Raw genomic sequence first — 46,286 nt, 5'->3', positions numbered from 1 at the left:
ACCAATCATCGTAAATGGAAGAAGCAAATCCATAATCAACATAAAAATCCAAAACCCCATTGTAAACCCCCTTTACTACAACCTCCGATTGAGCGAGCTCTTTTGCGAGAGATTCATTTTCAGATAAAGCGCCCCCATAGTTGAAACAATCGCTACAAGCAGGCATAGTACCCACAGCAAAATCAGAAATCGGGCATCCGTTACAGACTGCTGACCATTTCCTCAAACAGTTCCGGTTTTAATAAAACCAGTCCCGCATGTCCTAATTCCGGTAATACTGTAAACGCAGTCTGAGGGAATTTACGCTTCATATAATCTATGTCCAGTTTTCTCTCTTTTTCCTCGTTCTTTGCATACCAGTAATGGATCTGTGTATTTATTTCCGGAACAGGATCAGGAACTTTATAGTTATTGCACGAATCAAAAGTCCGCCATAATGTCTTTCTGCTGCAATGTCTCAGAACATCTGCTACATACTGCAGATCCTCTTTAGAATAGTCATCTGTTGCAAATGCCTTTTCCAACAGGCCCACACCACCTGTTCTTCCGATCATCATCATGAGATAATCCTTAAGGGCAATAAACCGTGTCACAATCCATGGCAGCTGATACGGTGTGATGCCGCCATCCATAACGCAATGCTTTATTCTGATCTTTTGTCCAAGCGCTGTCATCAGTGCAATGGAACCTCCCATGGAGCAGCCATATACCGCATATAATTCTGTATAACCCTCTTCCTTCAGCCAGACATTTAATTCTGCAGCAATCTGCTCCACGCTGGTAAAATCACTGTTATTCTCAAAATCATAGCCGGGAAGCGCCGGAACAAGCAGGTGATAATTCTTCTGCAGCAGAGGAATCACATTCTCAAAATAATCCCATTTTACAACTGATGGATGAATCAGCAGAATGGTTTCCTTATTTTCTTTTCCAAATTCATGGATATTCATTACTATATATCCTCTTCTCTCGTTTTCTTTTATTATATTTCAATCCCGTATACCCCACAAGCCCCTGAAATCCGTTGAAAACAAGAAAAAGAGCCAGAACGAAAATCCATCCTGACTCTCTCAATATCTGTCATTTTATTTTCCCCAGACTTCTTCAGCAATTTCCCTGACAAGCTTTAACTTTGCCCACTGTTCTTCCTCCGTAAGCTTATTCCCAATCTCACAGGAAGCAAAACCACACTGCGGACTTAAGTACAGTCTGTCAAGCGGTACATATTTTGCTGCTTCGTAGATCCTTGCGATCACCTTTTCTTTCTCTTCCAATACCGGAGATTTGGTGGTGATAAGCCCAAGAACAACCTTTTTCTCACCTGAAACCTCTGCCAATGATTCAAATCCACCGGAACGCTCGTCATCAAATTCCAGATAGTAAGCAGATACATTTTCCCTGGCAAATAAGGTTTTTGCTACGCTGTCATAAGCACCGCTGCTCGCATAAGTAGAATGAAAATTGCCACGGCACACATGGGTATTGATCACCAGATCATCCGGTTTTCCTTCTATGGCAAGATTATTGATCTCCAGTAGCTGCTCCTTTATCTTCTCAAGTCCTGCTTCATCAGTTCCAAACAGCGCACATGCTCTCGGATCCACCAACATTCCAAAGGAACAGTCATCAAGCTGAATGTTGCGGCAACCTGCTTCATATAGATCCGCAATGACCTTCTGATATTCTCTGGCAATATCAGTAACCAGTTCATCTGTATTTTCATAGTATTTTTTTGTATTATCAAGGGCAAATGGCATGATCATCTGTTCCAGAAACTGTGCCGGTGCAGGAATCGTCTGTTTTGCCACAGTATTTTCATCTTCCAGCGCCTTGATGAATTTAAAATGCTCTACAAAAGGATGTCTGTCCACAGAAACTTTTCCTGTCAGGTAAGTATCATCTATCATAGCTGCTTCCCCGTGGAATGGCAGTCCTGTTTCTGTTTTGGAATGTCCGACTCCCTGAAATCCCCACATAAAATCAAGGTGCCATGTAGCTCTGCGGAATTCTCCATCTGTGATCACATGGTATCCTGCTGCCTTCTGCTTTTCCACAAGCTTCAGAATACAGGTATCCTCAACTGCTCTCAATTCTTCAGCCGTAATCTTTCCTGCCTCGAACTCAGTCCTTGCTTTCTTTAATTCCTCCGGTCTTAAAAAGCTTCCTACAAAATCATATCGAAAGGGTGTCTGCAAATTTTTCATCTTTTTTTCTCCATCAGTAAATATTTTTCTTCATTATAAATGGAGCTTTCCCGTCTGAAAAATACATAAAAATAAAGGTTGTCCATAGTTTTAAGCTATAGCAACTCTGCTTTTTAAAAATATACCGGACATTTTATTTTTCTGTTATGTATGCCTGCAGTGCTTTCAGATAGGAATCTCCCAGCCTGCTGAGGATCCCCTTTCTGTGGGTAATATAACCAATATGCATATTATCCTCATCTGCCAGCGGAACTGCTATAATATCCTTTCCATTCAGCTTTTCATCAATCACACCGCTGCACACCGTATAACCGTTAAGTCCGATCAGAAGATTGAAAAGTGTTGCCCGATCCCGCACTCTGATATTTTTCTTCCGCTCTGATTCCGAAAAAATTTCTTCCGAAAAATAAAAAGAATTATGCTCTCCCTGCTCAAAGGATAAATAGGGATACTGCTCCAGCTCCTTATTGGTGATCACACTTTGCCTTGCAAGCGGATGTTCTCTGCTGATAAATACATGCGGCTTTGCTGTAAACAGCAGATGAAATTCCAGATCATGAGATTTCAGAAGCTTTCCTATCACCTTCTCATTAAAATCATTCATAAACAGGATTCCCAGTTCACTTTTCATTCTGACCACATCCTCAATGATCTCATAAGTCTGTGTCTCTCTCAGACTAAAATCATATTCATCCTGTCCATATTCCTTGACCAGGTCAACAAAAGCATTAACGGCAAAGGAATAATGCTGGGTGGATACACAGAACTGCTTTTTCCCACCATGATTTCTTTTATACTTGTCTTCCAGAATGGCTGCCTGCTCCAGCACCTGTCTTGCATAGCCAAGGAAGTCATTACCTTCCCTGGAAAGGCTGATTCCCTTATTGGTCCTGTTAAAGATGACGATATTCATTTCCTTTTCCAGCTCATGAATGGCATTGGTAAGGCTGGGCTGGGAAATATATAACTTATTCGCCGCTTCTGTAATTGTTCCTGTTTCCGCTACTGTTATCACGTATTTTAACTGCTGTAGGGTCATAACTTTCCTCCCATTTCTGTCCTACTTTTACATTTTCAACCGGTCTGATCTTTTTCTTTTTTCCGCCGGATCAGGAACATGGCAATTCCCGCACCACAGATGATCAGATATCCGAGGATACTGATGACATCCGGCACTTCTCCCAGAAAGATCATGCCAAGCAGGGCAGCAAATACGATCTGCGTATAATCATATACAGACAGTTCACTGGCAGGTGCATAGGTGTATGCCGCCGTAATGGAAAACTGTCCCAGTGTTGCGGAAAGACCTGCCATTAAAAGTGATACAAGCTGCCACCATGTAAGTGGCTGATGATCAAAAATAATAAACGGGATCGCACATACACAGGAAAATACAGAAAAGCAGAATACTATAAGCGGTCCCCGGGCACCAAGCTTTGTTGCCATACGCACGTTAGTATACGCCAGGCCTGCTCCCATCCCACCTAACAATCCGATAAATGCCGGGAATGTAGCAACGCTGTCAAACCCGGGTCTTAAAATGAATAGTGCACCCACAAATGCTGTCAATACGCAGGCAAACTGATATAATTTGATTTTTTCCTTTAACAGAAAATAAGAAAAAATGATGGCAAAAAAAGGTGACAGCTTATTAAGCATGGATGCATCCGCAATATACAGCTTTCCAATGGCATAGAAGTTTGCAAAGATCCCAATTGTCCCAAACAAAGACCGGAAAAAAATATATTTCCCGGTTCCCTTCGGAATGGTGAATGGGATCTTTTCCTTTTTCATAACGGTAAATGCAAAGAAAACGGCTACCAGATTACGGAAAAAGCTCTTTTCAATCGCCGGCAGATCACCCGCCAGCTTCACAAACAGATTCATAAAAGCGAATCCGAAGGCCGCCAGAATGATATAAAAAATCCCCTTATATTTATCTTTTATTTTCATGTTGTATGATTCCCTTAATCTCCTCCAGATTTTTTGCGAAATAAATCCCTTCCTGACGCTCCTTGGATGACAGTCCTTTTTCCTGCATATGCAGAAGCAGCTCCTTCAGGCTATCATAATAACCATTCAGATTATAAAGAATACATGGTGCAGACAGCCATTTCAATGACACCTTGGACATTACCTCAGCAATTTCCTCAAGTGTTCCTGTTCCGCCCGGAAAAGCGATAAAAGCATCCCCAAGCTCGATCATCTTCGTCTTCCGTTCGGTCATATCCTTTGTCACGATAAGCTCTGTCAGCCTGTCATACTCAAAGCCCTGGTCTATAAATATCTGCGGTTCCACGCCGATCGCCCTGCCACCGGCATCCAGCACGCTTTCTGCAACTTCCCCCATAAGCCCGTTTTTTGATCCGCCATAAATAAGTGTATTTCCACTGGATCCTATCCACGTTCCAAGCTCACGCACTGCTTCTTTTAAAAGTGGATCATTTCCCTCATTTGCTCCAAGATATACCGTAATATTCATAACCTTCTCCTTTTCTTCTATCCACTCTGACTGATCCTGCTGCCTCTAATCAAACATAGTCCTCCAGTCCGGATCCTCATAAGCATCAAAGCACATCAGTATCTGATCCTTCGTGGTTTTCTCAACAGCAAGCACCTCAGGAATACTTTCCCTATCAAAGAACCCGATCTCTATCGTTTCTATGTTTTTCATAAATTCGCCGCTCTCATACCTGCACAGGATAAAGACCTTCATAACACCAAACGCATAATTCTGAACATTATGCTTTCTCCAGTCCTGTACCGCGATCAGCCTGTCCGCATGCACCGTAAAGCCTGTTTCCTCCCGTACTTCCTTTTCTGTATTGGAAGCTACTGACTGATCCACATCACACCATCCGCCCGGCAGTGCCCAGGTTCCATTATTTTCATGTACAAGCAGGATCTTCCCATCTGAAAACACAGCTGCCCGTGTATCTACCTTGGGTGTCTGATACCCTGTTTCATTGCAGAACAGATCCCTTATCTTATCAACCGGAATATCTGTCTTTTCAGACATCATTTCTGCTGCGATCTCACGCAGCTCCTCATAACGCTCCTTATCATATTTATCCTTCCCATACTGAAGCCCTGCCTGCGCAATGCTCTGGATCCGGATCGCAAATTCCAGCCATTTATCATTCATATCTCTCTCATCCTCCATCTTACTGATATAAAGCAGAATACGATATCAATATTAATTACAGCTTTCATCTGATTTGTCAAGAAACATACAACTTTATCTAAAAAGTGGCAAAAGTTGTTGAAAATCCTAATTTTTGTATGTTAATCTTACAAAGGAGCTTGTGACTTCCTGTGGAATTGGTGGGCACTGCCAGCCTCAGATTCCCTGCGGACGATCTATGAAAATTCCGCCACATATCTGGCTAAAAGAAATGATTATGGAAAATAAAAAGAAAATTCTTATAAAGCTTTTCATCTCGACCCTGTATCTCAGCACTTTTACATTCGGAGGCGGATATGTGATCGTGACTTTAATGAAGAAAAAATTTGTAGATGAATACCACTGGATTGAGGAGAATGAGATGCTGGATCTCGTTGCGATTGCACAGTCAGCTCCAGGACCCATCGCTGTCAACGGGGCAATTGTAGTCGGTTACAAATTAGCCGGGATGACAGGTGTGGCCACAGCGATCATCGGCACAATCATCCCTCCATTTCTCATTATCTCCCTGATCTCGATCTGCTACAACGCGTTCCGTGACAACTTTATCATCAGTCAGATGCTTTCCGGCATGCAGGCCGGTGTCGGAGCTGTGATTGCCTCTGTAACATATGAAATGGGGGCAGAAATCATCCACAAAAAGAATGCTGTTTCCACGTGCATCATGGCTGCTGCGTTCCTTGCCTCCTGCATTTTTCATATCAATGTCATCATTATTGTAATTGCCTGTGGTCTGATCGGCGCACTACGGACATTCGTGGTAGAAAGGAGAATGAAAAAATGATCTATCTCCAGCTTTTCTTAAGTTTTCTGCAGATAGGCATGTTCAGCTTCGGCGGTGGATACGCGGCAATGCCGCTGATCCAGGGACAGGTCGTGACCACCCATCACTGGCTCTCGATGGAAGAATTTACAGATCTGATCACGATCTCCCAGATGACACCGGGACCCATTGCCATCAATTCTGCAACCTTTGTCGGAATAAAGATTGCGGGCATCGGCGGCGCTCTTGCGGCTACCTTTGGATGCATCCTGCCGTCCTGCATCATCGTCACCTGCATTGCCAGACTGTATTTAAAATACAGAAACCTGACACTTTTACAGGGAATCCTGAACTCCCTGAGGCCTGCGGTCGTTGCTTTGATCGCCTCCGCCGGGATTTCGATCCTCATCACTGCATTTTGGGGCAGTAAGGCAGTGATCGCCTTTGCAAACACAAACTGGTTACTTGTAGTGATTTTTGCTGTCTGCATTATCCTGCTTCAGAAGCTTAAGATGAATCCGATCCTGGTGATGGTGCTGGCCGGGGTCATAAAGACCGTCGTTTCCTTGGTCATCAGCACATTTTAAGATTTGTATACCAGCACACAAATCATCCGTCTTCTACAGGATAACGGATTCCCTTTAAAGCTGATATAAAGTCTCCCCAATATCCCCACTGATACAGACAGACTGCTTTCTGATCTCATCTGGTGCAAATGCCTCGTCATAATTCAGACAGGCATACGTGGACTTCGGATTTCTGGCTGTCATCTGCCAGAAGGGATACTTGATAATACCGGGGGTGTTATATCCAACCCCAAGCTCCAGAAACAGTATCTTCATATTGTTTCTCGTCCGCAGAAAATTCTCATACCTTTCAGCTGCCCTGTGCCAGCCTTCATCCTCTACAAAGGTAGCATCCGAACGAAGATTCATAGTAAGAGGTCTTCCGCAGTGTGAACAGACAGGAATGAGCTCAGACGGTATCGTGCTAAGTAGCTTTTTTTTCTGTGATACGATCAAGCTCCCATCGGCTGCAATTTCACATCCCTGTTCCAGTACCATTTTTCGCACTGCCTCTTCATTATCATACGTTTCCTGGCAGCATGGATTACTGCACTGGAACAGCCCATAATCACCCTGCGTATAAAATAATCTCTTTTTATCAAACATGGCCTTCTGGAAGCAGTGATCCACATTCGTCGTGATCACAAAATAATCCTTATCCTTTACCAGCTCCAGGACTCTGTCATACACCGGCTTTGGCGCATCCATGTACCGGTTGATATAAATATAGCGGCTCCAGTACGCCCAGTATTCCTCCAACATGTCATAAGAATAAAAGCCTCCGGAATACATATCGTGGAAATCATATTTTTCCTCAAAATCAGAAAAATACTGTTTGAATCTTTCTCCACTGTATACAAAGCCCGCTGATGTGGAAAGTCCTGATCCGGCACCGATCACAACAGCATCTGCCTCACTGATCTTTTCTTTTAATTCTGTTATCTTATCCGAGTAATCTCCGGTAGATTCTTTCATCTTCTTCTTTAAAAACATTGAATATCACCTGAATCCCTGAATTTGTTTTTTCTTTGAACTCTCTGACTGTCTGCACGGCAATCTGTGCTGCTTTTTCATTTGGAAACATAAACACACCTGTTGAAATGCAGCAGAATGCAATACTTTTTACTCCATGCTCCTCTGCTGTACGCAGACAGGACTCATAACAGGACGAAAGCAGCCTCTCATGCTTTCCGGTAAGCCATCCCTGCACAATAGGTCCTACCGTATGGATCACATAATCACAGGGAAGATTAAAAGCCGGTGTGATCTTCGCCTGCCCTGTGGGTTCTTCGTATCCCTGCTGCCGCATCATATTATCACAGTAATTTCGAAGCTGGATCCCGGCATAAGTATGAATGCAGTTATCAATACAGCTGTGACATGGCTGATAACACCCGGTCATTCCACTATTTGCAGCATTGACGATCGCTCCCACCTGAAGTCTTGTAATATCACCCTTCCAGATATATAGACCCGGCTGCAGCTCTTCCATATCTTCCAGTGTCACAACTCCTTTTTCTTCCTGTACCTGCTGCAAATACGCATCCTGGACAGCCAGAAATTCCTCATCAATATCCTTTGGCATACGCACATTCATCAGAGAACGAAGCATCTTCTTCTGCTCCTGTGTATCATCAGGTACTTCATATTCTCTGTAATGCATATTTTCATCAAGCAGCTTCCTGATCAGCCATTTTCTTCGTTCATCCTGTTTCATATTGAGACTCAATTCCTCTCTATCGCCTTCACAGGACAGTTCTCATAACAGTTTCCACAGTGCAGACAATGATTCTGGTTTATCACATATGGGTTTCCTTCATCAATGCACCTCTGTGGACAGACTCTTTTGCATTTACCACATCCGATACATTTCTCTGTGATATGATATCCCTTCTTTTTCAGGGTAACACTTCCAAGGCTATATGTCTCCCTGAATATGGGATTCACTCCCAAATTAAAGTACTCCACTTCTGCCTGATCAATACAGAATATAATTCCAATATCTCTCGTATCACCTTGGTAAACATTGGCAAGATACGGCTGCTCTTCAAAGATAAGATCTCTCCATTTCTCCTGCTCTTCCTCTGCCACTGCATAAGCCTTTCCGGACATACGGATCATTTCCTTGTATCTGGTATAACACAAAATCTGTACCCTGCCATCCTCCTGAAGCTCTCTGCAGAAATTTTTTCCTCTTGCAGTAAAAAAATATATCGCATCCTTTTCATAATGAATGGCACTGATATTCCTGATCTGCGGTGCTCCTTCCTGATCGACCGTAGCAAAAGCAAGTACACCTACCAGTTCCATTTTCTTAAGACATGTTTCCAGATTCATTCTTTATTCTCTCCTCTCATATAGCATGGCAGTTCCTCCCCTGTGATCTCATTCCTTGTTTTCCAGCACTGCGGATCAGCTCCATAAAAATTCCCTGTAGTTCCGTTTGCTACAGCCGGACATCCCCGGCACCATGCCTTCAATTCACATTTACTGCACTTTTCAAATTTATCGTACTCTCTGTACTTCTCTATCTGACAGATCCACACATCTGCCAGCCTGTCTTCAAACACATTTGCTACCCGGCTGTCGGTTACTCTCCTGCAGGCCATCACATCTCCGTTTGAAGCTATGGTGATATGACAGTTTCCGCAGTTACAGCCTCCATATATCATACCGTCTTTTACATTCTGCGGTAACTGAAACTGCCCGGTTTCATATTCATACAACGTCCAGAGGTGATCCTTTTTGTTAAAATAAGTCTCACATCCTGCTGCCTCATAGGCTTTAAACTTGGCATCACAAATTTCCAGAAGCTTTCTGTACTCCTGTGGTGTCATACTGGTATCCACCTCACCGCCTGTCGGAACATATCGTGAAAATGCAAATACCTTTACCTTTGCTTTTACAACTTCGTCAATAATGTCAGGTATGCGGTGCTCCACAGAATGGACTCTGTTATCATACATATACTGTTGCTGCTCATACAGCCTCGTGATGGTAAGATATAAGTTGATGTCCTTACCTGTCATGGCGTATCCTTCACTCATGAACTGTTCCAGATACCGGAGATCCCTTTTCACATATGCAAGCTGTTTACGAAGTGCGCTGCGGATCTTTTTTGATGTATGTTTTTTGCTCTTGGCAAACGCAAGATACTCTTTTCTGGCACGTTTACGGTATCTTCTTGGCAGCTTAAGACTATAGCATTTACAAAAACGGTAAATGATATTTTCCAGTTTTTCCCTTGCTTCGTTCAAAAGAGAGACGTCCTGCGGATAACGGATGTTTGCAGGCGAGCAGGTTGCATCGATAGTCAACGTTCCTTTATTCGTATCTTCCTTTGCGGTATCATCGTTACTGTTTTTCTCTCCGGATGGAGGGGCAGGGTCATCTTTATCATCATCCTTGTGATCGAGAAGATACTCATTTGCTTCCATCAGCATCTCTGCTGAAATGCGTTTGCGGAAAAGAACCAGTGTACTTGCATCAAACGGAGCTTCTTCCTGAAAGCCCGGAAGCCCAATAAAGTACTGCAGATACGGATTCTCAGCGATCTGATCGACGAGTTCACGGTCGGAATACTGAAATCTGGTCTGAATGATCAGAGCTCCCAATGCCATACGGAGAGGCTTGGCAACATTACCTGTACCACTTGGAAACAGTCTGGCATATTTTTCTTCAAACTCATCCCAAGGTATTCGGTCAGCCAATTTTATCCAGCGGTTATCCTGATTCATATGGAGTCCCATAGGCTGGTTGAAATTGAGGAATGAATGCTATAACTTGTCAATCGGTCTGTACATTGTTTTAGCCCCTTTATCCTTAAAATTTGTAAGAAAAATGCATGAAAAATAATTTGATTTCATAAAAATCCTTGTAATTATTGTACCAGAAAATGGGGTAATAGTCAGTAAAATCAAGTGTTTCTAATTTGTTCAGCAGACACTAATTAAAAAAATTGTTCTCACCCATTATGAGAAGATTTGCCGAAGTAACTTCAGCCTTGAGGATAGAGCGACCGGAATTTTCTTTGGCAATTGAGAATCTTGTCAAACCTTCTATAAAAAATAAATATGGGTGAGAGTTTTTGGGATTTTTTGTACCTAAGTATATATAGAACATATAGGATCTTAGAAAATGCGTAACAGTTCAGCCATGTAGAAATGATAGTATAAGAGGACTGTGGGAGCCTGCTCACTAAGGGAGGCGTATACTATCATTTCTATAGTGCGGACGCCCGACATGAAATAAGTTGCCCGAAAGTGTGGATATTGATTAGTTAGACCATAGAAAGCGGCAACTTATGAATGGAAAGGGCTGATCTGTTGCGAAAATGCATTACAGTAAGGGGAGGACAGCGCAGAATGAGAAAAAAGGTAAAACGAATTTATGGAATATTGCTGAGTATGGGCATGCTCTTAACATTATTATCAGTGCCGGTATGGGCAGCAGAGCCGGTTAAAACAGAAGCGGGATACGAGCAGGAACAAGAACGGCAGCAAAAGCAGCCCCAGGAGCAAAAGCAGACGCAGGAGAAAAAGCAGCCCCAGGAACAGGGGCAAATGCAGGAGCAAGAGCAGATGCAGAAGCAAGAGCAGATACAGGGGCAGACGCAGCAGCAGGAGGAAGGACAGTCGCAGGAATATACTGAGACCTGTGATACGCTGACAAAAAACTGCGTTCATGAGCACACATCAGAATGCTATCCGCAGACCACCGGAACCGGTACGGTGTCCGGAAATGATGCAATGGAATCCGAAGAAGCCCAGCCGACAGCATGTACTCATGTATGCAGCGAAGAAAGCTCCGGCATAAATGTTGAAAATACGTTGAGAGCAAATGGACTGCCAATTGTTATGGCTCCCAATAACCGTGGAGATGTGGAATTGAAGCAGGATACTATTGGGAATTATAGAGTGCAATCTCCCGGCGGCGATTCTTTTTATAGGCTTCCGTCTGGAAATTACCGTCTGGGAGAGGATATAACGCTGGATAAAAGGCTTGTAATTGGGAAAGTAGAAACTTCTTACACTGTTTCATTGGATTTGAATGGTCATAAGCTGGAGATGGGCGACGACAATACAATATCACTGCTGGATTCAAGTGAACTGAACATAAAAAATGCAAGTCAGCAGGAAGGGGAAATCATTAATGGATCGAAGAGAGGGATTCAAATTAATTTGGGTGCAAAACTCAGGGTTTATGGAGGAACGATAGATTCCATCATCACGTATTTTGATAATGCTGAATTCTATCTGTATGGAGGAACAATTAAAGGTAATATTGAATTTCCTGTGCTTCCATACGCTATTCCAAATGCAGTATTATATGCAAATGGAGGAATTGTGGAAGGAAAACTGCTAATATATACACGTCAAAATGATAAGCTGACGATACGTACTGAGAAATCTGCTGCTTCAATGACAACTTTCAAGGGATTCGTGATGAACTGTAAGATAGAAGGCGGTATATTTAGCGGCGCCGTGGATGGGAGTTGTCAAATCGAGGACAGCGCAAAAGTTACGGTTGAATTTGATACAAAAGGAGGCGGATCAATTCCTCAACAGAAAGTTCTTCGTGGACAGAAAGCGCAGGATCCCGGAGCTCCTGTGCAGGACGGTTATGAATTTGAAGGCTGGTATGTGTCTGGAAATTCAAATCCTAAGTGGGATTTCAGTGATAATGTTACAGATAATCTGAATCTTGAGGCTCATTGGAATAAAGTTTATCAGGTGACAATGCAAACAAATGGAGGAACGATTGCACCTGGTAGGGAGATTAAAAGCTATACCGGGGGGACATCATTAACTCTGCCGGGAGCAGGTGACATCACCCGCGGAGGCTATACTTTTGCAGGCTGGTATGAGGATAGAGGCTTCTCCGGCTCTCCTGTTACGGAAATCAGCATCACTGACACAGGAGATAAGACCTTCTATGCGAAGTGGTCAGCCAATACTTATATCGTGAAGCTGGAAACAAATGGAGGCAAGATTGCAGACGGCAAAGATGTAACCGACTATACCTGTGGCACGGGTGCGGCTCTGCCGGGAGCAGGTGACATCACCCGCGGAGGCTATACTTTTGAAGGCTGGTATGAGGGCATTGATTTCTCCGGCGCTCCTGTTACGGAAATCAGCAGAACCGATACAGGAGATAAGACCTTTTATGCGAAATGGAAGCAAAATACAGTGCCGGTAACCCCAGCTCAAACAGAACATAATGACGCAAACCATGATAATACCAACCATGACAATTCAGGTGATACGAAGGAAAGCAGTGGCACAGCTCCGGTGAGCTATCCTGTCCTGACCTTTGATACCTGTGGTGGAAGCAGTATCAAAGCAGTTCGCGCATGGAAAGGACATATAATTAATCTTTCCGGCTACCGGCCAACCCGTGAAGGTTATGAATTCAGAGGCTGGTATGCGGATCGGAATCTGACACAGCCCATTACGGAAATCCGGCTTGATGGAAACAGGACGGTTTATGCAGGCTGGATCAAGCAGGTAGAGCAGACCGGTGAAAATTCCAAACCGAAGGCAGTTCCGGCACAGCTTATAGCAGGCGATAACGCAAAGACCGTAAGGAAAGACAACGGAAAATCTCTTATCGGAGCTTACGAACCGGGTTCATCGGACACACCAGAGGATACGGAGAATCAGAGCACAGAAGACCAAACTATGGAAGATCGAGGCACGGAAGACCAGGTCACGGCGGATCAAGTCACAGGAGATCAAAGAACGGAGGATACCGGGGATGATCAGAAATCAACAGCGGAGAATAATCCCGCAGACAATAACCCAGCAGACAATGATTCAAAGTCGGATGACAGTACGAATTTGCCGTCAGAGGACAGCTCCCACAGTGGCGGCTGGATCCCGGTTATCTGTATTTGTGCAGGATCTTTGGTGATCGGATCTGGCTTACATCTGGGATTTCGGAAATGGAAGAAAACAGATAGGAAATAATACAGGATTGAAACCCTTATAAATAAGGCTTTGAAAAGGAGGTGACACATTCTATGTACAATAATCAAAAGCGGGTGGAACTGGTAAAAAGACGAATTTATGAAAGAAACTGTCAGCAGCAGAGACATGGAATTTACGGACTGTCTGCGGCGTGCATGGTTTTATTCGCCTTTCTTGCGGGATCGCTTCATGTGGTGGCAGGACATACACAGATGGCGGCTCAGGGCATGTACGGTTCTGTCCTGCTGTATAAAGATGCAGGAAGCTATGTGCTTGTGAGTGTTGTTTCCTTTGTTCTGGCAGTTGCGGTTACGTTATGCTGTATCAGATTGCGGGACAGGGAACGTGGGTTAAGGGAGCGGAAAAGAAAGAATGAATTACCGGAAAAGGAGGACAAAAGAGATGGAAGGTAAAATAACAGGAACAGGAAAAAGAATCATGACTATGATGCTGTCAGTGATCATGGTGACAGGTATATTTGCCGGGATGAAACTGGAGGTAAGGGCAGCGAAGACTTATTCCTTTGATTTATCAGATCCTGGCGGCTTTATGTTCGCATTACAAAATACTTATTATTCTGATGATACACTTTTTTTTACCGGTTTTTCCCAGCCACCAGCAGGCGATAGCTATAGCTATATAGTTCGGTGGGACTATATTTATAATTCAAAACGTGTTGGAAGTAGTATAACAACTTGTGGTGAAAATCTAAGTAATGTTTCTATTACGATTCCCAATGATAGCCAATATGATTATGCAAAATTGGTTGACTATACCCCTCCGACAGTATCCCAGGGGCCGATTCAAGTTGTTGAATTTGTTTTTAATATTTATTATCCCTTTACTCCTTCGCAGCCCACAGTTACTCCTCCTTCGCAGCCCACAGCTGCTCATTCAACGGAATCATCTGCCGCACCATCCCACGAATGCAGCTTCCAGTGGGTAACAACGGTAGAACCGCAGCCCGGTATAGACGGCTTGGAAGAGTATAAATGTATGTCCTGCGGTATGGTTAAGGAATCCCAGCCCATTCCTGCAAGTATGGCCGCTGTGAAAAACCTGTATGGCTTCATCAAGGATGCACCGGAAAACGGAAATGTCACAATTGACTTTGGTAAGCTCCATACCATCAGCGATTATCTTTTAAATAAAATGTCGGAAAGAAGCGATGTAACAGTGACCATAAGCTTTGAATATTATAGTGCACAGTACGAGATTACGTTCCCATCGGGAACAGATTACTCCACTGTTTTGGAGGATGAAGATACGATGTATGGATATTTCGGTGTAGCAGCAAGGCTTGGACTTACGGTAGAAGCTAAATAGAGGTGATTCTGAAACAGCTGGAAGAAAAAGAACCATTGCCAGATAAGGAAAAAGATCAGATGGCATTGGTAAGCGCTGCAAAGCAGCACAGAGCGATTGCGGAAGAGATTATTCTCAAGGAATTGATTTATGTTTAAATGAAGGTGATGAGATCGTGGAATGCGATCTCATTATTATATGTGAATGTGAAATAGCAGTAGGCAGAATGAGAAAAACAGGGTAAAATAAAGCCATAAAATCCGAGTAACAATAAGAGCTGATTATAGAAGAAATTTGAAATGTCAGATTGACATATCAACTTGTAAAAGTTGTGATGTTGTTGCAAAAAATATTAAAAGGAGGTCGTTCTGATGGATAGAGCGTTTTATAGTGAGATTAAGAAAATACTCACAAATGCGAGAGACAAAGTTTATCAGACTGCCAATTTTACTATGGTGGAAGCCTACTGGCAAATTGGAAAGTCTATTGTGAAAGAACAAAATGGAGAAGAACGTGCCGAATACGGAACAGGTTTACTCAAAGAATTATCGAAGCAGATGACACAGGATTTTGGAAGAGGTTTTACGGTTGCAAATTTAAAAAATATGAGACAGTTTTATCTGACTTTTCCAAATGGCTACGCACTGCGTAGCGAATTGAGTTGGACACATTATCGACTTTTAATGCGAGTGGAAAATGACAATGCAAGACAATTTTATATGGACGAAGCAGTAAAATCTCAATGGAGTACTCGTCAGTTAGAAAGACAGATTAATACATTTTTTTATGAGAGATTGTTATCAAGTAAGAATAAAGAGGAAGAAGCCATGACACTGGCCAAAAATGCCAGAGAGACTATGGGCAGACTGTTCACCTGTGATCCCGCAGAAACAACAGATGAAGAAATTGCCGGTATATGAAAGAGCATATAAATAAGAGTTTTCTTGTGATTACTACTCCCATGTGATATTCTGAAAGAGCAGAAATAAATCATATTTCACAAAGAGAGCTAAATAATGATACCAATTATTATCCCAGCTTATGAACCCGATCAGCGACTGATCGGGTTACTTAAGGAATTATCAGAATATCCCTATGGCCCTGTCATTCTGGTAAATGACGGAAGTGGATCAGCCTATGAAGATATTTTCAAAGCAGCAAAAAATCTGCTTTCTGAAAAAGCTATCCTCCTGACACATGAAGTAAACAGGGGCAAAGGACGGGCATTAAAAACTGCATTTCAATATATCCTGGAGCATCTGCCAAAAGCAACCGGAGCCGTAACAGCAGATTCCGACGGACAGCACACGAAAAAATCAATCATGAATGTGGCAGAAATGATGCTGCATAATCAGGGAGATCTTATCCTCGGCGTCCGTACCTTTGACAGAGAAGATATTCCCTGGAAAAGCCGTTTTGGCAACCGTCTTACAGAAAAGGTATTTACCTATGTGGCAGGTGTCCATATCAGTGATACCCAGACAGGACTTCGTGGTATTCCAAGGGAGTTTATGAAAGAGCTGCTTACCATTTCTGCAGACCGGTTTGAATTTGAAACACAGATGCTTCTTCTGGCTTCCGGTCAGTACAAGATCCAGGAAATTCCAATTGAGACGATTTATGATTCCAAGGAAGATCATCAGACTCATTTTAATCCGCTGAAGGATTCTATGAAGATCTATGCAGTTCTTGGAAAATGGTTTTTAAGATATACACTGGCATCCTTTTCATCCAGCATTGTAGATCTTTTGCTGTTTACCATACTCTGCCATTTTCTAAGGGATCAGCTTACAGCATATGTAGCAGTAGCTACCGTAATGGCAAGAATCATATCAGCAGCTTATAATTATACTGTCAATTATAAGATTGTTTTCAAAAGCAGGGAAAACATGGGAAAGGCAGCCTGGCAGTATGCCCTGCTTGCTGTCGTACAGATGGGTATGAGTGCCCTGCTTGCAACAGGCGGTGTAAAGCTTCTGCCATTTATACCGGAAGTAGTTACAAAGGCAATCGTTGATACGATCCTGTTTTTTGCCAGCTATCATATTCAGAAAAAATATGTATTCTAAAAGAATCCGCAGAACTCAGTTTTCTGCGGATCCTTTTATATTAAATACTTTCGTTATTCTCTGCTGCTTCTGACACAACTGCACCGGATACGGCTGCTACAACATCCTTTTTATCATCACCGGAGAGTCCGGTAACATTGATGTTCTTATTTACCTTGGCATCGTAGGTTCCTGCCTTTACGATATCAGCAAGATCAATACCTACTGTTTCCTTCATAGTTTCAAAAAGCTTTGCCATGACACTTGGAACATTGTCTGCTACATTGCCTACACCATTTCCTCCATCACCGCCGATAATTGTGATCTTATCAATCTGGGTAAGAGGCTCGGCAATTTTTCCGGCGATCTCAGGAAGAACCTGGATCAGCATTTCTGCCATAGCCGCATTGTTGTACTTCTGGTAAGCAAGTGCCTTCTTCTCCATGGCTTCTGCTTCCGCAATACCCTTTGCACGGATTGCCTCAGCTTCTGCTTCACCGACCATACGGATACCGGCTGCCTCCTGCTCCTTGGCGAATTTCTGTGCTTCTGCAGTTGCCTTCATTGCTTCTGCTTCTTTTTCACGTTCAAACTTCTCAGCTTCTGCATTCTTCATTCTCTCATACAGCTCTGCTTCTGACTGCTGCTGACGGGCGAATTTTTCTGCTTCCGCTTTCTTCTTAACTTCTGCATCCAGAGCCTTTTCCTTAACCTCGGCTTCTTTCTGCTTCAGGATAACTTCCTTTTCCTGCTTTGCAATGCTTGCTTCCTGAGTAGCAACCTCGATCGTCTTTCTCTGTTCCTGCTCCTGGATACTGTAGGCTGCATCTGCCTCTGCTCTCTTAGTATCCTCCATTTTCTGAAGCTCTGCCTTCTGAAGGGCAAGCTCATTATTCTTCTTGGCAATCTCACGCTCAGCATTGATTCTTGCATCATTTGCCTGCTTGTCAGCCTCTGCCTTTGCTACAGCGATTTCCTTCTCTGCTTCTGCTTTGGCTATAGCTGCTTTTTTCTTGATCTGGGAAATGTTATCAATACCAAGGTCATCGATAACACCATTTCCATCAGCAAAATTCTGCACATTAAAGCTGACAATATCAAGACCCATAGCAGCCAGGTCAGGCTCTGCATTTTCCTTTACCAGATTTGCGAATTTCTGACGGTCACTGACCATTTCTTCCAGTCTCATGCGTCCTACTATTTCACGCATATTACCTTCCAGAACCTCTCTGGCAATACTTGCTATGTACTGTGTATTCTGATTCAGAAAGTTTTCTGCTGCCAGTGCCAGCTTATCCTTCTCACTGCTGATCTTGATGTTGACGGCTGCATCTACCTGAATATTGATATAATCAGCGGTAGGTACGGCATTAGATGTTTTGACATCGATTGCGATCAGCTTCAGACTCAGTTTATCCATTCTTTCAAGAAAAGGAATCTTTACACTTGCCTTACCAATAATAACCTTTTTTCGAAGACCGGAAATAATATAAGCGGTATCCGGCGGTGCTTTTTTGTAACCGGTCACAATGATAACAAGTATGAGAACGATTACTACTGCTGCAATGATTGGTCCAATCATTCTGTTACCCTCCTGTGGTTTTCATTTTTTATTAATTCACCAGCCCCTTTAAGCTGTCTGAACCCCATTTTCTTCCTTATCCCTGGAATACAGGAATTTCAGAACAATTGGTGTTGAGATTGAAGATACAATGATCAGCAGGATAACAGCTGTAAAATAAACCGGATCGATCAGGTTCATGGAAAGACCCTTTTGAGCTACGATCAGTGCTACTTCTCCACGGGTCATCATTCCCACACCGATCTTCAAAGCATCCTTTCCTTTAAATCTGCATATCCTGGCCATCAGTCCACAGCCAATTATCTTACTTATAAGTCCTACAATTACAAATCCTACAGCAAACAGAAGGATACCACCTGTTACATCATTCAGATCTGTTTTCAGTCCTATACTTGCAAAGAAAACAGGTCCAAACAGCATATAGGAATTGATGTCGATCTTTCTTTCAATATATTCAGAATCATTGATAGAACAGAGAATGATACCTGCCACATAAGCCCCTGTAATATCTGCAATACCGAAATACTGTTCTGCCACATAGGACATAATGAAGCAGTAAGCCAGACCTGCGATTGGGATTCTTCTGGTATGCGGATATCTTTTATCTATCCATTTAAATATTTTATAAGAAATAAAACCAACTCCTACAGCAAGTACAAAGAAAAGAATTGTATTTATTACAACAGTAGAAGGCTTTGAATCCGGATTTTTAAAGCCTATGACAAATGTAAGTACAATAATACCAATAACATCATCAATGATGGCTGCACTTAAAATTGTAGTACCTACTCTTCCTTTCAGCTTTCCCATTTCTTTTAGAGACTGTACGGTAATGCTGACAGAAGTAGCTGTTAATATAGTTCCTATAAACACTGCCTCATAAAATTCATTGGATCCCCAGGGTGCAAATCCATAAAAGACCATATAATACAATGCACCAAGAACCAATGGAATAAATACACCGGCACAGGCGATCAGTGCTGCGATCGGTCCTGTTTTCATGAGTTCTTTCAGATCTGTCTCAAGACCTGCAGAAAACATAAGCAGGATAACACCGATTTCTGCCATCTGCAGGATAAAATCTGACTGATCAACAAGTCCAAGAATACTGGGTCCTATCAGAAGTCCTGCTATGATCTCGCCTACCACCTGAGGCGCTTTGCATTTTCTTGCCAGAATCCCGAACAGCTTTGCTGCGATGATAATAATAGCAAGATCCTTTAAAATTGAGTAACTTTCCATAATAGTTCATCTCCTCACTCATCATCTTCTTCTTTTGGAAGCGTTACTTCTTCATCTTCTTCTGTTATTTCTTCCATGGCATCATCCGGATTTTCAAATTCCTGATCCCCATTGGAAACCCTTTCTCTTACCTTAGCGATCTGCGCAACCTTAACACCATCATCCAGATTGATCAGCTTCACACCGGAGGTGATCCTTCCAAGCTTTGATATTTCTGCTACACGGAGCTGGATGATCGTTCCTGCTGTTGTGATCATCATGATCTCATGATCATCATCCACAGCCTTGACACCAACTACATATCCTGTCTTTTCTGTGATCTTATAGCATTTAACACCCTTACCGCCACGCTTCTGCACAGTGAATTCATCCAGATATGTACGCTTACCCATACCATTTTCAGAAACGATAAGAAGAGAATCTCCCTGATGATCAAGCTGCATGCCAATGATCTCATCACCGTCATCCAGATTCATACCAATAACACCCATAGAGCTCCTGCCTGTTGCCCTGACATCTGTTTCCTTAAAGCGTATACACATACCATGCTTTGTTACAAGAAAAATCTCTGTATTTTTATCAGTGATCTTAACCTCAATCAATTCATCATCATCTCTCAGGCTGATTGCTGCAAGACCATTCTTACGTACATTCATATACTCCATAACACTGGTCTTCTTCGCAATACCATTTTTTGTGATCATGAAGAGATTCTTATTTTCTTCAAAATCCTTGATCGGAATGATAGCTGTTATCTTTTCTCCAGGATTCATCTGCAGAAGGTTTACAATTGCCGTTCCTCTTGAGGTTCTGGATGCTTCCGGTATTTCATAGGCCTTCAGTCTGTAAACCCTTCCAAAATTCGTAAAGAACATGATATAGTGATGGGTAGTCGTCATAAGAAGATCTGCAATGAAATCCTCATCAATCGTCTGCATTCCCTTGATTCCCTTACCACCACGGTTCTGTGACTTGAAGTTATCCACAGTCATACGCTTGATATATCCAAGATTTGTCATGGCGATGATCGTATTATCTCTGGGGATAAGATCCTCCATGGAAATATCATATTCATCAAAACCGATAACACTTCTTCTGTCATCTCCATACTTTGCAGAAATTTCACTGATCTCTGTCTTGATTACACCAAGAAGGAGCTTTTCATCTGCAAGAATTGCCTTTAATTCTGCGATTCTGGCAAGCAGCTCTTTATGCTCATTCTCGATCTTCTCTCTTTCCAGACCTGTCAGAGTACGAAGTCTCATATCTACGATTGCCTGGGACTGCACATCTGTCAGACCGAATCGATCCATTAATCTCTGCTTTGCGATCTGTGTATTCTGACTGCTTCTGATAATGGAAATCACTTCATCAATATTATCAAGAGCGATCAGTAAGCCCTGTAAAATATGATCTCTTTCTTCTGCCTTATTCAGATCATATTTGGTTCTTCTGGTTACGACCTCTTCCTGATGTCTGATATAATGGATCAGCATATCCAGAAGGTTCATGACCTTTGGTTCATTGTTCACAAGAGCCAGCATGATCACACCAAAGGTATCCTGCATCTGTGTATGCTTATACAGCTGGTTCATGATCACATTGGCATTGGCATCACGTCGGAGCTCTATGACAATCCTCATACCCTCTCTGTCTGATTCATCACGAAGATCTGTAATACCATCTATTTTCTTTAATTTGACAAGCTCTGCTATCTTCTGGATCAGATTTGCCTTATTTACCAGATAAGGAAGCTCTGTTACTATGATCCTGCTCTTACCATTTGCCATAGTTTCAATATCAGTCACTGCACGTACTCTGATTTTTCCCCTACCGGTACGATAAGCCTCCTCACTTCCTCTGGTACCAAGAATGATACCGCCTGTAGGAAAATCAGGAGCCTTTACGATTGGAAGTATTTCTTCGATGGAAGTTTCTCTGTCTTCCTCTATTCTGTTATCAATGATCTTAACAACGGCAGCAATGACTTCTCTTAGGTTGTGAGGTGGAATATTGGTAGCCATACCAACAGCGATACCGGTCGTACCATTCACAAGAAGATTAGGAAAACGGCTTGGAAGAACAGTCGGTTCCTTTTCTGTTTCATCAAAGTTAGGTACGAAATCAACAGTATCCTTATTGATATCTGCAAGAAGCTCCATGGAAATCTTGCTTAATCTTGCTTCTGTATATCGCATCGCAGCGGCGCCGTCACCATCCACAGAACCAAAATTTCCATGTCCGTCTACCAGGGGATGGCGAAGAGACCAGGGCTGTGCCATATTTACCAGCGCTCCATAGATAGATCTGTCGCCATGGGGATGATATTTACCCATAGTATCGCCGACGATACGTGCACTCTTTCTGTGAGGCTTATCGGGTCCGTTATTTAATTCAATCATGGAATAAAGGACTCTTCTCTGTACCGGCTTCAGACCATCTCTTACATCAGGAAGTGCTCTGGAAGCGATAACACTCATCGCATAATCGATATAAGAGGTTTCCATTGTTTTCTTCAGATCTACCTCATGTATCTTGTCAAAAATATTATCTTCCATCTCAAACCTTTCTTTCTTGCTTTGCCTGCAGAAAATTAAATATCAAGATTCTTTACAAATTTAGCATTTTCTTCAATAAATTCACGTCTGGGCTCTACCTTATCACCCATCAGAGTAGTAAAGGTAAGATCTATTTCAGATTCTGCTTCTTCGTTCATGGTAACACGGAGAAGTATTCTCTTCTCCGGATCCATGGTTGTTTCCCACAGCTGCTCCGGATCCATTTCTCCAAGTCCCTTATAACGCTGTATCTTATTATTCTGATCACGTCCAACTTCGGTAAGGATTGCATTCAGTTCATCATCACTGTAGGCATACCATACCTTCTTGTTTTTCTCAAGCTTATAAAGCGGCGGCTGCGCCATATAAACATAACCCTGCTTGATCAGCTCCGGCATAAAACGATAAATGAAGGTCAGCAGAAGAGTAGCAATATGTGCACCATCCACATCGGCATCCGTCATGATGATGATCTTATGATATCTTAACTTGCTGATATCAAAATCCTCATGGATACCGGTACCAAAAGCAGTGATCATGGCTTTGATCTCAGCATTGGCATAAATCTTATCCAGTCTTGCCTTCTCAACATTCAGAATTTTTCCACGAAGAGGAAGAATTGCCTGTGTAGCACGGCTTCTTGCAGTTTTGGCACTGCCTCCCGCAGAATCTCCCTCAACAATATAAATTTCACAGTTAGCAGGATCCTTATCAGAACAGTCAGCAAGCTTTCCGGGAAGACTCATACCCTCCAGCGCTGTTTTTCTCCTTGTAAGATCTCTTGCCTTTCTGGCTGCATCTCTTGCTCTCTGAGCCAGAATGGATTTTTCACAGATCAGCTTGGCAACTGTTGGATTCTGCTCAAGGAAATAAGTAAGCTGCTCACTTACAATATTATCAACAGCACTTCTTGCTTCCGTATTTCCAAGCTTCTGTTTGGTCTGTCCTTCAAACTGAGGATCCTCTATCTTAACGCTTACAATAGCTGTCAGACCTTCTCTGATATCATCACCTGTAAGATTGGTTTCACTTTCCTTCAGAAGCTTATTATTTCTCGCATAATCATTAAAGGTTTTGGTCAGTGCATTCCTGAAACCTACCAGATGGGTACCACCCTCCGGTGTATTGATATTATTTACAAAGCTGTAAGAGCTTTCTGTATAGGAATCATTATGCTGCATGGCTACTTCCACATAAACACCATTCTTTGTTCCTTCAAAATACAGAATATCCTGATAAAGAGGAGTTTTGCTTTTATTTAAATAAGTGACGAATTCCTTGATTCCACCCTCATAGTGAAATTCTCTTACAACAGGCTCTTCTCCCTCTTCCACACGAAGATCGGTAAGTACTATTTTAAGTCCTTTGGTAAGAAATGCCATTTCACGAAGTCTCTGCTTCAGAACATCAAATTCATAAACAGTAGTTTCCTGAAAAATAGTAGCATCCGGTTTAAAGCTTACCTTGGTTCCTGTTTTATCTGCCGGACACTCTCCATCTACCTTTAGTGGATAACATACATGTCCCTTTTCATATCTCTGCTTATATATTTTTCCATCCTGATAAATTTCTACCTCAAGCCAGTCAGAAAGCGCATTTACGACAGAAGCACCAACACCATGAAGTCCACCGGAAACCTTGTAGCCTCCACCACCGAATTTACCACCGGCATGAAGAATCGTAAATACAACCTCTACAGCAGGAATTCCTGATTTGTGATTAATACCTACCGGAATACCTCTTCCGTTGTCTATAACAGTAATTGAATTATCTTTATTGATGAATACCTGGATTGTATCACAATAACCTGCAAGTGCCTCATCTACAGAGTTATCCACAATTTCATAAACAAGGTGATGAAGTCCTCTTCCGGATGTTGAACCTATATACATACCCGGTCTTTTTCTGACTGCTTCCAGTCCTTCCAATATCTGAATCTGATCAGCTCCGTATTCATTACTCATAAAAAGAACTCCTATTCTGCGTTCTTACGCTAATTTTCACAATTCACTGTTCCATTTGTAACCTTAAAGATCTTGTTGATCTCGAAGCGGTTATTAATAAATTCATCAAGACCGGTACAGCTAATGATCGTCTGTATATTACCTATACTGTTAAGCAGATAATTCTGTCTGTTACTGTCAAGCTCTGACAATACATCATCAAGCAGAAGAACCGGTGTATCCTTGCTGATTTTCTTTACTAGTTCAATTTCTGATAATTTCAGAGATAAGGCAGCTGTTCTCTGCTGACCCTGTGATCCGTATTTTCTGATATCCACTCCATTTACAACAAAAGAAAAATCATCCCTATGAGGACCTGTCGTTGTCTGCTTCAGCCTGATATCCTTATCCTGGTTATATTTCATCTGTTTCTCAAAATCTTCTATACTGACATCCGGTTCATAAGCAATCACAAGCTCTTCTTTTCCACCAGACAGCTTTTTATGTATGTCAAAGATAATATCACCAAGCTGTTTTACAAACTGTTCTCTTCTTTCAATAATCTTACTTCCAAAGGAAACAAGCTGGGAATCCCATATATTCAGGGTTTCCTTTAATTCCGGCTGGAAATACATATCCTTCAGAAGCTTATTTCTCTGACCTATGATCTTGTTATAATGATTCAGATTGTAAAGATAAAAGCTATCGAGCTGGCATAGCTCCATATCAGCAAATCTTCTTCTTTCAGCCGGTCCATCCTTGATGATGCTTAAATCCTCAGGAGAAAAGAAAACTACATTAAGAAGCCCCATTAAATCTGCGGCTTTCTTAATTTTCTGCCCATCAATGGCAATTCCCTTTGATTTATTTTTTCGAAGATGCATATCCACCCTTGTCTCTACATTTTCCTTCTCAAGATAGGTTCTGATATGTGCTTCCTCTTTATCGAAATTTATAATTTCCTTGTCCTTGCTTCCTTTATGGGACTTCGTCGTAGCAGATACATAAATAGCTTCCAGAATATTGGTTTTTCCCTGGGCATTATCCCCATAAAGAATATTGGTACCCTTATCAAAGCTGATATTCAGCTCTTCATAATTTCTGAAATTTGCAAGCTCCAGTGATTTTATGATCATGTCTTTCCCTAACCTGTAATTTTGATACTGTTTCCGTCGTATTCTACAATATCTCCTTCAACAAGCTTCTTTCCCCTTTGTGTTTCGACCTGACCATTTACCTTTACAAGACCATCCTGAACAGCAAACTTGGCATCTACTCCTGATTCTACAAGTCCTGCAGCCTTCAGGGCCTGCCCAAGCTTTATATATTCTTCTTTTAATTTAATTATTTCCATTTTCTTTTACCCTAAACTTTTACTGATCATGCAACTGTAGTGAAGTTGACAGGCAGGATCAGATAAATATATTTCTCCTTGATATCCCTGATAAAGCAGGGAGCCTTGGGATTTACAAGATAGATATCAATTTCCTCATCATCGATGACCTTCAGGGCATCTATCATAAACTTTGGATTGAATCCTATCATTATATCCTTTCCCTGCTTGATAATATCAATTTCCTCATCCATGCTTCCTACTGTGGAATTTATTTTCAGCTCCATATTTCCGTCAGAAATACTGATGATGATAGGTTTCTTGTCCCCTTCCTTCACGAGAAGAGTTGCTCTGTCAATACATTCCAGAAGCTCCTTTTTATTCACAGTAACCTTTGTTTCATAATCACTGGAAAGCATCTGGTCAATCTTAAAATATTCCCCTTCAATAAGTCTTGAAACAACAACTGTCTTGTCAAACTCAAATACAATATGTTTACCTGTAAAGAATATAGAAACGTCCTTATCCATATCTCCGGAAAGGATTTTACTGATCTCATTCAATGTCTTACCCGGAACAACAACCTTTCTGGAAGGATAATGATTCTTGAGAATAATCTTACGGATAGAAATACGATGTCCATCCAAAGATACCACTTTCAGTATATCACCATCAATTTCAAATAGTTCACCTGTCATTAACTTGTTATTATCATTATCCGCAATGGAGAATATCGTCTGTCTGATTACTTCCTTAAGTGTGAACTGAGATAATACAATGGAATCAATTCTTTCAATGGAAGGAAGATAAGAGAAATCATCACCTGATTTACCAATAATGGTAAATTTTGCTTTCTCACATGTAATGTTTGTCTTAAGAGAAGAATCTGTAACAATCGTAATATCATTGTCAGGAAGCTTTCTTACAATATCAAGGAAAATCTTTGCATCAAGTGCTATCTGTCCTTTTTCAAGGATCTCTCCTTCAACAACAGTCTCAATTCCAAGCTCCATATCATTGGCAAGAAGCTTTATTTCACTTCCTGTTGCATCGATCAGGATACATTCAAGAATTGACATCGTTGTTTTGTTAGGAACTGCTTTTGCTACAATATTTACTCCATTTAATAGATTAGATTTACTGCATATTAATTTCATTTGTGTATAACTTCCTTTCCAAGAGATGTTGATAAATGTGACAGGCTTTAAGTTATTTATATATAAATAATTTAGTAATATAAATAGTAGTAGATGCTAATATGTGTATAACCTCTTTATTATACTATTTTTCAGGAAAAATTGAAATGATAACCGTGGGGATAATCATTTTTAAGGTGAGGATAAACCCTTAATTATTCACATCTAAGCAGGATTGATTTTTTTCATAATGACATCAATTCTGTTTTTAAGCTCTTCATTCGTCTTGATATCCTCAGTAATTTTGTCAATTCCGTGGATAACTGTCGTATGATCTTTCTTATTCAGTGATTTAGCAATACTTTGCAGAGATTCATCAAGAAGCATACGGCAAAGGTACATACAGATCTGCCTTGGAAGAACAAATTCAGAGTTTCTTCTTTTGGATACGATATCCTCCGGTTTGATTCCAAAATGCTCTGCTACTATATTGATAATAAGCTGAGGTGTTACCTGTCTGGAGGCATCCGGTGAGATAATATCCTTCAGGGCTTCCTTTACATTGTCCAGTGTAATCTCTACATTATTTAATCTGGAATAGGCAATTACTTTATTGTAGGCACCCTCCAGTTCTCTTATGTTTGATTTAATATTTGTGGCAATATAGTCAAATATATCTTCGCTTATTACCTTATTATAATTCTCTGCATTTTTCTTCAGAATAGCCATCCTGGTTTCATAGTCAGGCGGCTGTATATCGGCAATCAGTCCCCATTCGAAGCGGGAACGAAAGCGTTCTTCCAGAGTTTCCAGCTCCTTTGGAGGCTTATCAGAGGAAAGGATGATCTGTTTGCCGGCGGAATGCAGTACATTGAAGGTGTGGAAAAATTCTTCCTGTGTACTTTCCTTTCCTATTATGAACTGTACGTCGTCGATCAGAAGCACATCTACTGTCCTGTACTTTTCCCTGAATTTGTTCATTTTTGCAGCGTTACCACTACGGATAGATTCAATAACTTCGTTGGTGAACTGCTCAGAGGTAACATAAAGAACCTTTCTATCAGGATTCTGATCAAGAACAAAATGTCCGATAGAATGCATAAGGTGAGTTTTGCCAAGTCCGGGACCTCCGTATAAATAAAGAGGGTTATAAGCTTCTCCGGGTGATTCTGCTACAGCAAGAGAAGCGGAATGTGCGAATTTATTGTTATTACCTACAACAAAGGTATCGAATCTGTATTTTGGATTCAGATTGGCATTTTCATAGTTGATATTGTAAACGGTACCCGGCTGGGACATCATTTCATCATTGTTATTATTAACATCTGATTCCAGAACAAAGGAAATATCATAGGTATGATCCATCATTTCAGAGATGGTTACCTGAAAATAGCTTTTATATTTTGAAGAAATATATTTCAGGGCATGTGCCTGATCAGAAGGAATCATGATCGTTACTACATCATCCCTGACACTGTGGAAGGAGAGAGGCTTAACCCATGTATTATAGGAAATATCGGAAAGATCATATTCATTTCTCAGTGTTTCTTTGATTAAATCCCAGTTCTTTTCAATAAAATCCATAATACTTCCCTCATATAAATATAATGTAGAAACAAATTTCCTCACATACTATATTAATATAAAAGGGTTTAAATTTCAATCGGGAATCTTATCCTCAAAGTTTTCCACAATTTATCCACAAATTGTGGATATGATGATATCCTATATTTTTTGTTGATAACTTTGTGGATAAAAAAAGCGCTGTTTTTCTTGACGGAAGCAGTTTCTTCTTATATAATCTTAAATGATATTTTCACAAGAACCAAATATTTGTTTACCTTAAAATAGATTAAGGTTTCGTAAAGGAGGTGTATCGTAATGAAGATGACATTCCAGCCTAAGACAAGACAGCGTTCAAAGGTTCATGGTTTCAGAGCCAGAATGAGTACTCCCGGTGGAAGAAAAGTATTAGCCGCTAGAAGAGCTAAAGGAAGAAAAGTATTATCAGCATAAGGCCGCATTATGTGGCCTTTTTTTTCACGGAGGTCTTTAAAAATAATGCAGTTTTCCGAATCATTAAAAAGAAATTGTGATTTCCAGAATGTTTACAGAAATGGCAAATCTTATGCCAACAAATATTTGGTCATGTATGTAATGGAAAATAATTCAGAGAGAAACAGACTGGGAATATCTGTCAGTAAAAAAGTAGGAAACAGTATTATAAGACACAGAATAACAAGATTGATAAGAGAAAGTTACAGACTACAGGAAAATATATTTAATAGTGGTTTAGATATAGTAGTCATAGCCAGAAACAGTGCTTCTGCCATTACCTATCAGGAGACAGAAAGCGCTTTATTACATCTTGCAAAGCTTCATCATATTATAAATATGAAGAAACTGGAAGCAGTAGACGGTGTTGATCCGCATATTTGAAAAATGAAATGAAAAAAATATTGATTTTATTGATTCTTTTCTATAGAAAATATATTTCTCCTCTCAAAAGTACGAAATGCCCTTACTTTCCTACCTGTTCGGAATATGGACTTGAGGCTGTAGAAAAATATGGTGCTTTTAAGGGGGGATTTCTTGCTTTATGGAGGATTATCAGATGCAATCCCTTTTCAAAGGGAGGCTATGATCCGGTTCCGTAAGGACAGGCTTCTATAGGAGAATAAATCAGGAGGAGCAAATTTTGTCAGGAATTATATTAACCCCATATGATGGTGCTATTTTAGGACCAATCGCCAAAGTATTAGGTTATCTTATGGAGGGTATTTTCTTTGTACTGGACAAGATTGGAATTCCCAATGTAGGTCTTTCCATTATCCTGTTCACCATTGTTATATATCTTCTTTTAATGCCTCTTACGATCAAGCAGCAGAAATTCAGTAAGCTTTCTGCCAAGATGAACCCTGAGCTTCAGGCAATCCAGGCCAAGTACAAGAACAGAAAAGATAATGATTCCATGATGGCCATGAATGCGGAAACTCAGGCAGTTTATGCTAAGTATGGTGTATCACCTTCCGGAAGCTGTGTCCAGCTTCTGATTCAGATGCCTATCCTGTTTGCACTGTATCGTGTTATCTATGCAATGCCTGCTTATGTAACAAAAATCGGAGATACATTCCGTGTACTGGCAGATCAGATTATTGCTACAGATAAGGGAAGCTTTTTATTAAATTCAGAAACAAGTACGATTTCCAGTGCGGTAAAGATGTACAGTAAGAGTCTGGATACTAACCTTTCCAATGGAATCATTGATGTACTGAATAAGCTTTCTTCTTCTGACATGAGTGAGATTTCAGCACATTACAACCTTGCAGATCTTACTTATAATGGACAACTGATCTTAAGTAATGATTCCACAAGAGGTCTGATCGATACTTATAATAATTTCCTTGGTATCAATATTGGAAACTCACCTTCCTATATGGTAAGCCAGGCATGGAATCATCCGGATGGAATTCAGTGGCTTGGATTGATCGTAGCAGTGATCATTCCTGTACTTTCTGCACTTACACAGTGGATCAACACTAAGCTGATGCCACAGGCTTCTACAGGAACAAGTGGAAATGCACAGCAGGATTCCATGGCACAGTCCATGAAGATGATGAATACAATGATGCCTCTTATGTCAGCATTTTTCTGCTTTACACTTCCTGCCGGTATGGGACTTTACTGGATCGCGGGTTCTGTTGTAAGAAGTATCCAGCAGGTAGTGATCAATAAGCACATTGATAAGATGGATATTGATGAGATTATTAAGAAAAATGAATCAAAGAGAGAAGAAAAGCTGAAAAAAGCAGGGATTGATCCTAAGACATTAAACAAAAATGCAACGATCAATACAAGAAATGTAAATGCAGCTCCAAAAAAGTCAATGACACAGAAGGCTGCTGTAAAATCTGTTTCAGATAAGGAAAAGAATGAGGCAGCAAAGGACAGTATAGGAAGCTACGCAAAGAATGCAAAGCCTGGTTCTCTTGCAGCCAAGGCCAATATGGTAAGAGATTATAACGAAAAGAATAATAAATAGGGGGTAAGGAAATATGGAATTTACTGAATTTTCTGCAAAAACTGTTGATGATGCTATCACTGAAGCGTGCCAGAAGCTGATGGTTCCCAGTGATAAGCTTGAATATGAAGTAGTAGAAGAAGGTTCTTCAGGCTTTTTAGGAATTGGCGCCAAACCTGCTATCATCAGAGCAAAGGCAAAATCTTCTGTAGCCGATGTGGCAAAGGATTTCCTTAAAGATGTATTTGAGGCCATGAATATGGCAGTTGTTGTTGATGTAAAATACGATGAAGAGAATAAAAACATTGACATCGAGCTGAGTGGAGATGAAATGGGTGTACTGATCGGTAAGAGAGGACAGACACTGGACTCCCTGCAGTATCTGGTATCTTTAGTTGTAAATAAGGATTCTGAAGAATATATAAGAGTTAAGGTTGACACTGAGGATTACAGAAAGAGAAGAAAAGAGACTCTTGAAAATCTTGCAAAGAATATTGCTTATAAGGTTAAGAGAACAAAGAGAAGTGTATCTCTGGAGCCTATGAATCCTTATGAAAGAAGAATCATCCATTCAGCGCTTCAGAATGATAAATATGTTACAACCCACAGTGAAGGAGAAGAGCCTTTCAGAAGAGTTGTTGTTACTTTAAAGAAATAAGACGCTGAAAGCTGGGGCAGATATCATATTTGCCCCGGCTTTTTCTTTTAAATAGAAAAGGAAAAAAATGTATAATTCAGATACAATTGCGGCAATTGCAACCGGTATGACAAATTCAGGAATTGGAATCATCAGGATCAGCGGATCAGAATCTTTTGCTGTAGCTGAGAGAATTTTTTTACCGGCAAATAAAAATATTAAAATAAAGGATGCAGAAAGTCATACGATTCATTATGGCTTTATTAAGGATGGAGAAGAAACTGTTGATGAAGCTATGGTAAGTGTCATGAAAAGTCCAAGAAGCTTCACAACTGAAGATACAGTAGAAATTAACTGCCATGGTGGTATGCTTGTGATGAACAGGATATTGCAGCTTGTGATAACGAATGGAGCCAGACTGGCAGAACCGGGTGAATTTACAAAACGTGCTTTTTTAAATGGAAGGATCGATCTTTCAGAAGCAGAAGCAGTTATGGATGTGATTTCTTCCAAAAATGACATGGCACTGAAAAGCTCAGTAGGACAGCTTCGGGGAAAAGTATCAGAGAAGGTAAAGCAGCTTCGTTCTGATATTATTTATGAGATTGCATTTATAGAATCTGCACTGGATGATCCTGAACATATCAGTCTTGAGGATTATCCTGACAAATTGTTGATAAAAACAGATTTTTTAATAAAAGCTGTGGATAACCTACTACAGTCTGCAGACAGTGGAAGGATCATGAAGGAAGGGATCAAAACTGTCATTGTTGGAAAACCAAATGCCGGAAAGTCCTCACTTCTGAATATTCTTGCCGGTGAAGAAAAAGCGATCGTTACGGATATTGCAGGAACAACAAGGGATGTTCTGGAAGAAAATATCAATCTTCATGGAATCAGCCTGAATGTGATTGATACTGCAGGAATCCGTGATACAGAGGATACTGTGGAAAAAATCGGTGTGGAAAGAGCCAGAAAGGCAGCCATGGACGCGGATCTTATTATTTATGTAGTAGATGCATCGGTTCCCCTGGACGGCAATGACCAGATGATTTTTGAAATGATCCATGATAAAAAATCAGTGATCCTTCTGAATAAAACAGATCTTCCTTCTGTTATTAAAGAGGATGATCTTCTTAAAATGGCAGGAAAGGATTCTGTTATGATAAGAACCTCAACAAAGGATGCTACAGGAATTGATCTTTTTGAAAATACAGTAAAGGACATGTTTTTTAAAGGAAAGATCAATCCGGATCAGGAAGTGGTCATTACTAATATGCGTCATAAGGAAGCATTGCTTCGTACACTGGAAAGCTTAAAGCAGGTAAAGCAAAGTATTGAAAATCATATGCCGGAAGATTTTTATTCCATTGACCTGATGAGCGCTTATACTTCTCTTGGATCTATTATTGGAGAAGAAGTTTCAGACGATCTTGTAAACGAAATATTTTCCAAATTCTGTATGGGTAAGTAGAAAGGATAAAAAGATGAAAATAGCTGTTTTTTATGATCATATTGAAGAGGCGGCAAGGCAGAATCATATTAAACCAGTAAAGAACATTTATAAAAATGTAAGATCCTTTGGCATAGATGCTGTAGAGCTTGATTATGAAAGGGCTGTAAAGGAAGAAGCTTCTCTTTTCAAAAATTTAAAGGAAGCAGATTTTTCTGTAAGCTGCATGTATGGATTTTTTGATTTTGCTCATGGGAATACAGTGGAAGATGGAAGGAGAATGGTTGACTTTGCAGAAAAGCATGATATCAGAAGGATAATGCTGATTCCTGGTTTTTTGAAGAAAGTCGAGTTTATCCCCTTTCTTTATCAGAAAAAATTAGATAAAATGATAATGGCTCTTAAGGATATCTGTGAATATGCTAAGAGAAGAAATATCATGGTCGTACTGGAAGATTTTGATGGAAAGGAAGCGCCTTTTGCCACTGCAGAACAGCTTTCTGTTTTCTTTAAAAGAATTCCTGATCTTTATTGTGCCTTTGACACAGGTAATTTTCTTTATAGCGGAGAAGATTCCCTGAAAGTTCTTCCGCTATTTATTGACAGGATCCGGCATGTCCATTGTAAGGACAGAAGCTTCACTGCAAAGGAAGGAGAGGAACCGAAGGAAACTGTTGATGGAAAGAAAATGTATTCCTGTGCAGTAGGAAGTGGATGTATCCAGATGAAGGAAATTCTGGATCAGATCATTGCAAGTGGATATGATGGATATTTATCAATAGAGCATTTTGGATCCTTAGATCAGTTATCAGATATGGAAAGCTCAGCAGCTTATTTAAAAAATTTCTGTTTATGACCTATGACCGTCAGAATAGATAAAATTGTGAGGATTGTCTGTTATGATAAGAGTAACAATATGGAATGAATTTGAAGAAGAAAAAATGTATGAAGAGGTTAAAAAGATTTATCCGGATGGAATTCATGTATGTCTTTCAGATTTTCTTTCTAAAAATGAGGATATGCAGGTCAGATGTGTGACTCTGCAGTCAGAGGGACAGGGACTGACAGAAGAAATTCTGAAGAATACAGATGTACTGCTCTGGTGGGGCCATCAGTCTCATGATAAGGTAACAGATGAAAATGCAGAAAGAGTGAAAAGACATGTTTTGAATGGCATGGGGTTCATTCCACTTCACGCGGCTCATTACAGCAAACCGTTAAAGCTTCTTCTTGGTACTTCTATGACACTGCGCTGGAAGCATGGTGAAAGGGAAAAGCTGATCTGTATCAATCCCTCTCATCCTATTGCAGAAGGAATTACAGAACCTGTATTTCTGGAGGAAGAGGAAATGTACGGAGAGTATTTTGATATTCCAAAGCCTGATGATATTGTATTTCTTGGATGGTTTTCCAATCAGGAGGTTTTCCGGAGCGGATGTGTATTTTTAAGAGGAAATGGAAAGATCTTTTATTTCCAGCCGGGACATGAGGAATATCCTACTTATTATAATCCGCAGATACAGAGGATCTTAACCAATGCAGTAAGATGGGCTGTGCCTGTAAACCGCAGAAATGAAGATTTTACCTGCATTGAAGTTAAATAGTTTTCAAGTTTGTTTTCAGGAAGAAATGAGGATATAGATTTCCATGTTAAAAACTTCTGGTATCAGAGAAAAAGTTGATGTATGTGTAGTTGGTGCCGGTCATGCAGGCTGTGAGGCAGCGCTTGCCTGTGCAAGGCTTGGTCTTGAGACTGTTATCTTTACAGTGAGTGTGGACAGTATTGCTTTGATGCCCTGCAATCCTAATATTGGTGGTTCCTCCAAGGGACATCTTGTCAGGGAGCTGGATGCACTTGGCGGAGAGATGGGTAAGAATATTGATAAGACCTTTATTCAGTCAAAGATGCTGAATGTTTCCAAAGGTCCTGCTGTTCATTCTCTTCGTGCCCAGGCAGATAAAGCAGAATACAGCAGAGCTATGAGAAAGGTTCTGGAGAACCAGGATCATCTTACTATCAAACAGGCAGAAATCTGCGAGCTTCTCTGGGAAGAAAATACAAATTCTGATGACAATGCCACGAAGAAGATTGTCGGTGTGAAAACCTTTACTGGTGCCATTTATGAATGCAGGGCAGTGGTACTCTGTACAGGAACTTATCTGAATGCAAGATGTCTTTGTGGTGAAGCAATTACTCATACAGGGCCTAATGGTTTGATGGCAGCGACTCATCTGACAGCTTCTCTGGAAGAGATGGGTATAGAGATGAGAAGGTTTAAAACAGGAACACCTGCCAGGATGGATCGAAGAAGTATTGATTTTTCCAAAATGGAAGAACAGTTTGGTGATGAGAGAGTTGTTCCCTTTTCTTTTTCTACCAATCCGGAGGATGTACAGATTGACCAGGTGTCCTGTTATCTGACTTATACCAATGAAAGAACGCATGAGATTATCAGGGCAAACCTGGACAGATCTCCTATTTATGCAGGAATTATAGAAGGAACCGGACCAAGATACTGCCCTTCAATTGAAGATAAGGTTGTTAAATTTGCCGAAAAAGAAAGACATCAGGTATTTATGGAGCCGGAGGGACTCCATACAAATGAAATGTACGTAGGAGGTATGTCCTCATCACTGCCGGAGGATGTACAGCTTGCCATGTACCGGACAGTTCCAGGACTGGAGCATTGCAAGATTGTAAGAAATGCCTATGCGATTGAGTATGATTGTATCAATCCAAAGCAGCTTTATCCTACTTTACGTTTCAAGGATGTGAAAGGACTCTACAGTGGTGGTCAGCTGAATGGAAGCAGTGGATATGAGGAAGCTGCTGTTCAGGGATTTATGGCCGGTGTGAATGCGGCCATGTTTCTTCTTTCGAGAGAGCAGATCATCCTGGACAGATCGGAAGCCTACATAGGAGTTCTGATCGACGACCTTGTAACAAAAGAAAATAATGAACCTTACAGAATGATGACTTCAAGGGCTGAATACAGACTTCTTCTCCGTCAGGATAATGCAGATCTCCGCCTCCGGGAAAAAGGATATCAGATCGGACTTATCAGTGAAGAGCAGTATCAGTCACTTCTGAAAAAGAAACAGATGATAAAAGAAGAAATCTGTCGTATGAAGGAGCATACGGTAGGTGCTTCTAAGGAAAATCAGGATTTCCTGATAAGACATAACAGCTCTACATTGAAAACAGGAAGTAATCTGGCAGAGCTTGTATGCAGACCGGAGCTTAGCTATGAGATTCTTTCTGAAATTGATCCGGACAGACCTTCTCTTCCTGCAGATGTAATTGAACAGGTAGAGATTGAAATTAAATATGAAGGATATATTGAACGTCAGCTTCGACAGGTAGAACAGTTTAAAAAGATGGAAAGAAAGAAGATTCCTGCTGATATCGATTATGACAGTGTACCGAGCCTTCGAATTGAAGCAAGACAGAAGCTGAAAAGCTTTCATCCGATGTCAATTGGTCAGGCATCCCGGATTTCCGGTGTATCACCTGCAGATGTTTCTGTTCTTCTGGTTTATCTGGAACAATATAACAGGAAAGATAAGGTAGAATAATTTGAAAAAAGATTTTTCACAGTTAAAAAAAGATTTGAATGAGTTTGGAATAGAACTTACTGCAGAGATGGAAGAGCAGTTTCTTTTATATTACAATATGATCATTGAATGGAATTCTTTTATGAATCTGACAGCAATTACAGATTTTGATGAAGTATTGAAGAAACATTTTACAGACAGTGTTTCTTTGATCCGTGCTATTCCGGATCTTGGAGAAAAAAAATACAGAATGATCGACATAGGAACGGGGGCAGGATTTCCAGGTATTCCTCTGAAAATTGTTTTTCCAAATATTTCTGTTGTTCTCCTGGATTCATTGAATAAAAGAGTAAATTTTCTGAAGGAAGTGATTAGTAAGCTGCAGCTTACGGACATTACTGCCGTGCATGGAAGAGCAGAAGATTTTGCCCAAAATAAAGAATACAGAGAAAGCTTTGATCTCTGTGTTTCCAGAGCAGTTGCCAATCTGGCTACCCTGTCAGAATATTGCCTTCCTTTTGTAAAAAAGAATGGCCGATTTATTTCCTATAAGTCAGAAAAGGTTTCAGAAGAATTTGAGATTTCGGGGAAAGCCATTTCTGTTCTTGGCGGCGAGTATGAAAATCAGGTTACCTTTGAACTTCCAGATTCGGATATTTACAGAAATCTTTTTGTTATAAAAAAGAAATCAGCTACACCGGGAAAGTATCCAAGAAAAGCAGGACTGCCTTCAAAGGAACCAATTTCTTAAATATGACATTAATGTCATATTATATGTTCTGTGGTAAGTATAAGAAAAATTTTTCTTTTCTTATTGTCGAAATTAGTATATGATAGAATATATTATTTTTATATTCTTAGATTAGGATAATATCTCATGAATGATGATCAACTGAAGACCTTGGATGAGCTTTTAAAAGATAGGCTTCAGGAAAAAAAGAAAATTGAAAAAGAACTATCTAAAAATCTTAACCGTATTAAAGAAATTGATACCTTCTTAGATTCTATGACAGAAGCATCTGATTTTAAAGTTTTTTCTCCAAGAACAGCAGAAAGTTTACATAGGGAAGAAATCAAAGAAGTCAGAGAGGAAAAAGATAAATTAGAAATCGATAATGATTCCTATTATAAAAAGATAGGAAAAATAGAAGGAGATATTGAAAGAATTTCTTTTTTAATCGAAGAGCATAAGAAGACAAAGGGTAATCTTCATTTAATTATCCTGGATATGCAGGAAAAGGAAAGAGGAAGAATTGCCAGGGAGTTACATGACTCTTCTATTCAAAATCTTACTCATTTAATTCATGGTCTGGAATTATCTTCTTTATATATTGATAAAGATCCAATTCAGGCTAAACTCGAATTGGAAAGCTGTTCACAGACACTAAAAAAGGCAATTGATGAGATTAGAGATACGGTGTTTGATTTAAGACCAATGTCCTTTGATGATCTTGGTTTTAATCAGTGTATAGAAAATCTGATTGATACACTGAAAACTCAGAACCCAGAATTTACTTTTATATCTGATGTTGATATTTTTGATACAAAGGTAGAAAAGGATCAGAAGAATTATCAATTATTTTTGGTATCAGTATACAGGATAGTTCATGAAGCATTGTTAAATGCAGTAAAACACTCCAAAGGTTCCAAAGTTGAATTATCTATTAAAAAAACAGATGATCATCTGGTTATCAAAGTAATTGATAATGGAAAGGGATTCGTTAAGGAAGAAGGCTGTCCGGCAGATAAACATTTTGGCATATCAGTTATGCAGGAAAGAGTATTTCTTCTTGGCGGTATCTTTGAGATAAATTCTAATATTGGGGAAGGAACAAGAATATTTATTTCTTTTCCTTATAATTTTTCATCTTAATAATTTTAGCTTTTCTTATCTTGGAGGAATAAAAACATATGATTAATGTAATGCTTGCAGATGATCATGTTTTGATCAGAGAAGGTATTAAACAACTGCTTGAATTTGATGGATCAATGAAAGTAATTGCTGAGGCAAGTGATGGAATTGAGTGTCTTGAAAAATTGAAGAATGTAAAACCCGATATTCTTCTTCTTGATATTAATATGCCGAATATGAATGGAATTGATGTATTGAAGGAATTAAAGGAGAAGAATGATCCTCTCAAAGTTTTAATACTGACAGTACATAGTGAGGTAGAGTACCTTGTAAAGGCAGTTGATATTGGTGCTAATGGATATATTTTAAAAGATTCCGGATCTGCAGAGTTAAAACAGGCTATTAATGCTGTTATTGATGAAGGATCTTATATCCAGCCTAATTTAATTCCTGCTCTTAATTCCAGATTGATCAACAGGGATATGGATAGGGAAAAGCTTGCATCACTTACAAAAAGAGAGGTAGAGATCCTTACACAGGTTGCCTGTGGTATGTTTAATAAAGAAATTGCTGTGAATTTGAATATCAGTGAAAGAACGGTTAAGAATCATATCTCTAATATCTTTAAAAAGATAGATGCTTCGGATAGAACACAGGCTGCAGTATTTGCTATCAGGAATAATATTGTTAATCTTTATGAAAATTAATAATAGAAGATAATGATTAATGAAGAGACACTATCATGGGTTCTGGTAGATGTCTCTTTTTTGCTATATATATGAAAAATGACCTGATTGATCGGATCCTTTTTAAGTGATATTTTGATTAATAATAATGTTTCACGTGAAACATTTCTAAAGCTAAAAAAGAAAACACAAGATAATGTTTCACGTGAAACATTTTAATACAAAATCTAGTAGTAAGAACCTGTGAAACATTAAAATCAGAAGAAAAAAGGTCGTGAAACATTGATTATATGTAGCTTATTATCAAAAACGCTATACTAGATATAGGGGTTAAAAAATTGAAAAATACAAGTTTTTAAATCCGGTAGAATAAAAAAATAAGAAGTGATATAATCATAAAGTACGAAAAATTGAAAAAGAGAGAAGAGTTCTGACCAAAAGAAAGGACAAAAAGCTAATTATGGGAAGAGTGATTGCAATCGCAAATCAAAAGGGAGGAGTAGGAAAGACTACGACTTCTATCAATTTATCAGCATCTCTGGCTGAGAAAGGAAAATCGGTTCTGGTAATAGATACAGATCCTCAGGGAAATACAACAAGTGGATTTGGTGTAGAAAAGAATGATCTTGATAACACAATATATGAATTGATTTTAAGTGAGTGCTCTATCAAGGAATGTATTTTAAATGATGTTATTCCCGGAGTATCAATTATTCCTTCCAATGTAAATCTGGCAGCTGCCGAGATCGAATTGATAGGTGTAGACAGAAAGGAATTTATACTGAAGAGAGAAGTAGAGTGGATAAGAGAAAGTTATGATTATATTATCATAGATTGTCCTCCTTCTTTAAATATGTTGACAATTAATGCTATGACAACTGCTGATACAGTTCTTGTTCCTATTCAATGTGAGTATTATGCGTTGGAAGGATTAAGCCAGTTAATACATACAGTAAATCTGGTTAAAGAAAGACTGAATCCGGATCTGGATATGGAAGGAGTTGTATTTACTATGTATGATTCTAGAACAAATCTTTCTATGCAGGTTGTTGAAAATGTTAAAAGTCATCTAAATCAAAAGGTTTTTAAAACATTGATTCCTAGAAATATCAGGTTAGCAGAAGCACCAAGCTATGGACAACCGATCAATATGTATGATTCAAAATCAGCAGGTGCAGAAGCATATATGTCATTAGCAGAAGAAGTGATAAATAGAAAGGAAGATTAAAGTATGGCAGCTAGGGGATTGGGAAAGGGACTGGATGCTTTAATACCGGAATCACTCGGTAGTGTCAGTTCCAAAAAGGCGGAACCTAAGGCAAGGCAGGAAAAGACAGAGAAGCTGGAAGGAGAAACGATTGTAAATATTACAAAGGTGGAACCTAACAGAGAGCAGCCCAGAAAAAATTTTGATGAAGATGCACTGGAAGAACTGGCTGAATCTATTAAACAGTTTGGACTTTTGCAGCCGATCCTTGTACAGGATAGGAAAAGCTATTATGAGATCATAGCCGGAGAGAGAAGATGGCGTGCTGCAAAAAAAGCAGGGTTAAAAGAGGTTCCTGTTATAATCAAGAACCTAACAGATCAGGAAATTGTTGAAATATCCCTGATTGAAAATATTCAGCGAGAGGATCTGAATCCTATTGAAGAAGCACAGGCATACAAGAGACTGTTAACGGAGTTTAACCTGAAACAGGACGAGGTAGCTGACAGGGTATCTAAGAGCAGAACTGCTGTTACAAACTCCATGCGTCTGCTTAAGCTCTGTGACGAAGTTCAACAGATGATAATTAATGGCATGATCTCAACCGGTCATGCAAGAGCTTTAATTGGAATTGAGGATCCGGAAGAGCAATATAATATTGCACAGAAAATTTTTGATGAGAAATTAAGTGTTCGTGACGTAGAAAAGCTGGTAAAGAATATTGGTAAACCATCAACCACAAAATTAAGAAAACCAAATGAAACAGACAAGAGTCTTGAAATTATTTACCAGGATATTGAGGACAGACTGAAAGAAAAACTGAGTACAAAGGTTTCAATTAGCGGTAAAGGAAATGGTGCAGGAAAAATCGAAATTGAATTCTACAACCATGATGACTTGGACAAGCTCGTTGATATGCTCACAAGACAAAATTAATATCAGAAAAAAATTGACAGAGAAAGGTACAAAAGAAGATGAATAATTCCTTTTTAAGCAGTTTGGGATTAGGAAATCTGGATCTGGGAATTGTCATTACTGTCATGCTCATAGTCATTATTCTGTTGATCATATGGAATATTATAAACATGCGGGCTATTTCTAAAATGAAAAAGAAATATGCAAGGTTCATGACAGGTAAGAGTGCGAAGAGTCTTGAAGATGAAATATCAGGTCTCTTTGAGGATAACCGGTTTCTGAAATCATCCATTGAAAAAAATAAAAAAGATATCCATACTTTATATAAGAGAATGGAATCAACCTTCCAGAAAATTGGAATAATTAAATATGATGCGTTTAATCAGATGGGTGGAAAGCTGAGCTTCAGTCTTGCCCTTCTGGATGAGAATAACAACGGATTTGTTCTGAATTCGGTACACAGTGCAGATGGTTGTTATTCCTATACAAAAGAAATCATAAACGGAGAATGTGCAATCTCTCTTGGTGAAGAAGAAAAACAGGCATTAGAGATGGCAATGGAAAAAACAGAGTAAATCGGAGTAATTGAGGTAAGATGAAGCTTTGTAAGATACAAGAATTAACAGGCGGAGAAATTCTGGCAAAGGATATTCTCACATCAGAACTTAAGGTACTTCTTTCAGCAGGAATTGTTTTAAGACCGGAGTATATTGCAAAAATAAACAGTCTGGGAATAACAGAGGTTTATATTGAGGAAAAGCTGGAAGAGAAGAATGAAGTGCTGCTTCTGAAGACGAGTCTGGAGAATGAGTTCCATGATAAAGTGAAGCATATCATGGAAAGACATTTGTATTCAAAAAATAAAGAACTGATGAAACTGTCTGAAACAGCAGATCATATTATTATGAGTGTGCTGGAAGAAAACAGGATCGTTGAAAAAATTTATGATATTAAGGAGAGAAGCTCAGATATCTATGAGCATTCAGTGAACGTATGTTCACTTGCAACACTTACAGCACTTCGGATGAAAATTGACAAAAGTACAGTTCATGATATTGCTGCCGGATGTCTTCTTCATGATATCGGACTTAGGTATCTTCCAATTAATTATGTAAACAGAAATGTTCATGAGATGACAGAAACGGAAGCAGCAGAATATCGAAAACATCCGGTGTATGGATATGTGGCACTGAAGGATGAGGATTGGATTTCAGGTCTGGTAAAACAGATCGTTCTTTATCATCATGAAAGAAAAGACAGAAATGGATTTCCAATCAGACCGGCAGAGGTTCGAAAGGAAATTGGAATTGTAAGTGTTTGTGATGTTTTTGATGAAATGATCTGTGGGATTGGCTATCGGAGAGAAAAGGTTTATCAGGCAGTAGAATATCTGAAGGCATATAGAGGAGTTTCTTTCGATTCAGATATCGTAGATATTTTTTTGGAGTTTGTAGCCGTTTACCCGGTAGGAAGCAAGGTTCTTCTGAATAATGGAAAGAAGGGAACAGTACTGAAGCAGAGTAAAGGGTTCCCGGATAGACCGGTGATCAGACTGGAAGCAAGCCAGGGTGATAATGGATCTGCAGAGGATAGAATCATAGATCTTACGCAGAAAACGAGCATTTTTGTAGAAAAAGTACTTGAATAAAAATAGGTTACATAATAACATTACAATATTAAAAGCGTATTTTATAGAGAGGAGTCTTTATTATGATAGACATCAAATTTTTAAGAGAAAATCCTGAGGCAGTGAAAGAAAATATCAAGAAGAAGTTTCAGGACAGCAAGCTTCCCCTTGTTGATGAGGTAATCGCTTTGGATGAGGAAAGCAGAAAGACAAAGCAGGAAGCAGATGACCTGAGAGCAAACAGAAATAAGCTCTCCAAGGAAATCGGAGCGTTGATGGCACAGGGAAAGAAGGAGGAGGCCGAAGCCAGGAAGGCAGAGGTTGCTGCAGGTGCCAGGAGACTGGTAGAACTGGAAGAGAAAGAAAAGAAACTGGAAGAAAAGGTAACAAAGATCATGATGGTAATTCCCAATATCATCGATCCCAGTGTTCCAATCGGTAAGGATGATACGGAAAATGTTGAAATTACCAGATACGGTGAGCCTGTTGTTCCTGATTTTGAAATTCCATATCATACAGAAATCATGGAAAGATTTAATGGTATTGATCTTGACAGTGCGAGAAAGGTAGCCGGAAACGGATTCTATTATCTGATGGGTGATATCGCAAGATTACATTCGGCAGTGATTTCTTATGCAAGAGATTTTATGATTGGCAGAGGATTTACTTATTGTGTACCTCCCTTCATGATCAGAAGCAATGTAGTAACCGGTGTCATGAGCTTTGCAGAAATGGATGCCATGATGTATAAGATCGAAGGTGAGGATCTTTATCTGATCGGAACCAGTGAGCATTCCATGATCGGTAAGTTTATCGATACTATCGTTCCCGAGGCAGAGCTTCCCAAGACACTTACCAGCTATTCACCCTGCTTCAGAAAAGAAAAGGGAGCACATGGTATTGAAGAAAGAGGCGTTTACAGGATCCATCAGTTTGAGAAGCAGGAAATGATCGTTGTCTGCAAGCCGGAGGATTCTGCAATGTGGTTTGATAAGCTGTGGCAGAATACTGTAGATCTGTTCCGTTCCATGGATATTCCGGTAAGAACTATTGAGTGCTGTTCCGGAGATCTGGCAGATCTGAAGGTGAAGTCCTATGACGTAGAAGCATGGTCACCCAGACAGCAGAAGTATTTTGAGGTAGGAAGCTGTTCTAATCTTGGTGATGCACAGGCAAGAAGGCTGAAGATCAGAGTAAATGGCGAAAACGGAAAGTATTTTGCACATACATTAAATAATACAGTGGTTGCTCCTCCGAGAATGCTGATCGCATTTCTGGAGAATAATCTTCAGGCAGATGGAAGCGTGAAGATTCCTGAAGTTCTTCAGCCTTACATGGGTGGTATGAAGGAAATCAGATAAATTAAAGACTGATTAAAGAAAATGGGAGGTGAAATTCTTGCATAAATATCTGAGAGCGATTGGCTTCAGCAAAATAAAAGACAGGAAAGAACTGCAGAAGATCCTGACAGATATTGTGGTGAACGGAACAGACAGAGCATATACTTCCAACGGAGAAAAGACGCTTCTTGCTGTTTTTGGCATGGATTTTGCCGAGAGGATGGGAATAGCAGTCTGTGGAGAATTCGATGAAGATGACAGGTTCACATTTGACTACTATTTCCCCTACTTTAAAGGGAACATGATCAGTTCAGAGGAAGATGTGACTGTAGAGCGGCATGCTGCGCAGGAAAGCTATGCCGGAGTCTGCGATGATGTAAAGATCGGCGTTTCTTTGATCTTCTATTTGCAGAATATGGTTACTTATATCAAAGTCCAGAATGCCGGGATGCTGCCTGTCCAAGGAACGACACTGACACTTTCTGCGCTTTCCACGCATGGGGTGATCATGATGCCCCTGATGAAAACAGAAAAGGATCTGATCAAAAACAGAAATACATCGATCAACAGAAGCCAGCTTATTAATGCTGCCAGAAAAGGTGACGAAGAAGCGATTGAAAGTCTGACTCTGGAGGATATGGACACTTATACGACCATTTCCAGGAGAATTCAGCAGGAAGATGTATTCAGTCTGGTTGATACCTATTTCATGCCCTATGGCGTGGAATGTGACCAGTATTCTATCCTGGCAGAGATCGTGGACTGCAATCTGGTTAAAAATAAGATGACCGGAGAAGAAATCTATCAGATGACCCTGAATTGTAATGATCTTATTTTTGAGATGTGCATCAATCAGGAAGATCTCTATGGAGAACCAGCAGTAGGACGGCGGTTCAAGGGTATGATCTGGATGCAGGGCTATATTAATTTCCCAAATGAAAATGTGTAGAGAATGTGTGTAGTGGCGAAATTACTGTTGCGAGCGGTTCATAAATATGCTAAACTAAACAGGTATGAAAATGTTCCCATAGTTAAATGGATATAACAAGCGCCTCCTAAGCACTAGTTGTGGGTTCGATTCCCGCTGGGAACGTTTTACAGAGCAGTAATGATTGATGAGATCATTGCTGCTTTTTTTGTGTCTTGGGTGGAAATTTCCACCCGGAATTGAAAAAACAGAAGGATTTCATCCACCCAAAATAAGATTTTGCCACCCATTTGAAAATTATGATTTTCCACCCGGATGTGTGGCATATGGCGTAGGGAAGAAAAAGGGTTGTCAATGGATGTAAATTTGGTTTTCTTGTCTGTACGATTCAGACCTGAGAAAGATAGATGCTCAGATTAGATGTAACAAGTCTAGTCTGGGCATTTTTTGTCCAGGAGAAAAGGAGGATTACATGGAAGTACGAAAAGAAGATCAAAGAGATCCAGATGAGAAAGTCGTTGAGATAGAGATTGAACGGCTCAGAGACTTTAAAAATCATCCATTCAAGGTACAGGCAGACAGTCAGATGAAAGAGTTACAGGAATCCATCAAGAAATATGGGATTCTTAATCCTCTGATTGTAAGACCGAGACCGGAAGGATTTTATGAAATCATTTCAGGTCACAGAAGAAAGTATGCAGCACAGCAACTGAAATATACAAAGGTCCCTGTCATTATCAGATATATGATTGAGGAGGATGCCATTATTTCAATGGTAGATAGAAAATTCGTAGGAGAATGGGAACATGGACAAAAAGAATGATTACATACAGTTACCGCCAATGAAAAAAGATACCTCAGCGGATGTGGTCTCATTTATTTGGGAGTATATGAAACTTCCGGAAGACGTGCGCAATAAAGTAAAGTCAGAGATGGATGAGATCCATGAGCACTGCAGGGACAGTGAATTTCAGAAGCCAGATCTGTATGATATCGTTTCCAAAGAAGAGGTAGCAGGATTAGAGCAGAGTATGCAAAAGATATTCGCTGATATCATCACAGAGGTCAGCAGCATTGCCTGCTGGGTGTATGTGGAGAAATATGTGCATCATAAATCTTTGCAGGAAATGCTGGCAGAACGGAAGGATGTAGATAAGTTTATTTTTGCAGTAGATACATGGTTTGAAAAACTGATGGAGAAATAATCTAGGAAAATAGTTTAAAGTTTACATG

The 46,286-nt window shown here is 40.1% G+C and carries 44 protein-coding genes, 1 tRNA gene and 2 pseudogenes; 29 read left to right on the top strand and 18 right to left on the bottom strand.

Translation table 11 applies throughout. The features are described 5' to 3' along the window. Nucleotides 1-200: 200 nt before the first annotated feature. The 6 genes from WJQ40_RS02450 to WJQ40_RS02425 form a co-directional block, all read right to left on the bottom strand. On the bottom strand, nt 201-950 hold the full coding sequence (locus WJQ40_RS02450; protein WP_262574394.1) for an alpha/beta hydrolase: 750 nt from the start codon (nt 948-950) through the stop codon (nt 201-203). A 135-nt stretch (nt 951-1,085) separates the two neighbouring features. Then, on the bottom strand, nt 1,086-2,204 hold the full coding sequence (locus WJQ40_RS02445; protein WP_337405348.1) for a 5-methyltetrahydropteroyltriglutamate--homocysteine S-methyltransferase: 1,119 nt from the start codon (nt 2,202-2,204) through the stop codon (nt 1,086-1,088). A 133-nt stretch (nt 2,205-2,337) separates the two neighbouring features. Next, nucleotides 2,338-3,243 (bottom strand): LysR family transcriptional regulator, encoded by a 906-nt coding sequence (locus WJQ40_RS02440; RefSeq protein ID WP_337405346.1) that lies wholly within the window; start codon nt 3,241-3,243, stop codon nt 2,338-2,340. 35 nt (nt 3,244-3,278) lie between these two features. Continuing rightward, nucleotides 3,279-4,157 (bottom strand): DMT family transporter, encoded by an 879-nt coding sequence (locus WJQ40_RS02435; protein WP_337405345.1) that lies wholly within the window; start codon nt 4,155-4,157, stop codon nt 3,279-3,281. Then, a complete protein-coding gene (locus tag WJQ40_RS02430; protein ID WP_118798475.1) occupies nt 4,141-4,686 on the bottom strand; it encodes a TIGR00730 family Rossman fold protein in 546 nt (181 codons plus the stop codon). The genes WJQ40_RS02435 and WJQ40_RS02430 overlap by 17 nt, the downstream gene beginning before the upstream one ends. Nucleotides 4,687-4,731: 45 nt before the next feature. Beyond that, nucleotides 4,732-5,349 (bottom strand): NUDIX hydrolase, encoded by a 618-nt coding sequence (locus WJQ40_RS02425; protein WP_337405342.1) that lies wholly within the window; start codon nt 5,347-5,349, stop codon nt 4,732-4,734. 256 nt (nt 5,350-5,605) lie between these two features. On the opposite strand from WJQ40_RS02425, the gene WJQ40_RS02420 reads away from it, so the two are divergent. Further along, the gene (locus WJQ40_RS02420; protein WP_337537773.1) at nt 5,606-6,172 is read left to right on the top strand and encodes a chromate transporter; all 567 of its coding nucleotides are present in this window, start codon (nt 5,606-5,608) and stop codon (nt 6,170-6,172) included. Beyond that, the gene (locus tag WJQ40_RS02415) at nt 6,169-6,738 is read left to right on the top strand and encodes a chromate transporter (RefSeq protein ID WP_337537772.1); all 570 of its coding nucleotides are present in this window, start codon (nt 6,169-6,171) and stop codon (nt 6,736-6,738) included. The genes WJQ40_RS02420 and WJQ40_RS02415 overlap by 4 nt, the downstream gene beginning before the upstream one ends. Before the next feature lie 54 nt (nt 6,739-6,792). Here the strand turns inward: WJQ40_RS02415 and WJQ40_RS02410 are convergent, their stop codons facing one another. The 4 genes from WJQ40_RS02410 to WJQ40_RS02395 are packed head-to-tail and all read right to left on the bottom strand — an operon-like array spanning nt 6,793 to nt 10,427. Further along, nucleotides 6,793-7,710 carry a Sir2 silent information regulator family NAD-dependent deacetylase gene (locus WJQ40_RS02410; RefSeq protein ID WP_337537771.1) on the bottom strand — a complete coding sequence of 306 codons (918 nt, stop codon included), beginning with the start codon at nt 7,708-7,710 and terminating at the stop codon, nt 6,793-6,795. Next, the gene (locus tag WJQ40_RS02405) at nt 7,661-8,434 is read right to left on the bottom strand and encodes a protein-ADP-ribose hydrolase (protein WP_337537770.1); all 774 of its coding nucleotides are present in this window, start codon (nt 8,432-8,434) and stop codon (nt 7,661-7,663) included. Before WJQ40_RS02405 ends, WJQ40_RS02410 begins: the two co-directional genes overlap by 50 nt. An 8-nt stretch (nt 8,435-8,442) precedes the next feature. Further along, nucleotides 8,443-9,054 (bottom strand): 4Fe-4S binding protein, encoded by a 612-nt coding sequence (locus WJQ40_RS02400; RefSeq protein WP_337537769.1) that lies wholly within the window; start codon nt 9,052-9,054, stop codon nt 8,443-8,445. Further along, nucleotides 9,051-10,427, bottom strand: coding sequence for a transposase (locus WJQ40_RS02395; protein WP_337537768.1), 1,377 nt, complete (start codon nt 10,425-10,427; stop codon nt 9,051-9,053). Before WJQ40_RS02395 ends, WJQ40_RS02400 begins: the two co-directional genes overlap by 4 nt. A gap of 654 nt (nt 10,428-11,081) precedes the next feature. Here WJQ40_RS02395 and WJQ40_RS02390 point away from each other — a divergent pair. The 6 genes and pseudogenes from WJQ40_RS02390 to WJQ40_RS02365 all read left to right on the top strand — a co-directional run bounded on the left by WJQ40_RS02390 (nt 11,082) and on the right by WJQ40_RS02365 (nt 17,059). Then, the gene (locus WJQ40_RS02390; RefSeq protein ID WP_337537767.1) at nt 11,082-13,685 is read left to right on the top strand and encodes an InlB B-repeat-containing protein; all 2,604 of its coding nucleotides are present in this window, start codon (nt 11,082-11,084) and stop codon (nt 13,683-13,685) included. A 53-nt stretch (nt 13,686-13,738) separates the two neighbouring features. Next, nucleotides 13,739-14,098 carry a glycosyltransferase gene (locus WJQ40_RS02385; protein WP_337537766.1) on the top strand — a complete coding sequence of 120 codons (360 nt, stop codon included), beginning with the start codon at nt 13,739-13,741 and terminating at the stop codon, nt 14,096-14,098. Further along, a complete protein-coding gene (locus WJQ40_RS02380) occupies nt 14,088-15,011 on the top strand; it encodes a hypothetical protein (protein ID WP_337537765.1) in 924 nt (307 codons plus the stop codon). The genes WJQ40_RS02385 and WJQ40_RS02380 overlap by 11 nt, the downstream gene beginning before the upstream one ends. Further along, nucleotides 15,011-15,148 (top strand): annotated as a pseudogene (locus tag WJQ40_RS02375) (TnpV protein); the annotation flags it as partial. The gene WJQ40_RS02380 and the pseudogene WJQ40_RS02375, both read left to right, overlap by 1 nt. Nucleotides 15,149-15,361: 213 nt before the next feature. Then, nucleotides 15,362-15,910 (top strand): DUF1016 N-terminal domain-containing protein, encoded by a 549-nt coding sequence (locus WJQ40_RS02370; RefSeq protein ID WP_337537764.1) that lies wholly within the window; start codon nt 15,362-15,364, stop codon nt 15,908-15,910. Nucleotides 15,911-16,006: 96 nt separating this feature from the next. Then, on the top strand, nt 16,007-17,059 hold the full coding sequence (locus WJQ40_RS02365; protein ID WP_337537763.1) for a bifunctional glycosyltransferase family 2/GtrA family protein: 1,053 nt from the start codon (nt 16,007-16,009) through the stop codon (nt 17,057-17,059). Nucleotides 17,060-17,099: 40 nt separating this feature from the next. On the opposite strand, the gene WJQ40_RS02360 is transcribed toward WJQ40_RS02365, so the two are convergent. The 8 genes from WJQ40_RS02360 to dnaA form a co-directional block, all read right to left on the bottom strand. Beyond that, a complete protein-coding gene (locus WJQ40_RS02360; RefSeq protein ID WP_337537762.1) occupies nt 17,100-18,620 on the bottom strand; it encodes an SPFH domain-containing protein in 1,521 nt (506 codons plus the stop codon). A gap of 48 nt (nt 18,621-18,668) precedes the next feature. After that, nucleotides 18,669-19,862: a cation:proton antiporter gene (locus WJQ40_RS02355; RefSeq protein ID WP_262574380.1), complete on the bottom strand. Its 1,194-nt coding sequence runs from the start codon at nt 19,860-19,862 to the stop codon at nt 18,669-18,671. A gap of 14 nt (nt 19,863-19,876) precedes the next feature. Beyond that, on the bottom strand, nt 19,877-22,420 hold the full coding sequence (gene gyrA / locus WJQ40_RS02350; RefSeq protein WP_337537761.1) for a DNA gyrase subunit A: 2,544 nt from the start codon (nt 22,418-22,420) through the stop codon (nt 19,877-19,879). Nucleotides 22,421-22,455: 35 nt separating this feature from the next. Next, nucleotides 22,456-24,384 (bottom strand): DNA topoisomerase (ATP-hydrolyzing) subunit B, encoded by a 1,929-nt coding sequence (gene gyrB, locus WJQ40_RS02345; protein WP_337537760.1) that lies wholly within the window; start codon nt 24,382-24,384, stop codon nt 22,456-22,458. A gap of 29 nt (nt 24,385-24,413) precedes the next feature. Next, nucleotides 24,414-25,499, bottom strand: a complete 1,086-nt coding sequence (gene recF / locus WJQ40_RS02340) for a DNA replication/repair protein RecF (RefSeq protein ID WP_262574377.1) — start codon at nt 25,497-25,499, stop codon at nt 24,414-24,416. Nucleotides 25,500-25,507: 8 nt separating this feature from the next. Then, nucleotides 25,508-25,717 (bottom strand): RNA-binding S4 domain-containing protein, encoded by a 210-nt coding sequence (locus WJQ40_RS02335; RefSeq protein WP_118798462.1) that lies wholly within the window; start codon nt 25,715-25,717, stop codon nt 25,508-25,510. Between the two features lie 26 nt (nt 25,718-25,743). Further along, nucleotides 25,744-26,853 carry a DNA polymerase III subunit beta gene (gene dnaN / locus WJQ40_RS02330; protein ID WP_337537759.1) on the bottom strand — a complete coding sequence of 370 codons (1,110 nt, stop codon included), beginning with the start codon at nt 26,851-26,853 and terminating at the stop codon, nt 25,744-25,746. A 204-nt stretch (nt 26,854-27,057) separates the two neighbouring features. Continuing rightward, on the bottom strand, nt 27,058-28,416 hold the full coding sequence (dnaA, locus tag WJQ40_RS02325) for a chromosomal replication initiator protein DnaA (protein WP_118798460.1): 1,359 nt from the start codon (nt 28,414-28,416) through the stop codon (nt 27,058-27,060). A gap of 297 nt (nt 28,417-28,713) precedes the next feature. Here dnaA and rpmH point away from each other — a divergent pair, with 297 nt between their 5' ends. The 21 genes and pseudogenes from rpmH to WJQ40_RS02220 all read left to right on the top strand — a co-directional run bounded on the left by rpmH (nt 28,714) and on the right by WJQ40_RS02220 (nt 46,258). After that, nucleotides 28,714-28,848, top strand: coding sequence for a 50S ribosomal protein L34 (gene rpmH / locus WJQ40_RS02320; protein WP_118798459.1), 135 nt, complete (start codon nt 28,714-28,716; stop codon nt 28,846-28,848). Between the two features lie 45 nt (nt 28,849-28,893). Next, complete coding sequence (gene rnpA, locus WJQ40_RS02315) at nt 28,894-29,271, top strand: ribonuclease P protein component (RefSeq protein ID WP_262574372.1); 378 nt, start codon at nt 28,894-28,896, stop codon at nt 29,269-29,271. Between the two features lie 8 nt (nt 29,272-29,279). Further along, nucleotides 29,280-29,489, top strand: a complete 210-nt coding sequence (gene yidD / locus WJQ40_RS02310) for a membrane protein insertion efficiency factor YidD (RefSeq protein ID WP_118798593.1) — start codon at nt 29,280-29,282, stop codon at nt 29,487-29,489. A gap of 41 nt (nt 29,490-29,530) precedes the next feature. Further along, nucleotides 29,531-30,874 (top strand): YidC/Oxa1 family membrane protein insertase, encoded by a 1,344-nt coding sequence (locus WJQ40_RS02305; protein WP_262574371.1) that lies wholly within the window; start codon nt 29,531-29,533, stop codon nt 30,872-30,874. Between the two features lie 13 nt (nt 30,875-30,887). Further along, complete coding sequence (gene jag / locus WJQ40_RS02300; RefSeq protein ID WP_262574370.1) at nt 30,888-31,511, top strand: RNA-binding cell elongation regulator Jag/EloR; 624 nt, start codon at nt 30,888-30,890, stop codon at nt 31,509-31,511. Between the two features lie 67 nt (nt 31,512-31,578). Next, nucleotides 31,579-32,964 (top strand): tRNA uridine-5-carboxymethylaminomethyl(34) synthesis GTPase MnmE, encoded by a 1,386-nt coding sequence (mnmE, locus tag WJQ40_RS02295; protein ID WP_337537758.1) that lies wholly within the window; start codon nt 31,579-31,581, stop codon nt 32,962-32,964. A 13-nt stretch (nt 32,965-32,977) separates the two neighbouring features. Continuing rightward, nucleotides 32,978-33,799: a sugar phosphate isomerase/epimerase gene (locus tag WJQ40_RS02290; protein ID WP_337537757.1), complete on the top strand. Its 822-nt coding sequence runs from the start codon at nt 32,978-32,980 to the stop codon at nt 33,797-33,799. 43 nt (nt 33,800-33,842) lie between these two features. Further along, nucleotides 33,843-34,547: a ThuA domain-containing protein gene (locus WJQ40_RS02285; protein ID WP_118798454.1), complete on the top strand. Its 705-nt coding sequence runs from the start codon at nt 33,843-33,845 to the stop codon at nt 34,545-34,547. Nucleotides 34,548-34,590: 43 nt separating this feature from the next. Beyond that, nucleotides 34,591-36,519, top strand: a complete 1,929-nt coding sequence (gene mnmG / locus WJQ40_RS02280) for a tRNA uridine-5-carboxymethylaminomethyl(34) synthesis enzyme MnmG (protein ID WP_337537756.1) — start codon at nt 34,591-34,593, stop codon at nt 36,517-36,519. 1 nt (nt 36,520) lies between these two features. Further along, nucleotides 36,521-37,249, top strand: a complete 729-nt coding sequence (rsmG, locus tag WJQ40_RS02275; RefSeq protein WP_337537755.1) for a 16S rRNA (guanine(527)-N(7))-methyltransferase RsmG — start codon at nt 36,521-36,523, stop codon at nt 37,247-37,249. A 126-nt stretch (nt 37,250-37,375) separates the two neighbouring features. Then, a complete protein-coding gene (locus WJQ40_RS02270; protein ID WP_262574363.1) occupies nt 37,376-38,371 on the top strand; it encodes a sensor histidine kinase in 996 nt (331 codons plus the stop codon). 38 nt (nt 38,372-38,409) lie between these two features. Further along, a complete protein-coding gene (locus WJQ40_RS02265) occupies nt 38,410-39,057 on the top strand; it encodes a response regulator transcription factor (protein WP_262574362.1) in 648 nt (215 codons plus the stop codon). Nucleotides 39,058-39,496: 439 nt separating this feature from the next. Continuing rightward, entirely contained in the window at nt 39,497-40,264 is a 768-nt protein-coding gene (locus tag WJQ40_RS02260; RefSeq protein ID WP_118798449.1) for an AAA family ATPase, read from the top strand. 3 nt (nt 40,265-40,267) lie between these two features. Beyond that, nucleotides 40,268-41,179, top strand: coding sequence for a ParB/RepB/Spo0J family partition protein (locus tag WJQ40_RS02255; RefSeq protein WP_262574360.1), 912 nt, complete (start codon nt 40,268-40,270; stop codon nt 41,177-41,179). Between the two features lie 38 nt (nt 41,180-41,217). Further along, nucleotides 41,218-41,733 carry a DUF4446 family protein gene (locus tag WJQ40_RS02250; RefSeq protein WP_118798447.1) on the top strand — a complete coding sequence of 172 codons (516 nt, stop codon included), beginning with the start codon at nt 41,218-41,220 and terminating at the stop codon, nt 41,731-41,733. A gap of 20 nt (nt 41,734-41,753) precedes the next feature. After that, on the top strand, nt 41,754-42,806 hold the full coding sequence (locus WJQ40_RS02245; protein WP_337537754.1) for an HD domain-containing phosphohydrolase: 1,053 nt from the start codon (nt 41,754-41,756) through the stop codon (nt 42,804-42,806). 62 nt (nt 42,807-42,868) lie between these two features. Then, nucleotides 42,869-44,146, top strand: coding sequence for a serine--tRNA ligase (gene serS / locus WJQ40_RS02240; RefSeq protein ID WP_262574358.1), 1,278 nt, complete (start codon nt 42,869-42,871; stop codon nt 44,144-44,146). A gap of 28 nt (nt 44,147-44,174) precedes the next feature. Beyond that, on the top strand, nt 44,175-45,074 hold the full coding sequence (locus WJQ40_RS02235) for a DUF3881 family protein (RefSeq protein ID WP_337405533.1): 900 nt from the start codon (nt 44,175-44,177) through the stop codon (nt 45,072-45,074). Between the two features lie 72 nt (nt 45,075-45,146). Then, nucleotides 45,147-45,218 (top strand) — tRNA-Arg (locus tag WJQ40_RS02230). A 307-nt stretch (nt 45,219-45,525) separates the two neighbouring features. After that, nucleotides 45,526-45,834: pseudogene (locus WJQ40_RS02225) on the top strand (ParB N-terminal domain-containing protein); the annotation flags it as partial. A gap of 25 nt (nt 45,835-45,859) precedes the next feature. Next, nucleotides 45,860-46,258, top strand: coding sequence for a hypothetical protein (locus WJQ40_RS02220; RefSeq protein ID WP_262574354.1), 399 nt, complete (start codon nt 45,860-45,862; stop codon nt 46,256-46,258). Nucleotides 46,259-46,286: the final 28 nt, after the last annotated feature.

Origin of the sequence: Suilimivivens sp. (genome assembly GCF_037359455.1) — a bacterium.
GTDB classification, from domain to species: Bacteria; Bacillota; Clostridia; order Lachnospirales; family Lachnospiraceae; genus Suilimivivens; species Suilimivivens aceti.
Note: the sequence above shows the minus strand (reverse complement) of the source record. Positions and strands in the feature narration are given on the sequence as shown.

Bases quoted from the DNA above. Each gene is read 5' to 3' on its own strand.
- WJQ40_RS02450 (WP_262574394.1), bottom strand. From the start codon at position 950: ATGAATATCCATGAATTTGGAAAAGAAAATAAGGAAACCATTCTGCTG.
- WJQ40_RS02445 (WP_337405348.1), bottom strand. From the start codon at position 2,204: ATGAAAAATTTGCAGACACCCTTTCGATATGATTTTGTAGGAAGCTTT.
- WJQ40_RS02440 (WP_337405346.1), bottom strand. From the start codon at position 3,243: ATGACCCTACAGCAGTTAAAATACGTGATAACAGTAGCGGAAACAGGA.
- WJQ40_RS02435 (WP_337405345.1), bottom strand. From the start codon at position 4,157: ATGAAAATAAAAGATAAATATAAGGGGATTTTTTATATCATTCTGGCG.
- WJQ40_RS02430 (WP_118798475.1), bottom strand. From the start codon at position 4,686: ATGAATATTACGGTATATCTTGGAGCAAATGAGGGAAATGATCCACTT.
- WJQ40_RS02425 (WP_337405342.1), bottom strand. From the start codon at position 5,349: ATGAATGATAAATGGCTGGAATTTGCGATCCGGATCCAGAGCATTGCG.
- WJQ40_RS02420 (WP_337537773.1), top strand. From the start codon at position 5,606: ATGGAAAATAAAAAGAAAATTCTTATAAAGCTTTTCATCTCGACCCTG.
- WJQ40_RS02415 (WP_337537772.1), top strand. From the start codon at position 6,169: ATGATCTATCTCCAGCTTTTCTTAAGTTTTCTGCAGATAGGCATGTTC.
- WJQ40_RS02410 (WP_337537771.1), bottom strand. From the start codon at position 7,710: ATGTTTTTAAAGAAGAAGATGAAAGAATCTACCGGAGATTACTCGGAT.
- WJQ40_RS02405 (WP_337537770.1), bottom strand. From the start codon at position 8,434: ATGAAACAGGATGAACGAAGAAAATGGCTGATCAGGAAGCTGCTTGAT.
- WJQ40_RS02400 (WP_337537769.1), bottom strand. From the start codon at position 9,054: ATGAATCTGGAAACATGTCTTAAGAAAATGGAACTGGTAGGTGTACTT.
- WJQ40_RS02390 (WP_337537767.1), top strand. From the start codon at position 11,082: ATGAGAAAAAAGGTAAAACGAATTTATGGAATATTGCTGAGTATGGGC.
- WJQ40_RS02385 (WP_337537766.1), top strand. From the start codon at position 13,739: ATGTACAATAATCAAAAGCGGGTGGAACTGGTAAAAAGACGAATTTAT.
- WJQ40_RS02380 (WP_337537765.1), top strand. From the start codon at position 14,088: ATGGAAGGTAAAATAACAGGAACAGGAAAAAGAATCATGACTATGATG.
- WJQ40_RS02370 (WP_337537764.1), top strand. From the start codon at position 15,362: ATGGATAGAGCGTTTTATAGTGAGATTAAGAAAATACTCACAAATGCG.
- WJQ40_RS02365 (WP_337537763.1), top strand. From the start codon at position 16,007: ATGATACCAATTATTATCCCAGCTTATGAACCCGATCAGCGACTGATC.
- WJQ40_RS02360 (WP_337537762.1), bottom strand. From the start codon at position 18,620: ATGATTGGACCAATCATTGCAGCAGTAGTAATCGTTCTCATACTTGTT.
- WJQ40_RS02355 (WP_262574380.1), bottom strand. From the start codon at position 19,862: ATGGAAAGTTACTCAATTTTAAAGGATCTTGCTATTATTATCATCGCA.
- gyrA (WP_337537761.1), bottom strand. From the start codon at position 22,420: ATGGAAGATAATATTTTTGACAAGATACATGAGGTAGATCTGAAGAAA.
- gyrB (WP_337537760.1), bottom strand. From the start codon at position 24,384: ATGAGTAATGAATACGGAGCTGATCAGATTCAGATATTGGAAGGACTG.
- recF (WP_262574377.1), bottom strand. From the start codon at position 25,499: ATGATCATAAAATCACTGGAGCTTGCAAATTTCAGAAATTATGAAGAG.
- WJQ40_RS02335 (WP_118798462.1), bottom strand. From the start codon at position 25,717: ATGGAAATAATTAAATTAAAAGAAGAATATATAAAGCTTGGGCAGGCC.
- dnaN (WP_337537759.1), bottom strand. From the start codon at position 26,853: ATGAAATTAATATGCAGTAAATCTAATCTATTAAATGGAGTAAATATT.
- dnaA (WP_118798460.1), bottom strand. From the start codon at position 28,416: ATGGATTTTATTGAAAAGAACTGGGATTTAATCAAAGAAACACTGAGA.
- rpmH (WP_118798459.1), top strand. From the start codon at position 28,714: ATGAAGATGACATTCCAGCCTAAGACAAGACAGCGTTCAAAGGTTCAT.
- rnpA (WP_262574372.1), top strand. From the start codon at position 28,894: ATGCAGTTTTCCGAATCATTAAAAAGAAATTGTGATTTCCAGAATGTT.
- yidD (WP_118798593.1), top strand. From the start codon at position 29,280: ATGAAAAAAATATTGATTTTATTGATTCTTTTCTATAGAAAATATATT.
- jag (WP_262574370.1), top strand. From the start codon at position 30,888: ATGGAATTTACTGAATTTTCTGCAAAAACTGTTGATGATGCTATCACT.
- mnmE (WP_337537758.1), top strand. From the start codon at position 31,579: ATGTATAATTCAGATACAATTGCGGCAATTGCAACCGGTATGACAAAT.
- WJQ40_RS02290 (WP_337537757.1), top strand. From the start codon at position 32,978: ATGAAAATAGCTGTTTTTTATGATCATATTGAAGAGGCGGCAAGGCAG.
- WJQ40_RS02285 (WP_118798454.1), top strand. From the start codon at position 33,843: ATGATAAGAGTAACAATATGGAATGAATTTGAAGAAGAAAAAATGTAT.
- mnmG (WP_337537756.1), top strand. From the start codon at position 34,591: ATGTTAAAAACTTCTGGTATCAGAGAAAAAGTTGATGTATGTGTAGTT.
- WJQ40_RS02270 (WP_262574363.1), top strand. From the start codon at position 37,376: ATGAATGATGATCAACTGAAGACCTTGGATGAGCTTTTAAAAGATAGG.
- WJQ40_RS02265 (WP_262574362.1), top strand. From the start codon at position 38,410: ATGATTAATGTAATGCTTGCAGATGATCATGTTTTGATCAGAGAAGGT.
- WJQ40_RS02260 (WP_118798449.1), top strand. From the start codon at position 39,497: ATGGGAAGAGTGATTGCAATCGCAAATCAAAAGGGAGGAGTAGGAAAG.
- WJQ40_RS02255 (WP_262574360.1), top strand. From the start codon at position 40,268: ATGGCAGCTAGGGGATTGGGAAAGGGACTGGATGCTTTAATACCGGAA.
- WJQ40_RS02250 (WP_118798447.1), top strand. From the start codon at position 41,218: ATGAATAATTCCTTTTTAAGCAGTTTGGGATTAGGAAATCTGGATCTG.
- WJQ40_RS02245 (WP_337537754.1), top strand. From the start codon at position 41,754: ATGAAGCTTTGTAAGATACAAGAATTAACAGGCGGAGAAATTCTGGCA.
- serS (WP_262574358.1), top strand. From the start codon at position 42,869: ATGATAGACATCAAATTTTTAAGAGAAAATCCTGAGGCAGTGAAAGAA.
- WJQ40_RS02220 (WP_262574354.1), top strand. From the start codon at position 45,860: ATGGACAAAAAGAATGATTACATACAGTTACCGCCAATGAAAAAAGAT.